Annotated in this window: 43 protein-coding genes (1 of these 43 only partly in view); 20 read left to right on the top strand and 23 right to left on the bottom strand. The window is 54.7% G+C overall.

The genetic code is table 11. The features are described 5' to 3' along the window. Window positions 1-278 carry the 5' end (the start) of a serine/threonine protein kinase gene (locus KF752_02475; protein ID MBX3420400.1) on the bottom strand. It extends 2,716 nt beyond the left edge of the window, so only the first 278 of its 2,994 coding nucleotides appear in the window; it begins with the start codon at window positions 276-278; the stop codon falls past the left edge of the window. Continuing rightward, window positions 268-921, bottom strand: a complete 654-nt coding sequence (locus KF752_02480; GenBank protein MBX3420401.1) for a sigma-70 family RNA polymerase sigma factor — start codon at window positions 919-921, stop codon at window positions 268-270. The genes KF752_02475 and KF752_02480 overlap by 11 nt, the downstream gene beginning before the upstream one ends. Window positions 922-1,251: 330 nt before the next feature. On the opposite strand from KF752_02480, the gene KF752_02485 reads away from it, so the two are divergent. From KF752_02485 to KF752_02495, 3 genes are read left to right on the top strand one after another with little or no spacing between them, the layout of a single operon-like run. Continuing rightward, the gene (locus tag KF752_02485) at window positions 1,252-1,857 is read left to right on the top strand and encodes a hypothetical protein (protein ID MBX3420402.1); all 606 of its coding nucleotides are present in this window, start codon (window positions 1,252-1,254) and stop codon (window positions 1,855-1,857) included. Between the two features lie 49 nt (window positions 1,858-1,906). Further along, window positions 1,907-2,788 (top strand): VOC family protein, encoded by an 882-nt coding sequence (locus tag KF752_02490; GenBank protein ID MBX3420403.1) that lies wholly within the window; start codon window positions 1,907-1,909, stop codon window positions 2,786-2,788. Between the two features lie 19 nt (window positions 2,789-2,807). Then, window positions 2,808-4,235: a PQQ-binding-like beta-propeller repeat protein gene (locus tag KF752_02495; protein MBX3420404.1), complete on the top strand. Its 1,428-nt coding sequence runs from the start codon at window positions 2,808-2,810 to the stop codon at window positions 4,233-4,235. A gap of 201 nt (window positions 4,236-4,436) precedes the next feature. On the opposite strand, the gene KF752_02500 is transcribed toward KF752_02495, so the two are convergent. Next, window positions 4,437-5,786: a PQQ-binding-like beta-propeller repeat protein gene (locus KF752_02500; protein ID MBX3420405.1), complete on the bottom strand. Its 1,350-nt coding sequence runs from the start codon at window positions 5,784-5,786 to the stop codon at window positions 4,437-4,439. 455 nt (window positions 5,787-6,241) lie between these two features. Between KF752_02500 and KF752_02505 the strand changes: the two genes are divergently transcribed. Next, a complete protein-coding gene (locus tag KF752_02505) occupies window positions 6,242-7,276 on the top strand; it encodes a hypothetical protein (GenBank protein MBX3420406.1) in 1,035 nt (344 codons plus the stop codon). Between the two features lie 19 nt (window positions 7,277-7,295). Here KF752_02505 and KF752_02510 read toward each other — a convergent pair whose 3' ends face one another. Then, window positions 7,296-7,481 (bottom strand): hypothetical protein, encoded by a 186-nt coding sequence (locus KF752_02510; GenBank protein MBX3420407.1) that lies wholly within the window; start codon window positions 7,479-7,481, stop codon window positions 7,296-7,298. Window positions 7,482-7,830: 349 nt separating this feature from the next. On the opposite strand from KF752_02510, the gene rpsB reads away from it, so the two are divergent. The 5 genes from rpsB (at window position 7,831) to KF752_02535 (ending at window position 13,694) form a co-directional block, all read left to right on the top strand. Further along, entirely contained in the window at window positions 7,831-8,580 is a 750-nt protein-coding gene (rpsB, locus tag KF752_02515) for a 30S ribosomal protein S2 (GenBank protein MBX3420408.1), read from the top strand. A 48-nt stretch (window positions 8,581-8,628) separates the two neighbouring features. Then, window positions 8,629-9,609 carry an elongation factor Ts gene (locus KF752_02520; GenBank protein ID MBX3420409.1) on the top strand — a complete coding sequence of 327 codons (981 nt, stop codon included), beginning with the start codon at window positions 8,629-8,631 and terminating at the stop codon, window positions 9,607-9,609. Between the two features lie 135 nt (window positions 9,610-9,744). Next, window positions 9,745-10,500: a UMP kinase gene (gene pyrH / locus KF752_02525; protein MBX3420410.1), complete on the top strand. Its 756-nt coding sequence runs from the start codon at window positions 9,745-9,747 to the stop codon at window positions 10,498-10,500. 85 nt (window positions 10,501-10,585) lie between these two features. Further along, window positions 10,586-11,146, top strand: coding sequence for a ribosome recycling factor (gene frr, locus KF752_02530; protein MBX3420411.1), 561 nt, complete (start codon window positions 10,586-10,588; stop codon window positions 11,144-11,146). Window positions 11,147-11,210: 64 nt separating this feature from the next. Then, window positions 11,211-13,694, top strand: a complete 2,484-nt coding sequence (locus tag KF752_02535; GenBank protein MBX3420412.1) for a DNA gyrase subunit B — start codon at window positions 11,211-11,213, stop codon at window positions 13,692-13,694. Window positions 13,695-13,941: 247 nt separating this feature from the next. On the opposite strand, the gene KF752_02540 is transcribed toward KF752_02535, so the two are convergent. Further along, window positions 13,942-14,898 carry a hypothetical protein gene (locus tag KF752_02540; protein ID MBX3420413.1) on the bottom strand — a complete coding sequence of 319 codons (957 nt, stop codon included), beginning with the start codon at window positions 14,896-14,898 and terminating at the stop codon, window positions 13,942-13,944. Window positions 14,899-15,281: 383 nt separating this feature from the next. Here KF752_02540 and KF752_02545 point away from each other — a divergent pair, with 383 nt between their 5' ends. The 4 genes from KF752_02545 (at window position 15,282) to KF752_02560 (ending at window position 21,090) form a co-directional block, all read left to right on the top strand. Beyond that, entirely contained in the window at window positions 15,282-17,333 is a 2,052-nt protein-coding gene (locus tag KF752_02545) for a biotin/lipoyl-binding protein (protein MBX3420414.1), read from the top strand. Window positions 17,334-17,361: 28 nt separating this feature from the next. Continuing rightward, complete coding sequence (locus KF752_02550) at window positions 17,362-18,267, top strand: HlyD family efflux transporter periplasmic adaptor subunit (protein MBX3420415.1); 906 nt, start codon at window positions 17,362-17,364, stop codon at window positions 18,265-18,267. 48 nt (window positions 18,268-18,315) lie between these two features. After that, a complete protein-coding gene (locus KF752_02555) occupies window positions 18,316-20,553 on the top strand; it encodes a biotin/lipoyl-binding protein (protein ID MBX3420416.1) in 2,238 nt (745 codons plus the stop codon). Window positions 20,554-20,724: 171 nt separating this feature from the next. Then, complete coding sequence (locus tag KF752_02560; GenBank protein ID MBX3420417.1) at window positions 20,725-21,090, top strand: DUF3467 domain-containing protein; 366 nt, start codon at window positions 20,725-20,727, stop codon at window positions 21,088-21,090. A 233-nt stretch (window positions 21,091-21,323) separates the two neighbouring features. Here KF752_02560 and KF752_02565 read toward each other — a convergent pair whose 3' ends face one another. Then, window positions 21,324-22,595 carry a hypothetical protein gene (locus KF752_02565; GenBank protein ID MBX3420418.1) on the bottom strand — a complete coding sequence of 424 codons (1,272 nt, stop codon included), beginning with the start codon at window positions 22,593-22,595 and terminating at the stop codon, window positions 21,324-21,326. Between the two features lie 281 nt (window positions 22,596-22,876). On the opposite strand from KF752_02565, the gene KF752_02570 reads away from it, so the two are divergent. Next, complete coding sequence (locus KF752_02570) at window positions 22,877-24,631, top strand: TolC family protein (GenBank protein ID MBX3420419.1); 1,755 nt, start codon at window positions 22,877-22,879, stop codon at window positions 24,629-24,631. A gap of 115 nt (window positions 24,632-24,746) precedes the next feature. On the opposite strand, the gene KF752_02575 is transcribed toward KF752_02570, so the two are convergent. The 6 genes from KF752_02575 to KF752_02600 all read right to left on the bottom strand — a co-directional run bounded on the left by KF752_02575 (window position 24,747) and on the right by KF752_02600 (window position 34,644). Continuing rightward, window positions 24,747-26,087, bottom strand: coding sequence for an HlyD family efflux transporter periplasmic adaptor subunit (locus KF752_02575; GenBank protein MBX3420420.1), 1,341 nt, complete (start codon window positions 26,085-26,087; stop codon window positions 24,747-24,749). A gap of 4 nt (window positions 26,088-26,091) precedes the next feature. After that, on the bottom strand, window positions 26,092-27,774 hold the full coding sequence (locus tag KF752_02580; GenBank protein MBX3420421.1) for an ABC transporter ATP-binding protein: 1,683 nt from the start codon (window positions 27,772-27,774) through the stop codon (window positions 26,092-26,094). Between the two features lie 136 nt (window positions 27,775-27,910). Continuing rightward, window positions 27,911-30,235, bottom strand: coding sequence for a hypothetical protein (locus tag KF752_02585; protein ID MBX3420422.1), 2,325 nt, complete (start codon window positions 30,233-30,235; stop codon window positions 27,911-27,913). Continuing rightward, window positions 30,236-32,641 (bottom strand): VWA domain-containing protein, encoded by a 2,406-nt coding sequence (locus KF752_02590; GenBank protein ID MBX3420423.1) that lies wholly within the window; start codon window positions 32,639-32,641, stop codon window positions 30,236-30,238. It abuts the gene before it with no gap. A 23-nt stretch (window positions 32,642-32,664) separates the two neighbouring features. Continuing rightward, entirely contained in the window at window positions 32,665-33,561 is an 897-nt protein-coding gene (locus tag KF752_02595) for a DUF58 domain-containing protein (protein MBX3420424.1), read from the bottom strand. 81 nt (window positions 33,562-33,642) lie between these two features. After that, a complete protein-coding gene (locus KF752_02600) occupies window positions 33,643-34,644 on the bottom strand; it encodes a MoxR family ATPase (protein MBX3420425.1) in 1,002 nt (333 codons plus the stop codon). Between the two features lie 160 nt (window positions 34,645-34,804). Here KF752_02600 and KF752_02605 point away from each other — a divergent pair, with 160 nt between their 5' ends. Then, window positions 34,805-37,150: a DUF4159 domain-containing protein gene (locus KF752_02605; protein ID MBX3420426.1), complete on the top strand. Its 2,346-nt coding sequence runs from the start codon at window positions 34,805-34,807 to the stop codon at window positions 37,148-37,150. Here KF752_02605 and KF752_02610 read toward each other — a convergent pair. Then, window positions 37,128-37,880 carry a methyltransferase domain-containing protein gene (locus KF752_02610; protein MBX3420427.1) on the bottom strand — a complete coding sequence of 251 codons (753 nt, stop codon included), beginning with the start codon at window positions 37,878-37,880 and terminating at the stop codon, window positions 37,128-37,130. The two genes, KF752_02605 and KF752_02610, sit on opposite strands and share 23 nt — an antisense overlap. Window positions 37,881-38,076: 196 nt before the next feature. On the opposite strand from KF752_02610, the gene KF752_02615 reads away from it, so the two are divergent. Beyond that, window positions 38,077-38,949 (top strand): NAD(P)-dependent oxidoreductase, encoded by an 873-nt coding sequence (locus tag KF752_02615; protein MBX3420428.1) that lies wholly within the window; start codon window positions 38,077-38,079, stop codon window positions 38,947-38,949. A gap of 235 nt (window positions 38,950-39,184) precedes the next feature. On the opposite strand, the gene KF752_02620 is transcribed toward KF752_02615, so the two are convergent. From KF752_02620 to KF752_02630, 3 genes are all read right to left on the bottom strand, one after another. Next, window positions 39,185-40,600 carry a DUF1080 domain-containing protein gene (locus KF752_02620; protein MBX3420429.1) on the bottom strand — a complete coding sequence of 472 codons (1,416 nt, stop codon included), beginning with the start codon at window positions 40,598-40,600 and terminating at the stop codon, window positions 39,185-39,187. Between the two features lie 36 nt (window positions 40,601-40,636). Further along, a complete protein-coding gene (locus KF752_02625) occupies window positions 40,637-42,112 on the bottom strand; it encodes a DUF1501 domain-containing protein (GenBank protein ID MBX3420430.1) in 1,476 nt (491 codons plus the stop codon). A gap of 129 nt (window positions 42,113-42,241) precedes the next feature. Beyond that, window positions 42,242-45,547: a PSD1 domain-containing protein gene (locus KF752_02630; protein ID MBX3420431.1), complete on the bottom strand. Its 3,306-nt coding sequence runs from the start codon at window positions 45,545-45,547 to the stop codon at window positions 42,242-42,244. 370 nt (window positions 45,548-45,917) lie between these two features. On the opposite strand from KF752_02630, the gene KF752_02635 reads away from it, so the two are divergent. Continuing rightward, the gene (locus KF752_02635; protein ID MBX3420432.1) at window positions 45,918-46,709 is read left to right on the top strand and encodes a HAMP domain-containing histidine kinase; all 792 of its coding nucleotides are present in this window, start codon (window positions 45,918-45,920) and stop codon (window positions 46,707-46,709) included. Here the strand turns inward: KF752_02635 and KF752_02640 are convergent. Beyond that, window positions 46,706-47,542 (bottom strand): class I SAM-dependent methyltransferase, encoded by an 837-nt coding sequence (locus KF752_02640; protein ID MBX3420433.1) that lies wholly within the window; start codon window positions 47,540-47,542, stop codon window positions 46,706-46,708. The two genes, KF752_02635 and KF752_02640, sit on opposite strands and share 4 nt — an antisense overlap. A 281-nt stretch (window positions 47,543-47,823) precedes the next feature. On the opposite strand from KF752_02640, the gene KF752_02645 reads away from it, so the two are divergent. Then, window positions 47,824-48,129, top strand: a complete 306-nt coding sequence (locus KF752_02645) for a winged helix-turn-helix transcriptional regulator (protein MBX3420434.1) — start codon at window positions 47,824-47,826, stop codon at window positions 48,127-48,129. A gap of 14 nt (window positions 48,130-48,143) precedes the next feature. Next, window positions 48,144-48,704 carry a rhodanese-like domain-containing protein gene (locus KF752_02650; protein MBX3420435.1) on the top strand — a complete coding sequence of 187 codons (561 nt, stop codon included), beginning with the start codon at window positions 48,144-48,146 and terminating at the stop codon, window positions 48,702-48,704. Here KF752_02650 and KF752_02655 read toward each other — a convergent pair. The 4 genes from KF752_02655 to KF752_02670 form a co-directional block, all read right to left on the bottom strand. Beyond that, window positions 48,701-49,123 carry a 6-carboxytetrahydropterin synthase gene (locus KF752_02655; GenBank protein MBX3420436.1) on the bottom strand — a complete coding sequence of 141 codons (423 nt, stop codon included), beginning with the start codon at window positions 49,121-49,123 and terminating at the stop codon, window positions 48,701-48,703. The genes KF752_02650 and KF752_02655 overlap by 4 nt on opposite strands. A 46-nt stretch (window positions 49,124-49,169) precedes the next feature. After that, on the bottom strand, window positions 49,170-49,538 hold the full coding sequence (locus KF752_02660; GenBank protein ID MBX3420437.1) for a nucleotide pyrophosphohydrolase: 369 nt from the start codon (window positions 49,536-49,538) through the stop codon (window positions 49,170-49,172). Window positions 49,539-49,596: 58 nt separating this feature from the next. Next, a complete protein-coding gene (locus tag KF752_02665) occupies window positions 49,597-50,790 on the bottom strand; it encodes a YbaY family lipoprotein (protein ID MBX3420438.1) in 1,194 nt (397 codons plus the stop codon). A 126-nt stretch (window positions 50,791-50,916) separates the two neighbouring features. Then, window positions 50,917-51,945 carry a substrate-binding domain-containing protein gene (locus tag KF752_02670; GenBank protein MBX3420439.1) on the bottom strand — a complete coding sequence of 343 codons (1,029 nt, stop codon included), beginning with the start codon at window positions 51,943-51,945 and terminating at the stop codon, window positions 50,917-50,919. A gap of 451 nt (window positions 51,946-52,396) precedes the next feature. Here KF752_02670 and rlmB point away from each other — a divergent pair, with 451 nt between their 5' ends. Beyond that, on the top strand, window positions 52,397-53,257 hold the full coding sequence (gene rlmB, locus KF752_02675; protein MBX3420440.1) for a 23S rRNA (guanosine(2251)-2'-O)-methyltransferase RlmB: 861 nt from the start codon (window positions 52,397-52,399) through the stop codon (window positions 53,255-53,257). A gap of 17 nt (window positions 53,258-53,274) precedes the next feature. Here rlmB and KF752_02680 read toward each other — a convergent pair whose 3' ends face one another. Both KF752_02680 and carB read right to left on the bottom strand, forming a co-directional pair. Beyond that, window positions 53,275-54,204 (bottom strand): sugar phosphate isomerase/epimerase, encoded by a 930-nt coding sequence (locus KF752_02680; GenBank protein ID MBX3420441.1) that lies wholly within the window; start codon window positions 54,202-54,204, stop codon window positions 53,275-53,277. 82 nt (window positions 54,205-54,286) lie between these two features. Continuing rightward, window positions 54,287-57,538 (bottom strand): carbamoyl-phosphate synthase large subunit, encoded by a 3,252-nt coding sequence (gene carB / locus KF752_02685; protein ID MBX3420442.1) that lies wholly within the window; start codon window positions 57,536-57,538, stop codon window positions 54,287-54,289. Window positions 57,539-57,671: the final 133 nt, after the last annotated feature.

The following is a 57,671-nucleotide window of genomic DNA, read 5'->3' on the forward strand; positions in this document are numbered from 1 at the left end:
CCAATTTCTTGCACGATTCGATAGTCGCCCACACGCTCAAGCGGTCGCGCATTGAGCGGTGTGGGGTGTTTCACCAGCCCAGGCTCTTGCGGCTGGAGCTGCTCGATAGCGGCGATGGCCGGGAACAATCGCGCTATGGTGGCACTATGAGCCGGATACCGGGCGACAAATTCTTCAATCTGCGGGTTGTCACCGGCCCGACACCGCTGGCTGAACTCCTCCGCGATACGATCCAGCGGATTGCGATCCGCGTCAAATTCTTCCGTTTCATTGGCCATCGGGCATCACCTCGATCATGATGATTCGCAGCCGCTCGAGCGCTCGGACATATCGATTGCTGGCGGCCTGTTTTTGTATACCCAATACTTCGGCGACTTCGTTGTTCGTTAAGTGTTCGAAATGCCTCAGTGCCAAGACTTCGCGGTCAATGGGGTCCATCGCATCGAGCGATTGCCTTAATAATGCAGCCCGTTCGTCGCGCATCAATGCCTGACTGGGCGAGGTTGCGTCGCCTGCTAGCTTCGATGACAACGACACTGAAGTGGCTTCGGAGTGCGCCGACCAATGCAGCGGCAATTCTCGCCCAGCGTCTCGTTTTTGAACTTCCAAGTTTAGTCGATGAATCGTTAGCAGTGTTTGCCAAGTGATTTGCCTGGCCCAGACAAAGAAAGACGTCTTGGGATCTGTGACAAATTCGTGGATGCGGCGAGATATTTCTACGAATGCTTCCTGCAAGACATCAGTGGGGTCAACACGCCCGTAAAGTCGCTGGTCCAGTCGAAAACTTACCATACGCTGAAGCTGCGGTTGATACTTGGTGAATAGCTCGGCCAGGGCCGCCGAACCTGACCGCCGCAGGAAGTCAAGCTCGTCAAAGTCTGAGTTGGATAAACCGGCCAAAGGCGATTGCGTTTGTGACATGATCGTTCGATTCGCTTGATTCCAATTTACTTTTTCTATTAACTGAAAAGACCGGCGAGTTGTCCACTGGATATGTCAAAAAACTCGACCTGTGCGGTTAAAGCTGGAATACTGCATTGACGCTTCATAGCTGCCAACTATCAGCTTAATAACTCCGGCCGGCTAGCAAGCCGCAGTCGACGTTTACAGGCTAGAAAACCACCAACCATCCCACCGCCCAGCTCAGAAATTTCTCCTCGGCGCGGTGGACGACCGCCAGGTTTATTCAGTTAACCCTACATGACAGTGGCGCGTAACGTACCGTGAACTCAATCAATCCAGGAGAAACCCATGCACCGCAATCGACTTTTACTAACCCTCGCGGTCCTGAGCGTGACTGCTGTTCAGGCGGTTGGCCAGCCACCCCGTGGTAGCGGTGCCAGCGGTCTGCTGGACAGACTGCGAGCCTTTGATGGTGACGGCGATGGCAAAGTCGCCCTGGATGAATTGCCGCCCCGCCTCAGATCGATGGCTAGCCGATTTGATGCTAACCAAGATGAATCCTTGGATTCAAGTGAGATGTCTCGTATTGCACAGGAGACTCCGCGTGGCGACCTGGGTGGCGGCCCTGATAGATCGGGACCTGCCATCGACAAAGAACTGATAGTGACCATGGCCATGTCGTTTGATGAGAACCAGGATGGCCAGTTGAGTAAGCAAGAACTCAGCAGGGCTGTGGACGAATTCATTAGCTCCGGATTATTCGGGGGAAGAGGACGAGGCGGCCCTGGTGGTTTCGGTCCACCGAGCAGCCTCGGACCGCCCAGTGGTTCTGGGCGACCGGGCGGCGCGGGGCGACCTGAGGGCTCCGGTCGACCAGGCGGTACAGAAGGACTCCAGCGCCGCTCAGACCAGGGTACGAGCCAAGATCAACCATCGCGGCCCGCATCGAATTAAGTCGATGGCACCAATCCGATCTTCTGAACCTGGTTCACAATTCTCCTCCATGCAAGGACTTCCAATCTTGACTCGACATACGGCTACGTTACTCAAGTCTCGCCGACGTTTTGTTCGCCACCTGGGTACGCTAGGCGCAGTGTACTGCTTTCCGGGCTGGACACGGTCGGCAGAAGTCAAGCCGGCCCACGGCGTCTTCCGCGCGGTGGAGCTGAATCATCTGTCGCTGGAGTTTGAGATGGCTCATCGAGCCGAAGAATTCTACCGCCAAGTCCTGGGCATGACGTCGGTGTCCCATGGCCGTGGTGGAACCGAAAAATTCATGCATTTTCAGCAGGGATTTGTCAATGTATTGGCGACGAATCGTAACACAATGAATCACTTTTGCATGAGCATTGAAGATTTCGACGGTCAGGCTGCGTTTCAGTTGCTGAGTCTGGCCCAGACAGAGCCGTTTCGGATGGGACAACGCAATCTGCACTGCTACGATCCGGATCGACTGAATGTGCAGGTACAGGAGGAACGTCATGGATGGGGGCGAATCAGCAGCGACACATTAACGGATGCTGATCGAGGCATATTCAAGACGGTGCGCATTCATCACATATCGTTGAACGTCACCAATCTCGAACTGTCCCAAGGATTCTATCAGGAGATATTTGGGCTTACCGGTGTCAGCGGCAATCCGGACACCACACGGCGGTTGTTGACCGTTGGTCCAAACGCCTATTTGGAACTTCACCAAGCTGATACGCCGGGAATGAACCACTGCTGTTTTGCCGTCGAGAGTTTTGATGCCTCCAATCTGCCAGAAGCCTTGATGACCTGGGCGGACGGCAAGATATCTCAGCCGGAACCCGGCGTAGTTCGCATCCAAGACCCGGGCGGCCACATTGTCGAAATCACGTCGCCTGATCATAAAATGTCGTAAGAATTGAGTGCTAGCCAACATGCTCTGCAGACGATCATTGCTGTTTCTATCGCCCGTTCTACTGGCAGGTGTTTGCCTAGTTGTGATTTTTGCCTGCAAGCCAAGAACCGCACGGCTCAGAGTGATCTTGCGTCCCGTGCCGCAACCTACCGTCGACTTGGCTACCGGACCGGCCCAGTCGTTAATGGCACCTAGATCACCCCAATCGCCCACATGGTCACGATTCCGAGGCGACAACGGAACCGGAACGAGCAGCGAAGTCAACATTCCAATTCAGTGGAGCGAGACTGAGAATCTTCAGTGGAAATGCAAATTGCCTGGAGCCGGTTCATCCAGCCCTATCCTCACAGAGCAATACGTATTTCTCACTGCCTATTCTGGCTACGGACAATCGTGGGCAACGGGCGAATTGAGCGCGCTCAAACGTCACGTGCTGTGTATCGATCGAACCGGAGGGACGATTGTTTGGGACAAGACCTATGACGCCACGCAGCAGGAAGATGCCTTTCAAGGCATGGGACTTCCTGAACATGGGTATGCGACCAATAGCTGTACCACCGACGGAGACAAAGTCTTTGCATTTCTTGGCAAGTCAGGCGTTGTGGCGTTTGATCTCGACGGCCACGAGCTATGGCGAGTGTCGGTAGGGACGGATTCAAGCAATCGCCACTGGGGTAGTGCCGCTAGCCTGATTCTCTACGATGATCTGGTCATCGTGAATGGTGCCGAGGAGAGTCAGACGCTCTATGGAATCAATAAGGCAGATGGACAGGTTGTATGGCAAGCTCCAGCAGGGTCATTGGAACTTTGTTATAGCACGCCAGCCGTTTGCCGTGTCAGCGATGACCGAGACGATCTGGTCCTGGCCGTGGCCGGAGAGATTTGGGGAATCAATCCGAAAACCGGCAAGCTGCTGTGGTACGCACTGACACCGATGGCCGGCAATCTATCGCCGAGTGTCATTATTGATGGCACCATGGCGTATGCTTTTGGTGGCCGACAACCCTCTGGGAGTGTAGCCGTCGAAGTTGGGGGCCAAGGAGACGTCACCCAGTCGCATGTTCGCTGGACTAGTCAGGCTACATCGTATGTATCAACGCCCGTGCTGGTCGCCGGAAAGTTCTACTGGATCGATGACCGCGGAATCTATTGTTGCCTGGATGCCTCGACCGGAAAGCAGCTTGTTCGAACACGTGGTCACGACCTGGGCGGTGGACGACCAGTGTATGCTTCTCCTATTGCCGTCAACAACACGATTTACATCCAATCGCGAAAGGCTGGGGTTCTGGTCTTAGACGCCAAAGAGGAGCTGACCATCGTGGCCCATAATCGCATCGCATCTGACGACAGTCAATTCAACGCAACGCCAGCCGTGGATCGAGGACAACTCTATTTGCGATCCGATGATTACTTGTATTGCTTCCGGCAAAATGGCTCGCAATTGTAAGCCAAGGTCGTGACTGCGAAGCTGCTGAAAATCGGGACTAAGACTCAGGCGGAAAAAAACTCTCCTATGTTTCTGGCGGTTTGATGATCAATGATTTAAAGGCCAACTGGTATTAGATAGCCGACTAGCTCAAGCGGCTAAGCTATAGCAATCAGCTACCAGGCAGGTCTTAACCATCCGTGGGGGTGTTACTCGTGGCTCTTATTGAGCGATCAATTGCAGACAGACCAACCGGTTGTTGCCACGGAGGTAGAGCAGTCCATGCGACAAAACGGGAGCGGCCCAACAGGGATATTCTAACAGAGGCTGGCCGTCGGGCCCCTTCAATGTCGATAAATCGCAAGTGGCCAGTGTGTCGAGCTTTTCAGAATTCGGGCGCACTAGGTCTAATCGTCCGTGCTCGCCGAACACGACCAGGTAGCCATCGACGGCCAGCACACTGCAGCGCTCATGACGACGGTCGGCCCACATGATTTGTCCGTCTTCCCATCGAATGCAACGGAAGTCGCTGTCTTGCGGATTGCGGCCGTTGCAACCGTACAGATAACCGTCGATCAACACCGGTGTGGCCCAGTGGGCCCGAAAGCGACAACGATTGCGCGGGCCTGCATCTTGCCATGCAACGGTCCAAGGCTGTTGAACTGCGTCTAACAACACGCTGCCGATTTCGTAGGACTCGGAGACTAACACGCGCCGGCCATCGGTCACAGGTACCGCCGCGTTGACGCTCTCCAACATGTCCGCACGCCATGGAAACTCGAATCGCTTCTGCCCAGTGTCTGGATCAAATGCCAGCAGGCCGCCGCGCAAAAAGGCCAAGCCAGTGGCTTGGCCAGCTACCGTTTGCACCGTCAGCGATGCGTAACTGGATAAATCATCACCGACTCGATACAGTTCTTTACCGGTCCGTTTATCAAATGCCACGATGGCCGAACCGTCGGGTTCTACCTGCCGCAATTGCTCCATCGGCAACTGCAGCGACCGTTGAGGACTGCCACCGATCATCACCAACAACTTGTCGCCGTGGACAACCGGATTGCTGCCAACTCCAAAAAAATTGGGGACGACACGATAGTCGCGAATGGTATTGCGGTTCCATAGCAGTTCGTGCGACTGAGCATCAATACAATACAGGTCGCCGGCCACGCCATACAAAAATATCAACTCGCCATCGACGATCGGCGAACAGCGCGGACCGTTGTTGTAACCGTAAGCGTCGTCGTAGCGCACGGGACGTTGCCAGTGCCACAACGCACCGGCCGTCATCACATCGTAGCAGGTCAATCGTTCTTGGTCGCCGTAGCGATCGAATTGGTACAGCCGCTGACCGACGACCGCCGGACCGCCATAGCTGGTGCCCAAGGGAATTGACCAAACAATGGGCGGATGTGGTTGCCACAAGCTGGCTTCAACACCCGTCTCGCGCGAGTGACCATTGCCTTGTGGACCAAGGAATACGCGCCAATCTTCGCCGCGTTCTAGCCAAGGTACCGCCATCGCCTTCGAAACCAAACGCTCAGCAGTCTGCTGCTCGCGTGGAGTGGCAGACATAGTGGACCCATTTGGCGAGCCATCGTCGTTAGGCTTGCTGCCAGCCAGCAGTGCGATGCAACCAATCAGCAGCCCTATTGAGACACGTTGGAAGCTCATGCGAGAGTCTGTTTTTTGCACAACCTTAAATCAGCGGTAAATTTCGAGGCGGCATTGCCTGATCCGGCCACCAACCGAGGGGCATCGCTTTCCTGGTCGCCTGAAACAGCAGTATAACGCGCCGACGGCCTAGCGATACCGACCCAGCGTCCAGGTCTGCCCCACGACATTGGATTCTCCCAGACATTGTCGGGCGCGATACAAATGCAGACTGCGACGTGAAGTGACTAGATGCGAATTGGCGCGCCCAGTGCCAGGCTCACTTTTTGACTTACCGTTTGAGGCTGATATCTAACTCCAGGTAGTTTTCATGAGTTTAAGGGGATGTTATTTTGGCTGGACCTCTGAGATTAAACATGATTCCCAATTTCACGATTTCCATTTGCCTCAAGCGGCTGGGTTGGCTGCTGCTGTCCTGCATCTTGAATCCGACGACTTCAGCCGAACGCGCCTTGGCTGAGGCGCCTGATTGGGTATTGGAGGCTCAGGCCAGTTGGTCAGCCCGCGATTCGCAGGCCGAGTGGGTCTATCGCGACCGTCTATGGATTGGTGGTGGCTGGATGAGCTCGTTCGAGGCGCCGCCGCGCGATGTCTGGTCGTCTGCGGACGGCTGTAATTGGCAGCTCGAGCAGCAGTCGGCCGATTGGATTCACAGCGATTTACCGATGAATTTGGTCTTTGACGATCGGATGTGGCTGCTGGGAGGCTGGCACAACGGTCGCCTACCAGGACATTCAGCCAGCAATCAAGTATGGTCTTCACGCAATGGCAAGTCATGGCGGCAAGTCGCGCCGGCTGCAGCCTGGTCACCGCGCTGCGCAGGGGTTGCACTTGAACATCGCCAGCGGATGTGGCTGTTGGGCGGCATCGAGAACTACTATTTTGGCAATGACAAAAGTTTGAAAAACGACATCTGGTCGTCGGCCGATGGCGCCGATTGGACCTGCATTACACAAAATGCCCCCTGGAGCCCGCGAGCCTATCACCAAGCGGTTTCTATGAATGGTTGTATTTACGTGGTAGGTGGTGGAAATTATGTTCCTGAACATCACGCACTGAGCGATGTATGGTCATCAGAAGATGGAGCTAATTGGACCCAGTTGTGCTCAGCAGCTGCCTGGAAGCCGCGAATCTGGTTTTCTGCAGCCGTCTATCGAAATCGAATTTGGGTTCTGGGCGGCTGGTCGCAGGAGAGCGGAAATCTGGGGGACGTTTGGCATTCGACCGATGGTGTGTCCTGGCAGCAATTACACACCGAACATTGCTGGAAAGCTCGCCACGAACATTCAGCCTTTGTCTTAGGCGACAAGCTATGGATTGCCGGCGGACATGCACAGCCGCTATCCAACGAAGTCTGGTCGTTAAGTCTGCCGCTAGATTGGCAGCCGTAAGTCCGTAACGCCAAGATGGCTACCCAGGATCGATTGGGACACCGGGCAATCCGCCAATTTCCTCCAAACCTACGGCGAGTGCCAGAAACGTAGCCACCGTCGGCAGTCGGTCAGCGGCATGGATTCCATCGTCTGGCGAGGGTAGCCATGCGAAGGTTACCACAGCCACACACTCCATGACAATCGGCTGTGACGTGGAAGCCAAATCGAATAAATGCCCAAGAATGGGGGCTCTCGTAAGTCGCCTGTTGGCACAGGGACATCGTCGATTAGCAGTTGACGATTACCCACTTCTAAGGCTATCCTCTACAGTTCATTTCAGAGCACACTACTGTTCAGGTGTGCACTACTACTTAGCCTTCCGGGCTCAAGTGCTGTAAGGCCTGTTTATTGACGGGTCTGTGTACTGTGGCGGAGTGGCTTGGTCTGCGAGCCGAACTCTAGTGGAGCGCTCAAGGCCGAGTTTCACGGCCCTCGTGTTGGTCGTCGCTAGCGGCGATTGAACCTGAGGTACATTGGCGAGTCGCGGAAACAACAGAAAGGTACCGATCGCAATGCAATCAGAATTTGTCAAGAACCTGGTCGAGGCCGGTGTGCATTTTGGCCACCGTGTCAGCCGCTGGAATCCCAAGATGAAGCCGTACATCTACGGCGTCAAGAATTCGATTCACATTCTGGATATCCGCGAGACGTTGCGTGGATTATTACGAGCCAAGAAGTATCTGAATCAAGTTGCTGCCGGCGGCAGCCTAGTGCTGTTTGTCGGGACCAAACGTCAGGCGTCTCAATCGGTCGAAGAGCAGGCGTTACGTTGCGGAATGCCGTTTGTCTCCGAGCGTTGGCTAGGCGGTGCGTTGACTAATTTCCGCACGATTCGCTCGCGAATGGGGCGACTGGAAGAACTGGAAACGATCATCAATTCAGAAGGAATCAACTCTTTTTCCAAGAAGATGCAGTCGGCGCTTAATCGCGAATATCGCAAGATATATCGCAATCTGAACGGCTTGCGAACGATGAACCGCTTGCCAGAGTGCTTGGTAGTCGTCGATCCTTCTAAGGAGAAGAATGCGATTCGCGAGGCTCGTCGCTTGGGAATCACCACGGTAGCGTTGATCGATACCGATTCGGACCCCGAGATGGTGGATCTGCCTATTCCTGGCAATGACGACGGCATTCGATCGATCGAGTTGCTGCTGAGCGAGCTGGCTAATGCTGTGCTGGCTGGCAAGGCACAGAATCCCGACATGCAAAAGAACCAGACATCGGAACCAGCGGAGCAATTGCAGGAAACCGCTTCAGCTTAACGCCCATCGCCTCAGCGTTCTGGCTGGCGGCATTGTACGAGGAGTAATATGACTACGATTTCAGCGAGTGATGTTGCCGAGCTCCGCAAGCAAACCGGAGCCGGCTTGATGGATTGCAAGAAGGCTCTTCAAGAATCGGCTGGCGATTACGAAGGTGCGCTGGACTATCTGCGGAAAAAAGGCCAGAAGGTTGCTGAAAAGCGCGCGGATCGACAAGCCAGTGAAGGCGTGGTCGTCAGCCATATCAGCGCCGACGGCAAAGTTGGCGTGTTATTGGCCTTGGCTTGCGAAACTGACTTTGTGGCTAAGAACGAGGGCTTTATCGAGTTGGCTACGCGCCTGCTGGACCTAGCCGTTAAGCATGGTGCCAAGTCGCCTGAGGAACTGTCTCAACTGACAATCGACGGCATGACGGTCGATGAGCGTCTGGTCGATCAAACCGGCAAGACTGGCGAGAAGATCGTGGTCTCCGCGTTGCATCGGTTGGAAGGCGAAAAGTTGGCCAGTTACGTTCACGCCGGTAGCAAAATCGGTGTGTTGGTCTCGTACCAAGACGGTGGACAGGCCGGTGGCCCCGAATTCTTCCGTGGTGTGGCGATGCACATCGCTGCCATGAAGCCGTCGATCATGAATTACACCGAACTGGATGCGGACTTTGTCGCTCGTGAAACCGAAGCGATGCAAAACCAAATTCGCGTCGAAAACGAAGACCGACAGCGACTGGGTAAGCCGCTGAAAGTCGTGCCCCAATTTGTCAGCCGCTTGCAGTTAACGTCGCAAGTCATGCAAGCTGCCGAAGAGGCCATCAAGGCAGAGTTAAAGGCCGAAGGCAAACCAGAGAAGATTTGGGATCGCATTCTGCCGGGCAAGATCGAGCGGTTTATCGCCGACAACACACTGTTGGATCAAGAGCGCTGCTTGCTGAATCAGAACTTCGCTCTGGACGACACTAAGTCAGTGGACGCTGCGGTGAAGGCTTTTCATAGTCAAGCAGCCATCATCGCTTTTAAGCGAGTTGCTGTTGGCTAGTTTTTGCGAGTGCTCACACGGCTTTTGTCTGGGTGTCACCACAGTCGTTTCAGCGGGCTGTGGTGCCGCTGGCAGTCAGCACGGGACAACTAGCTGCCGCCGCCCCAGGTTCCGATCCTCCTGAGAAACCAGCCTATGTCCGACGCAGCCACCGGCCCCGTTTTTCGCCGCGTAATCCTCAAGCTTTCGGGCGAAAGTCTCAGTCGCTCAGGCGAGCGCGGCATCAATATGGACGAGGTGATCGCGATCGCCAAGCAGGTTAAGCAGGCTCACGAACTGGGTTGTCAGATCGGCTTGGTGGTGGGTGGCGGAAATATCCTGCGCGGCGCGCAGTTCAAGACGTCGGCTGGGTCCTACATCGAAGCGGCTACTGCACACTACATGGGCATGTTAGCTACAGTTATCAATGCGCTGGCTCTGCAAGAGGGACTGGAATCGCTGGGTTGTGCGTCGCGCGTGATGTCGGCCATCCGCATGGACGGAGTCTGCGAGCCATTTATTCGACGCCGCGCCATCCGACACATGGAAAAAGGTCGGATCGTTATCCTCGCTGCCGGAACCGGAAGTCCGTTTGTGACCACGGACACAGCGGCTACGCAACGTGCTCTGGAACTGGGTGCCGATATCGTGCTCAAGGCTACGCGGGTGGATGGTGTTTATAGCGACGACCCCGAAAAGAATCCGCACGCCATTCTGCATCATGAACTGGATTACGATACGGTACTGCAACAAAATTTGAAGGTCATGGACGGCACGGCGATTTTGCAGTGTCGCGACCATCGGCTACCCATCCTAGTCTTCAATTTCAAGAAGGATGGCAATATAGTAAAGGCGATCAGCGGCACCCGCGTTGGAACGCGAGTTGGCCCTGTGGCCACCAGCGTAAGCTAGTCGCTTGATGGACTAACTAGATCGATGGTCGGCGCAGATCGAACATCGACGGCATTTCAATTCGCTAGCCCCAAGGATTTCTACTATGACGATCGACGATGCACTGTTGGATGCGGAAGAGCGAATGGAAAAGGCGGTCGGGGTGCTCAAGCACGCCCTCAGCGGAATTCGAACTGGACGTGCCACGCCAGGCCTGGTGGATAGCGTTCGCGTCGAGGTTTACGGCTCGCAATCACCGCTCAAGCAATTAGCTTCGATTGGTGCCCCCGAACCCAATCAATTGGTGATTCGACCCTATGACGTCAGTACGATCAAGGAAATTGAAAAGGCCATCGTGGCCAGCGACTTGGGGCTGAATCCTCAAAGCGATGGCAAGATCATTCGCATCAATATTCCGGCGCTCAGTACCGATGTGCGCAAGAAGCTGGTCGCCCGCATCAAAGAATTGTCTGAAGAAGCCAAGATTTCTATTCGCAGCATTCGCCGCGATGCCAACAAGCTGATTGAAACCGCCGAGAAAGATAAACAAATCGGCGAAGATGACTGCCAGCGACTTAAAGATGAAGTGCAAGAGTTGACAAAGAAATTTGAAGGCCAGGCCGGCGAACTGGCTAAGGCTCGCGAAGCCGACGTCATGGAAGAGTAATTAGCTGCAATGAATTGCGTCCTAAGCACACCGTTCCGGCCCCGGTAGCCTGAAATGAAGAATCATGTCTGACTCACAGAACCAGTCCAACACCCCACCCGATGAACAGATTACGCTGTCGAGTGATTCGACATACGATGCCGATTCGCTGAAGCACCTCAGCGATATGGAGCATGTGCGCGCTCGCCCGGCGATGTACATTGGCGATACGACCCTCAAAGGGCTGCACCATCTGGTCTACGAAGTCGTCGACAATTCGATCGACGAAGTCATGGCTGGCTACGCCAAGATGGTCAGCATCCAGATCAATCAGGATGGATCGGTAACGGTCGAGGATGATGGTCGCGGAATCCCAGTAGCACGTCACCCACAACTGAGTGAACAGATGCAGCGCGAAGTCAGTACGCTGGAAGGCGTGATGACGGTGCTTAAGTTCGGCGGAAAGTTCGAGAAGAAGGCCTATCAGACGTCAGGTGGTTTGCACGGCGTGGGGGTAACGGTCGTCAACTTCTTGTCGGCTTGGTGCGAAGTAGAAGTTAGTCGCGAAGGTTTTGTATGGACGCAAAGCTACGAGCGAGGTGTAGCCACCGGCCCTGTTGCCAAAGGACACGCCACGACCAAGATCGGTACTAAGACCACCTTCAAGCCCGATGCGGCCATCTTCCCTAATACCAAGTTTGTGTTTGATACGCTGTATAAGCGCTTGCAGGAGCTGGCGTTTCTCAATAGCGGGGTGCGCATACGGTTCAAAGACGAGCGCATCGGCGAATCCGATGAGTTTTATTACGAGCGTGGCATCGTTGAATTCGTTGAGCACCTCAATCGCGCTAGTGACGCTGTGCATCCCGATGTATTGCTGATCGAAGGTGACCGCGAAGGCGTTAGCTATCAAGTGGCTATGCAGTATTCCACGGAATACACCGAGAATGTACAGTCCTATGTCAACAATATCCATACGATTGAAGGTGGCACGCATGTCTCTGGTTTCCGCGCCGCGTTGACTCGAGCGCTGAACGCTTACGGCAAGAAAGAAAACTTGTTGGAGAACCTAGCACCCACCGGCGAGGACTTTCGCGAAGGCCTAACGGCCGTCATCAGCATTCGCGTACCGCACCCTCAATTCGAGGGACAGACCAAGACCAAGCTGGGTAACGGTGAAGTCGAGGGCATCATCACCACCGCTGTCGGCGAGGCTTTGCAAAAGTACTTGGAAGAAAATCCTAAGAGCGCCAAGTCCATTGTTAAAAAGGGATTGCTGGCCTGCGAAGCGCGCGAAGCGGCGCGCAAGGCTAAAGACTTGCTGCGACAGCGCAAGAACGCGCTGAGCGGCGGTGGACTGCCCGGCAAGCTGCGTGACTGCATTAGCAACAAGATGGAAGAGTGCGAAGTCTACCTGGTGGAAGGCGATTCCGCCGGTGGCAGCGCCGAAGGCGGTCGCTTCCGCGAATTCCAAGCGATCTTGCCGTTGCGCGGTAAGATCATCAACGCCTACAAGAGCCGCGAAGATAAGGTACTGGCTAACGAAGAAGTCAAGTCGATGATCCAAGCCATCGGTTGCGGTATCGGTGCCGATCAAGACATCAGCAAACGGCGCTACAACAAGGTCATCGTCATGACTGACGCCGACGTGGACGGATCTCACATTCGCACGCTTCTGTTGTGCTTTTTCTATCGGCAAATGTATCATTTGGTGGCCGGCGGTCACGTCTATTTAGCCCAGCCCCCGCTGTATCGCGTGGTGCGCGGGAAATCAAAGTACTACGTGCAAACCGACGAAGAGATGAAGTCGCAATTGCTTGAGCGTGGCTTGTCCGATTGCTGGTTGGAGACGGACACTGGGCGGCGCATCGAGGCATTTCAAATGCGCAAGCTGTGCGAAACATTGGCCAGCATGGAAGACGCTATTGTGGCACTTGAGCGTCGTGGTGTGAGCCTAAAGGAGCATTCCCAGCGGATGGATCCGGAAACTAAACGCCTACCGATTTTTTTGTTGACTGTCGGTAAAGATACGCAGTGGTTTCACTCACGCGATGCGCTGGATAGCTTTATCCAGCAGAACAACATCCAACTGGATGGCCAGGACAAAGGCGATCCAGCGGATACCAACGGCGATGGCGTTGTGGCGCACTATGTTGAGACGCACGAGGTCAAGTCAATCAATTCAGGGCTGAAGGATTTGCTGGAGCTGCAATTTACGATTGGCGACTTGATTCCTGAACAAAAGACGGGCAGTACCGAGTCCAAGTTTCATTTGCATCGCGAGGAGAATCGGATTGGTATCGACGACTTGCGAGCGCTGCTGCCTGCCATTCGCAGCGCCGGCGAGCGTGGAATGCAACTGACACGCTTTAAGGGGCTAGGCGAAATGAACCCCGAAGAATTGCGTGAAACCACATTGGATCGCAACAATCGAACATTGGTGCAGGTAACTCTAACCGATGCTGCCGCCGCCGACGAAATGTTCCGCGTCTTAATGGGCGACAAAGTCGAACCCCGTCGCCAATTCATCGAAAAGCACGCCCTAGAAGTGCGCAATCTGGACGTTTAGCCAGTATGGCTTGATTCGGCTAGGACAATCTGTGTAGTGCTTTCGTTCGGGCCGACAACTTAGCCGCTGACCGTAATCTCCTTCGAGCAATCCTCGAAACGACAGGTCTTCCTCCAGATCGGGCCAGTGTAGTCCAAAAGGGTGAAACTTCTGCGTTGTTAAGCGGTCGAGCAGTTCCGCGAGAAAGTCACGGATTGTCGGCAATAGGAACGCGAGTTACCACTCCGGTTTCCATCGCAACTGACAATTACGGCTCCTCAGCGACCGTGTCGGATCCAACCGCGCTGCGGCGCGCGGGTTTGGTAATGACGGTTAGTCGTGGAATGGTTGTGGTCCCGCCATGAAAGGTTCGGCCGGTTTCCAGATAGTGATCAAACACGAAGACCCCGTTTTTGGCGTTGCCGGCCCGCAAGCAACGCAGAATGGCCGGATGCTGACATTCTTGGCAGACGACGCGCAAGCCATGGCTGTCGACCAGTTGATGCACCAGCTTGGCGAACTGTTGGTTCTCAGTCAGACTGCCAAACGACCAACCGTGGAATTTTGCCAAGCGACCATCAATGGTTAGACGGATTTGGCTTTGTAACGCCTGCAACTCGCCGCCCAGGCTCGTCAGCTCTTGGTGTGCTTGAGCCAGTTGCGCTTGCGGCATTGCCATGCGCCGTTTGAGTCCTAGATAGACTTTGTCAGCGAGTAGTTCGGCAGCACGCAGGTACAATTGCTTATGCTGCACGGATAGCTCAGCATGTTGTGGCGGCAACACGATCTCCAGCAACGCAATTGGCTCGGTTAAATGCAGGATTGGCGCGAACAGCAGCCGGTGGCCAGTTGGATTGTAGTTGGCGGCGGAGGATGGTGGTCCACTTGGCTGTGTGTTGCCGCCGGTCGTACCGGCAGGTTCAATCATCAGCGACTTCTTTTGATACCACGCGAATTGTACCAACCGCTCATGTTTCTTCTGCTGCGCCACCGACGGTAACACCTGCTCCATGCGATAGCGGACGCCAAATACTGCACCTTGGATCTTCATCCAGGCTACGGCCGCCTGGGCACCAAGCAGATCGGCTAGCAGCGGTAGAAGCTGCTCCAGAAAACTTTGAAGCGGCAGATCGCTATCGACGATTGCCGACAATTGCCCGGTGCGTTGCGACGCATCGCCTGACTGCGGCAGTTGAGCCAGCGTCTGTTGCAGTACCGCAGTCATGTGGCGCTCGAATTCTCTGGCATGGACATTTTGGAATTACAAGCTTCAATCAGGAACGATAGTCATGCTCAGTGTAAGGGTGGCCGTACTCCCAACTCACGGAGTGAATCGGAGAACCACCAGGCGATGAGCACGAATCCGGACACTGACATCCACTTCAGTACAACCGCTATTTGCCTCACAGGGCGTGCGGCTCTTAAAAAACCCACCGCTGAGCGCAGTCAGCCACTCTGAAGACCCATTTCGTCTACGGTCTAGCGACGGATAATACCCAGGGGCACCGCACAAGCCCCCCCAAACGATGTATTTGCCTGTGCGCGGCAGTTTGTTTATACTCTTTGTTAATACAAAATGCAACTTCTCCTTGAAAGGGGAAACTAGTCATGTCATCAGTTCCTTCGCCGGAATCGGTTGAAGAGACCAAACAACAGATACGCGGGCTGATTAGCGAGATCGCCGATTTGTCGCGCGGGGATGTGCCTGCGGAAGAGTATTTTCCGGCAGTACTCAAGCGCATCGTCGATGCCCTGGCTGCAATTGGTGGAGCCATTTGGTTGTTGGACGACTCCAACCAAATGCGGCTGGGCTATCACATCAATGTCAACAGTGAATTGCTGGAAGCCGACAACGAGGATGCTCAAAAGCACGCTCGGCTGCTGAGTCGATTGATGGCCCGTGGCAAGAGCGAGTTAGTTCCGCCCCATTCGATGTTGGGGGAAGACCAGCAAGAGGGAAACCCGTCCCAGTATTTGTTGATTGTAGCTCCGCTGACCAGCGGCAAGCAAGCGTCGGGGCTGGTGGAAGTCTTTCAGCGTCCCGATTCGTCTCCCAATATTCAACGCGGCTACATGCGTTTTCTGGATCAGATGGCCGGGTTGATTGGCGAGTGGCTCAAAGGGCATCACTTGCAAAAGGTGGCCGACCGTCAAGTCATGTGGCAGCAGGCCGACCACTTTGCGCGGATGGTCCACGACAATCTGGATCGCCGAGACACCGCCTACACGATTGCCAACGAAGGACGACAACTGATTGGCTGCGATCGCGTGAGTGTCGCCATTTTGCGCGGCCGCAAGTGCAAAGTTGAAGCCATTAGCGGTCAAGATTCAATCGAAGGTCGCTCGAACATTGTCACGGCGCTTAACAAACTGGCGACGCGCGTTGTAGCGGCAGGACAATCGCTGTGGTACGACGGTCGCACCGAAGAGTTGCCCCCGCAACTGGAAGAAGCTGTCGAAGAATATGTGGACCTGTCGCACGGTCGCTCGATTGTTGTGCTGCCCATTCGTCGGCCAGAAAAGCTGATCACTGGCGACGTTCAATCGAAACAAAAGGTGCAGCGCGAGGATACTTCCAAGAACGAAATCATCGGAGCGCTGATCGTTGAGCAAATCGAAAGTCAGATTTCGACGGAAACGTTGCGCACGCGCTGCGACCTCGTTTACGAACACGCCGCACGAGCCCTCAGTAATTCGATCAGCCACAGCGATCTGTTTTTGATGCCGCTGTGGAAATTTCTGAGCCGCCTGACGTGGCTATTTCGCGGTTCGGCTTTCCCCAAGACCATGACCGTGCTCAGCCTATTGACGGTTGGTCTGTTGGCCATGTTCCTGGTACGTATCCAGTTCAATCTCAAGGCCAACGGCGTGCTGAAGCCATTGGTCGAGCGGCAAGTATTCTCCCATGAGAACGGCGAGATCGAGCAAGTGCTAGTCGATCATGGCGATACCGTTGTGGCTGGCCAGCCGCTGGTTATTCTACGAAACCGGGAATTGGAAGTTGAGTACAAACGGCTGCAGGGTGAGCTTGAGCAGACGCTAGAACAGTCGCTGGTCACGACGCGCATGGCCAGCAGTCGCGACATTCCGCTTACCGATCGGACTCAAGCCAGCGGGCAGGTGGAAGAATTGAAGATTCGCAAGGCGACGTTGACAGAACAATTGAAACTGATCGACGAACGCCGTGAGCAATTGATACGCCGCAGCCCTATTAACGGTGTGGTCATGGACTGGAAGTTGAAAGAGAGGCTGCGAGCCCGCCCGGTTGTTGTGGGCCAAGTGCTGGTCAACGTGGCTGACACCACGCAGGACTGGGAGCTGGAGTTGATGATGCCCGAAAAACGCATGAAACACATGGACGATGCCGTCTTGGCGCAAGACCGCCAGCCGCTGGATGTCAGTTTCGTGCTGGCATCTGACCCGTCGGTGTATCATACCGGCAAACTGCCCGTGCAGGCGATTCACGCGCGAGCCCAATTGGACACTACCGACGGTCCGGTGGTCAAGATGCGAGTCCAACCTGACGAAATGAGCAAGTTGACCAGGCGCCCCAATACCACTGTCATTGCCAAAGTAAACTGTGGGCGGCGCTCGGCCGCCTTTGTATGGTTCCACGAGGTTGTCGAGTGGTTCCAAGCCAATGTGCTCTTTCGACTTTAACGGACTAATCATGATGCGGAGTCTGTCCATGCCGTGTGCGAAATTCGTGCTTCAATGTGTACTCACTACAGCCTGCTTGATGCGGGCTGTCCCCTGTTGGGGTCAGTCGGGTGTTTTGGAAGACGATAACTTTCTCGTCGAGTGCTTGCGGAAGATTGAAGTGGCCGCTCAAGCCGATGGACTGATTGCAGAAATGCTTGTTGAAGAAGGTGATTCCGTCCCCGCGGACGGCGTACTGTTTCGCATCGACAATCGAGTCGCCAACGCTCAACTGGAAGTAGCCAAGCAAGAGCTAGAGGCGGCGATCATGCAAGCCAAACAGGATGCAGATGTTCGTTTTGCTAAGTCAACCTACGCGGTCGCCCAAGCTGAAGCCGAAGCTGAGATTAAACTGCTGCAACGCGGGGCATCCAATGAAACTATGGTCCGGCGAAAGAATTTAGAGCGTGACAAGACCAAGCTGCAAATCGAAGTTGCCGAAGTCAAGCGCCAAACCGACCAAGTGGCAGTAAACGTTGCCGAGGCTAAGAAAAGTTCTGCCATGGTGCAGCTCAGTCTGTACGACATTCAAGCTCCGTGGGATGCTGTGGTGATCGAGCGTCTCAAGGATCAAGGTGCTTGGATTCGTGCGGGGGAACCAGTGCTGACCATTCAGCACATGTACGAAATGCGTGTCGTCGGCTATATCGCATTGCGAACGCTGGATGAAAAGGGCATGTCGGTGGCCAGCCTAGAAGGCGCTCCGATCCGCATTGCCGTCAAGATTTCTCCGACTCACAAGCATGTTGTCGACAGTCAGGTCGAATTTGTCAGCGGTGCTATTGACACATCAGCCAGAATCAAAATTTGGACTCGCATAAAGAATCAGCAGGTTGGCGATTCATGGCTGCTGCGGTCGGGAATGCCGGCGCAAGTCACGATCTCGGCGCGGTAGGCGGTTGAATTTCATCTACAAATCGTAACCGCCAGGGACTGAATCCACATGACCACTATGGCCGACAGCCTCGTCAACAGCGCATTGCGACCGCTGCGAGTGCGCCGTCGGCCAGACCTGCAAGCCGAACGGCATCTGTACCACGGACGTAGCTATTGGGTGGTCAAGGAACCGGTCGGACTCAATTACTTCCGCTTCCATGACGAAGAGTACGCGATTCTGAATATGCTGGATGGCCACATCAGCCTGCAACAGATCAAAGATCGCTTTCAGGCGCAGTTCGCTCCGCAGCGGATAACGCTGCACGACTTGCAGCAGTTCATCGGTATGTTGCACCGTAGCGGCTTGGTCATCTCGCAAGCCACTGGTCAGGGTAGGCAACTGCGCCGCCGGGGCGATGAGAAGAAAAAGAAAGAATTACTGGGCAAACTGGCAAACATTTTTGCACTCCGCTTTCGCGGTATAGACCCGGAACGTATTCTTGGCTTCTTAAATCCATTTACTTGGTGGATTTTTACTTTACCGGTACTGATCTTAATCGCCATTTTTGGTCTCAGCGCGTTGACGTTGGTGCTGGTCAATTTCCAAGAGTTTCGCAGCAAGTTACCCACCTTTGAACAGTTTTTTGCTGCTCACAACTGGATCTATCTGGGCGTGACCATGGGTTTGGTCAAGATTCTGCACGAATTCGGCCACGGCCTGAGTTGCAAGCGGTACGGTGGCGAATGTCACGAAATGGGTGTAATGTTCCTGGTGTTTACTCCCTGCCTGTACTGCAACGTTTCCGATTCGTGGATGCTGCCAAACAAGTGGCATCGCGTGTTCATTGGTGCGGCTGGCATGTACGTTGAATTAACTCTGGCCTCGATTGCCACTTATTTGTGGTGGTTCAGCGAGCCGGGGATGTTTAACTTTCTGTGCCTGTCGGTGATGTTTATCTGCTCCGTCAGCACCGTGGTGTTCAATGGCAATCCATTGCTGCGGTTCGATGGCTACTACATATTGATGGATATTCTGGAGATCCCGAATCTACGTCAAAAGGCAACCGAGATACTCAAACGGTGGTTTCAGCAGAAGTGTTTAGGTCTGGAACTACAAGACAATCCATTCCTGCCACAGCGAAACAAAATGTGGTTTGGTTTGTTCACCGTCGCGTCGGTGATCTATCGCTGGGTGGTCGTTTTTTCGATCATGATGTTTTTGATCAAAGTGTTGGAGCCTTACGGGCTGCAAGCACTAGGGCGAATCGTGGCCGCTGCCGGCGTGGTAGGCATGATCGCCAAACCATGTTGGGATGTGATTAAATTCTTCCGAACTCCGGGGCGAGCGAGTAAAATGAAGCGCAAGAACATGGTGGTTTCCTCGGCGGTAGCGGCTGCTATTTTGGCGACAATCATCTGGCTGCCACTTCCATTTCACGTAAGTTGTGCAGTTGAAATCCAGCCCCAGGACAGCAAGCAAGTCTATGCCATACTGCCCGGACGATTGGTTCAGTGGCACAAGCGACCCGGCGACTCTGTCAAAAATGGTGACGTAATCGCCCAGCTAGATAACATCGCGGAACGTGCGCAGTTGGCTCAATACGAAGGCGAATTGGCTGAAGCTCAAGTTCGATTGAATGTGCTCAAGGATCAATCGCAGCTTGAGAACGCTCGTGCCCAGCTTGAAATCCAGCAAGAGAAGGTTCGTTCTCGAGAAGTTCTGGTTCGAGAAATACGTGACCGCTTAGCACAGTTGACGGTGGTTGCTACCGACGATGGCGTGGTCTTCCCTCCGCCACCAAAGCCCATTCCCAAACATGTATCGGAGGAAGAGCAGCTGCCCAGTTGGAGCGACAGTCCGTTCGACTCCAAGAACCAAGATGCCTACTTTGCCGAATCCGATCTTTTGTGTTTGATTGGTCAGCCCGACGCCTGGGAGGCTATCCTGGTCATCGATCAACATGACATCGACTTGGTGCGCGAAAATCAAGGTGTGGAAATACTACTGGAGGCCGACCGAATGCAGTCGCTGTCTGGCAAAATAGCTAGGATATCAGAGATGGACATGAAAGAGGCTCCTGAGAACATCTCGCTACAATCGGGGGGGCGCCTGGATACAGAAATGACAGCATCAGGAAAATTAAAGCCGATTAGCACTTCGTACCAAGCCCGTGTTCCATTGGAAAGCGTACAATTACCCATGCGCATCGGGTATCGGGGACAGGCTCGGGTGTATGTCGGCTGGAAATCGCTGGGCTGGAGAGTCTACCGCTTTTTTGCACGAACGTTTCGCTTGGAGATTTAGTCGCCTTGGTCCGATAAGACCATAAGGCCGCATTGGTCTTCACTCGCTTGCAAAGATGGTCCTAAACGATTGCTCGCATTAGAAGACATGTTTCGTTACATGGTTACGAGTCTGGTACGTTCAGTTGATGTGCCAGCTATTAGGTGTTTCGCACAGGAGAAATGAAGAGAGATGGCAAAGACAGACAACGCACCTGCAGGTCCAGCCGCTGACGCCCCGGTTGCCGAATCCGCAACGCAACAACAAGCGCAAGCTGTGCAAGTCCATGTTGACGACAGTCATGCAACCGCCTGCTACGCGAATTTTTGTCGCGTAACCGGCTCGCCAGAAGAGCTGATTGTCGACTTCGGGTTGAATCCACAACCGGTTGGCATACCCAAGGATCCAATCCATGTAACTCAACGCGTCATTCTGAATTTCTACACCGCCAAACGCTTACTGGCTGCACTGCAGATGTCCGTGCAGCGTCACGAAGCTGTGTTCGGCGTACTGGAAACTGATATTCAGAAGCGGCTGCGCATTCAGCAGCCCAGCTAGCGCGCCCAACGCACATCTGCCTCTGCCTGCTGCTATCTCTGTACTGGCCAGACCCACCAGATTTCAATCCGGCTCGGCGGTCATTCGCCGAGCCGATTTTGTGTGACGGCGCTGTAAAGCTTGAAACAGTCTGCGGTGGCTCGGCAAGCACAGGAATTGGAGCCGGGGGAACGAACCGTGCCCAGTCCTGCATATTCTGAAATTGGGGACTGCGAACGCGGGACGCTGGCGGATTATTGCAACATTTTGTCGATGGGGAACGGACCGCTGGCGTTTGGTCCCCAGAACAGGCGCAAGGCGACGCTGAAAGTCCAGACGTCTTGACCGCTCAAGTTGGCATACTCCAAGCCGCTCATCAATTTAGCGCGATGCCCGGCCAGGTAGTAATTCAGTCCCAGATATCCGGCGTTGTAGAGATCCCCGCTGGTCAGTCCCGCAGGTTGCTCGTATCGCCGCTGAGCTACCAGACTGTTGTCCTGGTCAGAGATTGCGAATTGATATCTGCTGGCCAGTTGCAGTGACCTGCTCAAAAATACGCCGGGCTGGATGTTGATTCCAAAGCCATCGCCGTATGCGCCGCCGATGCCCAACAGCAGCTCTGAAATCAGTGATCTCGGCCCCTGGGTCAAAATCAATGCGGTAGAGCATCCATTGGTAAAGCGATTGAGATTGGTGGCGTTCGAGTTCGCGTCGCTATACAGGTATCCCAGATTCCAAAAGGCTTGGTCTGTGCCCAAGCGATCGCCAAGATCGAGTGTTCCGGAACATAGTAGTGAATAGCCAGAATCAAATTCGGTAAAAGAATTCCACATATCGCGACTGGTAGCGTTGGAGAACACTCCGGTGTAATAGGAAAGCCTTTCAATATTACCAGACGCTGTCACGGCAGGCGTATAATCCAGTCCGAACATGTTTACCAACATGCTGCGTTCGAGCGTATTCAGGTAGCGGCTGGAGACGTTGCGGTCGTGAGTAAACCGATGCTTCTGCTGTCCAACAGTAATCGCGAACACTTTGTGAAAGCTCCACTGGGTCCACAGTTCCGTGAAGCCGTTATAAAACGGGTACATATCCGCGCCGCTGACCATCTGGGCGTGCAGCGTCAGTCGCTGGAAACATTGGAGTTGCGAGCCGATTCTAAATCGCCGGATTTCCCAGTCGTCGCTGTCGCCTGCATTGCCGGCAGCGTTATAGCTTTGGCCATGATAGCGTCCCAGGAACCACAGTTCTTGAACATACGGATTGCTGTCACTCTTATACAATAGGCCACAGTTCTTCAGTCGCTTGGTCAAATCATCAACTTCACCCAAGTCTGACAGTTGATCGCAGCCTGGATCTGACTTCTGCGTGTTCTGCTCGACCTCCGTGAACTGACCTGCAGAGCTAGCTTGACTAGTCGGCTGGCCATGGGTGATTCCAAATAATTGCGCAGGCAATTCCACAGAATATGCGGACTGAAAGGGCATGCCAAGTTCACAGGCCAGCAGCCCAGCGATCGCAAGCATCGGAATTGTCTGATTTGTGGCCAATTAGCGCTCCACCCTATTGGTAATATTAGGCTGCTACTGTTCCAAGCAGCCAATCAGTTCGGCAGCAGGGGCTGTAGTAGCATCGGTTGAGCTAGCAAGTACACAGTGCCAGCTAAACCCTCCTTAAAATGCGTTATCGACTAACCGCCAGCAGTCAGATCGGCTCGTTTCATAAACTTGCTGAGACGGAGTTTGTTTCTGGAATAGGCATTTCGTCGTGCATTGATTGAGCTAAATGCCGATAGGAGTATGGGAAGTTGCTCTTCGAATCAAATGCTTGCATTGCAGATTACGCAATCGTAACGGTGCGACGGATGATGAACGGCTGGATGCTTGCATGTAGAGTCTGGGTGGCCGGAATGGCGCTGGTGCTGCACCTGTCTGCACAGGCGCAGGTCATAGACGATCGTGGTGCTGACAGTACGAGCAGGGCTGTTGAGGCTGTAGCCCTATCAGAAAATGCAGAAGCCATATCGGCACAAGACGCGCCATTATCGACACGCAGAAACCGTACACCGACGCCGACTGTTGAAGACCAGCTTGAAGGAAAATTGACTTTGGCCGATGTAGTGGCCAGCGTTTATCGTTATTTTCCAGTAATTCAGCAAGCGCAACTGGAGCGTTCTGTCGCTGGCGGACAATATACCTCGGCGATGGGAGCGTATGACACGCAACTCTATGTACAGTCGCTAAGTGAACCGACAGGCTTTTATCGCAATTATCGTCAGGGATTAGGTGCCTATCGGCAGACATGGTGGGGTGGCTATGTATCGGCGGGCTATCGAATCGGACGAGGTGAATTTCAACCGTGGTACCAGGAGAGGGTAACCAATCAAGGAGGCGAGCTTAGCGTTGGAGTCGGCTGGCCATTGCTGCAGGGCAGGGCCATCGATCCGCAACGCGTGGCAGTGTTTCAAGCCGGACTTGCGCAACAGGCGGTTGGGCCTCAGGTGCAACTTAGCCTACTGCAAGCCAGCTTCCAGGCGGCCCAGGTGTATTGGGAATGGGTGGCTGCTGGTGCTCGGCTGGTGGCCCAAGACGAGTTGGTACTACTAGCCCAAGTTCGTCAGGATCAGTTTGAAGAGGGTGCTAAGGCAGGTAAATTCGCGCAGATTGATGTCGTCTTCAATCGACAATTGCTAGCCGAAAGAAGCAGCAAACGGTTGGAAGCGGAGCAGAAGTTTCGCGAAGCTGGCATCAAACTCTCTTTGTACTTGCGAGATCCCTCTGGTGTATCTCTGGTGCCTGAAGACGGCTGGTTACCGCTGCACTTTCCAGTAATACAGCCCGTTCCAGCCACTGATTTCCAGGCTGATTTTCAGTCCGCATTGGCGCGGCGCCCTGAATTGGCACTGCTATCGATCGAGGCACAGCAGATTCGGCTGGATCGTCAGCTAGCTCAGAATCAAAGACTACCCAATTTGGATATCGTCACAGAGGCTTCACAGGATGTTGGTCGCCCAGCCACAACCAAGAACGACAAGGGACAATTCGAGCTGATGTTGGGGATTCGGGGGGATGTACCTATCCAACGCCGCAATGCCATCGGCAAGGTTCAACAAACCACTGCTAAGCTTTCACAAATTGAACAGAAAGTTGCGCTGCAGCGTGACAAAATCGCCATTGAAATGCGCACAGCGCTCAATGCTCTAGAACTTTCTAACCAGCGAGTCGAGCAGATTTCCAATGCACTTCAGGCTGCCTTCGAGTCGCTGACAAGTTATCGACAAGCATTTCAACTTGGCTATGCGGACTTGTTGTATCTGAATATTTTGGAGACCAAGGCTAATGAAGTTGAAATTCTGGTAGTTGATGCACAGCGTGACTGGTTTGTTTTTTTAGCGAATCTGCAAGCTGCGTTAGGCCTGGATCCACTTGAGCAAGCGCTCAACGTATCGCAGTTACCAGAATCAACACGTCCAGGTCCTGGTGACCTGCCAAAAGAAGCAGCGGTTGCGCCTCGCGAATTCGAAAGTGATTGGCAGAAGCGCACCAATCGCGGACCGTCTTAGCACAGCTGGCCATGGTGTTCCGGTAGCTACAGTCGCCAGAACGTGGAACACCTTTCACCCACAGCTGGGCGACAGCACCCCGATAACGCTGCTCGCCTACACACCGCGTGAACGGTCACACTTTAGGTTTAATCTTCGGCTTGTTGGCTTTCGAATCGGGACTCGGCAACGACGGGGGAAAGCCGTTGATTTGTCGCCAGAGTTCGTAGCCTAATGAAACCTGACGGAGCAAGACCCAACCGTTGGCCCGCATACCTTGCCGCAAATACGCTTGATCCGGCCAATTGTTGTCATGGGCTAAGTGATTGTCGGGCAATACTAGGATTCGAAACATGCCTTTGCCATCGTCGGTCGGAGCCAAGCGATTGACTCGACCGCCAAAGGTACCAATGGCAACAGATGGCCAGCCGACGAACTGAACTGCCGGCCAACCTTCAAATTGAAGTCGGACTCGATCACCTTGGTGTACCAATGGAAAATCGTTGCCATTGATCAGCAATTCGACCGCCATTTCGGAGGCCCGGGGGACTATCACAAATAGCTGATCGCCTTCTTTGATGGTATCACTGCCTTCAAGCCCGAACCATTGTTGGATGTGACCACTGCGCGGGGCTGTAATTTTTAGACGTACCTGTTCCTGACGTTTTACCTCCAGGTTGCCTAACTCTTGCAGTGCCGATTGTAATTTGTCTTGCTCGACGAGCACTTTATTCTGAGCTTCACGGTTTTTGATCTCGATATCACGGAGTTTGGCTTCCAGTGCCTTCTGCTGTGCTTGATAATTGGCTTCAGCCTCATCCACAGCTTTTTCCGCCTTCTCTACTTTTTGCTGCTGGACCTGTTCATCTTGCCTTTTGGTTACCAGTTCTTCTTGCGAGATAATCCCGCTCTCAAAGACCTTTTCAGCGATCATGCGTTTGTTGTGTTTATCTACAAGTTCGGCTTCCAGGGACGCTAGTTCGCGCTTAGCCTGCTCCCACTTGGTCACTGCCGCCACGCGTTCCTTATCGAGCGATTCGGCCAGCAATTCACCGCTAGTTTTTTGCAACGCAACTTGTTCCTGGGCGAAGCGAATCCGTTCGTCTGCAGCAGCTATTTTCAGCTTCGCGGCCTCGATTTGCAGATTCAATTGCTGCACCCCGCCGGCAGCTGTAGGTTCAAGTTCGATAAGCGTTTCCCCCTGCTCGACAACCGAACCCTCCAAGAGATCCGGCTTGACCCATTTGACGATTCCCTGAACAGGGCTCTTGAATGCCTGGGGACGTTCCTGTGGATCTTTGGCTAGGACAATGCCGGTACCGGCGGCCGTTTGCTGCCACGGCAGGAAGAATAGCCCTAGAAAGGCCAAGCCCAGAGCCACCATCGTGACTCGGCCAACCCAACGGATCCAGTGACTACTTTGTGCCAATTCTAAGGCCGGAAATTCCAATTGTTTACTGGTCAGCAACTGACTCATTTCATTAAGCCTCCATTCGAATCTGATCGTCGCACTGTTCGGCGATACCGGGCAGTCGAGTACTGATCAACGTAGTGCAATCAGCGTGCTCTGACCGGAGGAGTTTGAACAACCGCAATTGGTCCTTGGGCGGCAGGTTGTCCAGCAAAGCTTCAATCAGCAGGATGCGCGGCCGAGCCGCGAGCGCTTGAGCAATCATCAGCCTACATTGCTGTACTTCGGACAATGGATACCCGTCCGACTGTAACTGAGTCAATGGTCCGTGCGGCAGTGCTGCAACGTCCGACCACAAATCAACCTGTTGCAAGACCTCCCGAACACGCTGTTCATCAACGCCATCGCGGCCCAAGGCCACATTCTCAGAGATTGTCCCGCAAAAAAAACTGGGCCGCGAGGCATAACCGATTACCGCCTCCTGCTGACTGCCGGATGCCAGTCGACTAGTATCAATTCCCTGAACCGTCACTCGTCCAGTGTGTGGCACGAGCAAACCGCTCAGTACTTTCATGACCAATGCAGGGTTTTCCCAGGTCAATAAGGCCACGCATGTCCCTGCGGGTACTTGGCAGGCATCCAATCGCAACAACTGATTTCCGTACCGCGACTCAATCCGATCCCACTGAATTGCCAGTGGGCCTGCATGGTCGATGGATATGGGTTGGTGCGTTACCAGAGCTAAGTCCTGTAAATGACCGACTTTTTCCAGTCCTGCCATCAGGTCGAAGAACTTTTCGATGGACTTGCCGCCCTTGGTAAAAGCGGCCAACACAATAGTTACGACCAACTCGCTGGCTACCAACTGCCCGAGTGTTAGCTCGCCTTCGATAACTAACCACCCGCCCAAACCCAACAGAGTTGTCAGCGCAAACACTTGAATCCCAGCCGCGAACGCAAGTTGTCTGAGCAGCACATGAAAATGACTTTTCCGCGCCTGGACATAATCCGCTGACAACTGACTTGCTCGCTCCACAGCCAGCTTCTGGCCACCATTGACATGAAACGCTGATGGTGTATCCAGCACATCCTGCAACCAATGGACAACGCGATATTTTCTGACTGACTCAAGGATCGACGTCCGCGTGCCTCCCCAACCTAAGAGCCACATCACGATGGTCATGAGCATTATCAGAATCAGGTCAAATCCTAGCAAAAAAGGATGGTAAAACCCCAACAGCAGCAGACCTAGGACTGTAACCAAGATGATCGAGATGCCGTCAAGCAGTAGGACAGACATGGACTTCTGGATGGTCATGATGTCGAATACACGGTTGGCGATTTCACGGGGATACGCACCAGCCAGCTCCATGCGTGAAGCTCGCGGAAATCGGTGCGACAATTCGGCAACGATGCGAACAAACAACCTGCGCTGAATGATCTCTACGATAGTTGCTTGCAAAACGTTCAGAAAAGCCACGAACGTCAATGCAACAAACAGAATCAGTGCCAGTATGAGCAGCGGCTGCAAGTAAATCCCCCAGCTCACCACATTTACTAGAGCCTCGACGGCCAGTGGAGATACCAAGCTCAAAATACTAGCCACAAAAGAAAACAACGCGATAGTGCCGATGTCCTGGCGGTCCAGGTTCAGCAGCCGAAAAAAACGCTGCAATGGCTGGAGATGCGCACCACCCGCGTGAGCCGACACGTGGTAGCTGATCCTTGGTGAGTACTTCGTAGTAGCTTGCATCAATACCGCCGCTATTGAATTTCCATTGAGTGTAGAATTTGCGCCCGAATATAGTAAAAATCCTCTGCCATGTCGATGTATCCCAGCCTAGCCTCATATTTGACCTGAGCGACCATTCATTCAGTGACGCTGACTTCTAGGGCAACTGCCAAAAGCGTCTTAGAGCCCATTCGGTGGTCATCAAACAGCAGAACAGTAGAAAATAGAGCCATGAGTCCCAGGCTGCATCGCCCAGTCTCCGTCGTTCCAGCGAGCTAACCTTGGCCGAATTCTGATGCTGCAGTAACTGTTCAACCAGCCGGTCGGTTTCTTCGGGCAGAAACAGCTGGCTGCCGGCAGCAGCCCCAGCGGCAACTAAGTTCGACATCATCTGCCAATCGGCTGCAGGCTGTGCAAGTTCTCGCGAGCTGTCTTGAACCAGGAACGCCAGTTGATTGTCGTAACTGACACCATCGTCGCCTGTAGCGGTCAAGCGCACTTCGTACAGTCCGGGCTGATCCAGGCCGGTGGCGGTGGCTTCCCGCGAGTTATCACCCGTAGATATCACTTCCAAATCGCGCAGGTGTTTGCCTTGACGGCTGAGCGCTAGTTTCAATTGCGTGGGTAGTGGCAACTGACTGCCCCCACCAAACCATTGCAAGCGGATCTTGGGCGCGGCGTCAATGTCTTGACGTCGCGAGTCGATATCCAGTCGGAAGCCTTGATAGGGGTTATCGCGACTGACCAGCCACAACATGGCTTGACGCCAAAAGGTTTGATGGGCGCGCTTTTGTCCGGACTGTTCGCCCGACAAATACCATTTCCACGTCGAGTCACCTGCAAAGGCCAGGATGCGACCCTGACCAAACTGCCCGGCGACTAAGGCAGGATTGCCTTCTGCATCCTCCAACAACACCTGTGTCCCCGGCGACGAGCTCAGTTGTCCAAACCGATTCATGCCATCCAGCGGCTTGAGGCTCTGCCACAACCGCGCATTATCGGGCTCGGGCAACAGATTGGTTATTGGATGAGGCCGAGTTGGCACAAGTTGATTGGGGCCAGGCAGATGAAAACGCGAGTCGATCGGACGATTCCACTCCTGGCGCCCAGGGGCCAGTCGTAATGGAATGACTGGTGCAAGCGGACTGTCCTGATAGCCGCCCGCATCAAAACTGTGATAGCCGCCCAGTAGCAACAATCCTGCGCCTTGTTGCACCTGCGACACGATCTTCTTCCAGGCATCCGGACTAACGGCTCGCGAATCGAGATCGCCAATCACAAAGGCTTCGAAGGCAGACAGGTCCAGATTCGATCCGATATCGATAGGCCATTTAGGTCGACTGCGCTGCGGGAGCCAAGTGAATTGCAGATCGAAGTCGATCGAAGCGTCCAAAGAGGTCTTGAGATACAATTGTTCATAACGTGGTTGGCCTTCGACCATCAGAATGCGCACGCCTCCGTCGCGGACGGTCACAAAGCTCAACAGCTTGTTGTTCGACGTAATCTGTTCGGTCGTATCAACACTCGCCTCAGCAACTATCAGATAGTCACCGGGCTGTGTGAGTTGAATACGAAAGTCTACAGCAATTTTTTCACTGGGCTGCGAGGCCAACACTTTGCGGCGCCTGAGTTCTTGAGGCGGCAGATCTCCAGAGACCAAGCTCAAGCGTAGGTCGATCGGCTGGTTCTGCATGCCCTGTGCGGCCACAATCAATGGCACGCTGACCTCTTTATTGGCAAAAGCGGAAATCTGTTCCGGCATAGCCTCCAGCGCCACATCACGCAGCAAGCCGCCTTCCCCGCGCGCACCGACGCCGACTAGAAAGATCGGCTGATTGAGCTGCGCCATTTGCCGAGCGATCAATAACGGATCGTGCTGCGGCGGCACAAGCGTTTGAGTCGCATCGCCGACCATCACGACTCCTCGCAACGGAGGCTGCACTTGAAGCTGCCCCACCTGAGCCAATGCTTGGCCTAGATCGGTGATACGACCTTCGGGCGCCTGGCCAAGCCCCAGGTTCAATTGTGGCAAATCCGAGGACTCGGCGGGCATCAACTCTTTGTCGTAGAAATACGGGACAACTTGAGTACCACCCAGTTGCAAGCCAGTTGCATCAACAATGGCCCGCCATACCTGACGCTGTACATCCCACCGGGACTTGCCCAGGCTATCGCTGGGCAGGCTCATGCTTTGACTGCGATCCAGCAGCACGGCAATGGCACCTTCGGTATCGCGATCGATGCTGGTCAGCAGCGTCGGCCGGAGCCAGCCCAGCAGCAGCAGCAACAACGAGCCCATTCGTAGACCTGCCAAGGTCCAGCGCCGCCTCGCACTCAGCTCGCGGGACGACAAGGTGAACCACAAACTAGCGGCAGTGATTGCTGACAGCGCAACCAACAACCACCAGCCAAAGATCGGCTCGACGGTCCATTGGGCGACTGGTAGGACGTCGCTTGGTAAGCAGTCTCCAACGATATTCATTCAGTCCGAGCCCCGATACGTGCGCTTGCCAAATTGCAGCTTTATCTTGTAAAAGCGATTTGACATAACCTGTTCGCCTAGGAAGATAGCTGCCACAAACAGCATCAACAGTGGAAACAACTCCTGGCCGTAACGCGCCTGGACCACGCTGCTCTCCACCTGCTGACGCTCACGAGCTACCCGATAGGTGCCTGTGCCCAACAAACGATCGAGCGTATCCGAGTCGATACGCTTCATGGTCGTGTCAGCGGCTGGCACGTTGATTGAAAATCCGCGTGACACGGGGACTCGTAGCGTACCGCGCAGATAATAGGTGCCCGGCGGCCAATGGGCTCCAGCATCCAACCAGCCGTCAACGGACTGCAACGCTTGACGTTGGGCCGTAGGCGTGAATAGATCCCAGCGACTCGGCCACAGCGTGGTATCATTTCTGAGTCGCACGCGCTGTCCGGCCAGAAAATTGGCGGACGTTTGGTCGCCGCCACTGAGCGTGCGTAGGCTGCCCGACAATATACCATAAGCCCACCAGAACTGGTCGGCAATCCACAGCTCATTCCACACGCTGCGCGACGGCTGCTCAAGTTCCGGAATGGGCGTCGTCAGCGTCATGATCTGGCCGGAACCGTGAGGTTGAACGGTCAGCAGCGGTGATTGAGTTGTTGAAAGAGTCGCCAGAACCTGTGTGTTATCGTGCAACCGCTGAAAATTCCAGTTGCGAAAGATAGGCATCAACTGCCAGGCTATGTCGCCGGCAGGTACTTCCAGATCATGATACACCGGATGTGCTAGAGTGGCTGGCTGCCAGAAAGCACTGCGATCGGACTTAGCGCGGCTGACAAGCTGCGTTTGCTGGCCAGGCAGCAAGCGGCCAACAGGTGTGTTGTCCAACGCGCCCGACAACGATTCCAACGCCGGACCCAGTACCAGCAACAATCCGGCTCCGTCGGAAATACGTTTGTGAAGTGCATCAACGACGGAATCTGCAAGACTGGGAGGATCGTAGAGCGCAAGTACTGAATACTTAGTCCACTCAACTTGTGACAATTGCCGAAAATTCACGACGCTTACAGACGAGTCTTCGTTGAGACCGGTGTCACGCGGATTGAGTACCAGCCACATGATACGACCAATTTCGGGATCGTCGGCAACGATCAACGTTGGCTGTTGTTTCTGAACAGAAATGGTCACAAACCGCTGGTTGTCAACGGTCAGCGGATCGCTGTGATCCAAACGCACTGAAAAGTGGTGAACGCCTTCCGATAGTCGTTTGGCCGACAAGGAAACCTCGGCTGCTCCTGCACCCGTTAGTGAGACAACTTGACGATCAACGATCTGACTGGAGGAGGTTTTCAGTTGTCCGTCATTGATAACTGGCAAGCGAGGGTCAATCGTTTGCTGCCACAATTCAACCGTCAAGGTCTCCTGGGCATCGGTCACTCCGCCAACCTGGGCAACGGGAACCCGGAAGGTTGCGTCGCTGTCGATCGGCAAGGTGTAATAATCCGTTTGCACATCGCCCAATTGTCGGTTAACGGCATCGGTCACACCCACATCGATAATCTGAATCAGCACTCGATCAGCCGATGCGGCGACGAGACTTAACAGATCCGGGCGCGCGGTGCCCCAGGACGCCACATTCAAATCGGTAACCAGGTAGACTTCCTTGCGTTCCAGTGGATTGGCTTGCACCAAATCGATGGCGGTTCGCAGGCGCGAAAGCAGTTCGACTCGAGGCGTTGTGCTTTGAATCAACTGCACTTGATTTGCGGCACCTGTAGGATTTTGTGACAACGAACCCAGGGGTGCATCGCTCAGCACTCCCAGTTGGCTGTCCGGTGGCAGGCGACCGATCAGCCAATCCGCCATTTCCTTGGCGGCATCGAGTCGCGTTTGATTGCCCGCACGATACTCCATCGACGGGCTGGTATCGATGATGACTGCTGCGGCCACGGGAGCTTTCGAATCTGCCGAAGGCAAAGCCGGCCCCGCCTGCAACGTGCGCAGGCCCCACACTGCAGCACTGCCCAGCAGCGCCAGCGCCACCAGCAGCGCGCTCAGCCAAACGCCGCGCGGACGCTGTGAGGCCCGGGCCACCGCTGCGGCCAAGCCTGCCAATGCCGCAAGCAGCACAAGTCCACCAATGCCCACCACACTGCCCAGGTTGGCACTATGAACGCGAGGCCGGGCGAGTGCAAATGCCAGGATGGCCAACAACAACATCCGCAAGAGCAACAACAGGACATGCCGCAGGCGCCAGTTTCGGCTGTGCTCCATCTGCGTTTGACGCACAAACCGCAAGGCTGGAAAGTCGATAACCTGCGGCTGTCGCCGACCTAGAAAGTGGAGGACCACGGGGACCGCCAGCGCCGCTAGGCCTGCCAACAACGTCAGGTGTGCAAAATTCATCCTGGCTACTCACCCTCCCCAGACTAAAACCGCCCGCGACGTCTGAGCAGGTACTCCATCAGCGCCTTGTCGTACAGTTGACTGGTATCCAACGGCACGTAGTCGATACCGGCTTCTGTCAGATCGCGGTCCAGTTGCTGGCAAAATTCTTGAATTCGCTGACGATAGTCGGCGGCGGCATTTGCAGCCAACACGTTTTCGGATTGGCCAGTTTCAGGATCACGCAGTTGTAGAGGGCCTTGAAATGGAAAGGTAACTTCAGCTTCATCCAGTACATGAAACACAATTAAATCATGACCGACATGGCGCAGGCTGCGCAATGCACGCAACATTGGCTGTGGCTCCGTCAGCAAGTCGCTAAACAACATGATCAAGCTGCGATGGCGGAGCATCGATGCTAACTGTGTCAACGAGCTGGCTAAATCGGTCTCACCCGCGACTTTTAGCTTTGTGAGCTGGCTAAGGATGATCGGCAATTGGCTGCGCCGACTACGAGGCGGCACGCAGGCTCCCAGCTTGGTATCAAACGTAACCAACCCAACCGGATCTTGCTGGCTAATCATCAGATAGGCCAAGGCGGCAGCCAGGCAGATCGAATAGTCCAATTTGGTCAAGGTTTGTCGATAGGTATAGTTCATCGACTGGCTGAGATCGATCGCCAAATAGCCAGTAATGTTCGTCTCCGACTCGAACTTCTTGACGTAGTACTTATCGGTTTTGGCGTAGGCGATCCAGTCGATATCTTTCGGATCGTCGCCTGCGGCGTAGCGCCGATGCTCACTGAATTCTACACTGAAGCCATGAAATGGGCTGGCATGCAGCCCCTGCAAGAAACCACGGACAATCATCTGCGCACGTAAGTCAAGACGCTTGATTTGCGCGGCCAATTCGGGTTTCAGGTACTGCTTGACGGCGACCATGACAATCGGTGGTGAAGCGCTGGCGAAAGGATGGCTGCGAAAGGATGGCTGGCGGTATCGAGCGGATGAGCACTCAGCGGATTAGCGTTGAGGAGGCGATTCAAATTTGGGGATTTCAGGCGCTGGAATCTCTTTGACCAATCGAGCCACAATCTGTTGACTATCCAGGCCATCGGCTTGGGCTTGAAAATTTGTACTGATCCGATGTCGTAGCACGGGCACGGCCACGCGACGAATGTCCTCGACACCCACGCTAAATCGTCCATCCATAGCCGCAACCGCCTTGGCACCATTGATCAAGAACTGACCCGCGCGCGGCCCGGCTCCCCAATCCACCATTTCTCGCACAAAGATTGGGGCTCGATCATCACGCGGTCGGGTTGCCCGAACCAAATGCGCAACGTACTTGACCACATAAGGGCTAACCGCCACGCTTTGCACCAGTTTCTGAATATTCAAAATGGCACGCGCCGACAGTATTTTTTGGACTTCGGGTTTTTCGTGGCGCGTGGTGGCCAACAGAATCTGTTCTTCTTCTTCCAGGGAAGGATAGTCCACGATAATGTTGAACATAAAGCGGTCCAACTGGGCCTCCGGCAACGGATAGGTGCCCTCCTGCTCAATGGGGTTTTGAGTCGCAATGGTGAAGAAGGGATCTGGCAGCGAGTAGGTCATGCGTCCTACAGACACTTCACGCTCTTGCATGGCTTGCAGCAGAGCGGCTTGCGTTTTGGGGGGCGTGCGGTTGATTTCATCCGCTAGCAAGATATTCGTGAAAATTGGCCCTTGAACAAAATTGAATTGGCGGCGGCCATTTTCGTCTTCGTCCAAGACGTTGGTACCCGTGATATCCGACGGCATCAGGTCGGGCGTGAACTGCACACGATTGAAGCTGACATCCACGATCCTGGCCAGCGTGCTGACCAATAACGTCTTGGCTAGTCCTGGCACGCCTTCCAGCAGACAATGTCCGCGGGTAAAAATCGCGGCCAACAATTGCTCAATGACCTCATCCTGGCCGATAATGATTTTGGCCAGTTCTTGGCGGATGGTGTCGCGATGTTCTCGGAACTCGCGCAACAAGTCGCCTACATTCTTGGGTTTATTCGACACAATCTAAGCATCCAGACGAGATTTGCTACAATGCACCCCAGCAACAGGTTGGAATACGAATTTCCCGTGGTCAACTGGATAAACGGGTCCAACATTATCACCGATCGAGCCCTATGGCAGGAAGACCATTATGCAGCGGTCGCTGGGCATTGTCTCCGTAAGCTTAATCATTCTAACGCTTGTAACGCTCTGTGGCACGGCCTGCGCCCAGACCGAGCCGACACCGGCCCAAGTCCAGCGGTGTATTGATCGCGCCAGAGATCTGCTCATCAGCCAACAGCGCGACGACGGCGGTTGGCCAGAGCTGAACGAATATCCGTACGGCGTCTCCGGCTTGGCCACGCTGGCTTTGCTGAGTGCTGGGCTGAGTCCCGACGCACCCGCCATCCAGCGCGCTCTGGGCTATGTGAGTCAACGCGAATTGGAAAAGGTTTACACCGTCTCGTTGCAAACGATGGCACTATGTGCTGCCAATCCCAATCGCTATGCGCAATTGATTCAACGCAACGTCCGGTGGTTGGTCAAAGCACAATCGTCCGATGGTGGGTGGAGTTACACGACGGGTGCCGGAGCCATGTCGGACCCATCAAACGCTCAGTTCGCACTGCTGGCGTTGCACGAAGCACAACGAGTCGGCATTCGTCCCGATGTGGCAGAGATGAAGAAGTGCTTCGATGCAGCGCGCAGTTATTGGATGCGAGCGCAAGGTCGTGACGGCGGCTTTGCGTATATCTCTGGTGGCGCCCCATCTGCCAGCATGACCTCGGCCGGTGTGGCTTCGCTAGTTATTGTGGGAGCACAGGCCGATCAGTTTGAAGCGTCGGTGGCCGATCAGATTCGCTGCTGCGGTCAGGATCCGCTCCAGAATCAAGCACGCATCGAAGCAGCCCTGGCTTGGCTCGGACAGAATTTCAACCCGCACACCAACGCCGGTGGATCAGATGCACACTATCTGTACTACATGTACGCTCTGGAGCGGGCAGGACGCCTGGCAGGCCGACGTTTTTTAATCGGCCGTGAGGGCCGACAAGTGGACTGGTATCGTGAGGGCGCTCACGCGCTCATCAAACGGCAAGACGAATCGGGAAACTTTGGAACCAAGACGCTTGGCAACAGCGCCAGCGAGATAGCGTTTGGTCTGCTGTTCCTGTCCAAAGGCAAACGCCAGGTCGTACTCAATCGCTTGCAGTTCGATCCTGGATTGGATTGGAATCATCACCCACAATCAACTCAGAATCTCGTGGGCCACTGTGAACAGGCTTGGAAGCGCGATTTAACTTGGCAGACCGTGCGATTGCAACGAGCCACCATGCAGGATCTGCTGGAAGCGCCAGTGCTGCTGATTTCAGGAACAGCAGCACCCCATTTCAGTCGCGAGGAAAAGCTACTGCTCAAACGCTATGTCCAAGAGCAAGGGGGCTTTCTGTTCTTCGAGGCCTGCCACGGTAATGGTTGTCGTGGTGAAGAATTTGAAAAGTATGTCCAGCAACTCGTTGTTGAACTGTTTGAACAGCCGTTGGAGAAACTGCCCCCCGATCATCCAGTTTGGAGCTGCCAAGCTCGCATCGCGCCACAGGATTTGCCGCCAGACGCTTGGTTGTATGGTGTTCAGACCTGTTGTCGATTGGGCGTCGTGTTCGTGCCGTACAGTTTATCTTGCCGCTGGGAGCTGAACCTGCCTTACGGGAATCGCCCAGACTACGGTACACGCGTGCAAAGTGACTTGGATACTGCCACCAAGATCGGCCTGAACGTGTTGACCTACGCGACAGGCAAGGAGTTGAAGGACAAACTGGATTCGGTCAGCATTCTCGAAGAGGTAGTCAACAAAAACCCCAGCCAACGCGGACTGTTTGAACTGCCCATCTTAATGCACTCGGCAGGCGCCGACGATGCACCGCGCGCCGTAAAGACGTTGATCCAGTGGCTGAATCAAGAGATTCCGTTTCCGATGAGTAGTCGGAAGCGATTGATTCCGATTGAAGCGGATGAGCTAGCTCGCAACCCCGTTGTCTTCATGCATGGTCGCGGCAAGTTGGAGCTGTCGGCTCAGGAACGAGAAGCGTTGCGGCAGCATTTTCAAGCTGGTGGATTTCTGATTTGCAATGCAATCTGCGGCGACGAAGCATTTGGCGACAGCTTCCGCGCGCAGATGCAGACGATTCTGGGTCAAGCGCTCAAACCGCTGGATATCCAGCACCCGCTGCTGACGGAACAATATCACGGTTTCGACATTCGGCAATTATCGATCATCGATCCCAACCGCGATAGCGCTGGACAAATATCGGCTACCACACGCAAAATCGCGCCCGTGATCGAGGTCGGTTATGCGGATGGACGGATCGTGGTTGCGTTTTCACCGCTGGACATGAGCTGCGCGCTAGAGAGTCGCCATTCATTGCAATGCAAAGGTTACGTGCGCGAAGATGCAGCGCGACTGGGCATCAATCTGATTATGTTTGCTTTACAGCAATGACTAGCCAGTAAGGCAAGTGTACCGTCAATTGTTCGGAGGACCGTTGTTGCGTGGCTGCTTGAATCCGATTCAATTCGTCGCGCTGTGTGTCGGCCAGTGGCAGTTCGCCTAAGAACTTCAGGTACTCGGCTTGTGGATGCAGGTAGCGGTCCAACAGATATGCTTGGCAGCTCAGGCCGGCAGCGGTGCAGTAGCTGAGCAATTGTCTTCCAACCAATGGGTCGGCACCGCGCTCGGCGAGTGCTTCCATCCACAAATCGCGAGCGGCAATTTGCGGTGGGTGCTCCATCAGCCCGCCATAGTCCGGCTCGATCATCGCCATTCGACCGCCTGACGCTAGTACCCGCTGGCACTCGCCCAGCACTCGCCGAACGTCTTTGATCCACAACAGGGAACATTGCGTAAAGACCACGTCCACAGAGTCATCGGGGAGTGGAATTTGATGCGCGCTGGCCAGACAATAGGACAATCGACCTTGTAGTTCGGAAGGGGTCTGCGACTGAGCATACGCGATGGCTGTTGGCTGGTGATCCAGACCAATGACGGTCGCTGCGCTGCGTCGAGCCAATTCGATTGAAGTGCCCCCCCAGCCACAGCCCAAATCTAATATGTGGCGAGCTCGGTGTATATCAGCCGCGCGCAATAGTCGTGACCGCGCGGAGCTAAGCCAAGTGGCTTGGGCTTGCGCCAAGCGCAACGACGGCAATTGACAGGGATTATCGGCATTCATGGATTCGACAGCTCTTATTTGCTCGCCAACGCAGGCGATCGTGGCCTTGCCGGACTGGTCATGACTGACCGCAGCCTTCACAAACTCGTCACAATCGAGTCTAGCAACCGCGTGAGATGTCCCCAAAGAGTGCAGATTGTGCACAATAATGCAACCCACAATCCTAGGCCTATTTGTCTGCAGGAGGATTTGCAATATGCAGCCGTGTGACATTGCTTTTATTGGAACTGGAGTAATGGGAGCCAGCATGGCTGGACACCTACTGCGAGCCGGACATCGACTGCACGTCTATAACCGAACTCGCCACAAGGCCAACACACTCGTCGAAGCTGGCGCTCGCTGGCATGATGGCTTTGCGCCAGCGGCTGGGGCGGCTGACGTCGTGATTACCATGCTAGGTTTTCCAGACGACGTACAAGCTGCTTATTTGGGGTCAAACGGAATTGTGGCGCACGCTCGCCCCGGCGCTTTGCTGATCGATATGACGACCTCTAGTCCTCGATTGGCTCAACAGATCGCTCAAGCTGCCCAGCGGCGAGATTTGATGGCTCTGGACGCACCGGTTTCGGGAGGCGATATCGGTGCGCGCGAAGCACGGTTGGTGATCATGGTGGGCGGTGTGCAGGCGGCATTCGAGCGAGCTAAGCCCCTGTTCGAATTGATGGGCCAGCACATCGCACTGCTGGGCCCTGCCGGTTCTGGCCAACACTGCAAGCTGGCCAATCAAATCGCCGGAGCAATCGGCATGTTGGCGTGGTGTGAGGCGCTGGCTTATGCTGATCGAGCTGGTTTGGATGCTGCTGCCGTCCAAGCCTGTGTCGCCGGCGGCGCAGCAGGCAGCTGGGCAATGACCAACTTGGCTCCACGGGCGTTGCAAGGTAATTTTCAACCCGGTTTTTACGTCAAACATATCTTGAAGGATATTGGCATCGCCCTGGAAAGCGCTGCCCAACTGGGACTGGAGCTGCCTGGAATGCAAGAAGCACAGCGGCAATACGAACGAGTCGTCGGCATGGGTTGGGAAAACCTTGGCACGCAAGCACTGTACCGGTTGTACACGGAAAGCTAAACTCGGTTGAACCTCCAAGTTGTAGGCTCGGACAAGCAAGCTGGTTAAAACTGTGTGGTAGAACTTAAAGAACGAACAGCAGCAAAGACCTCTTAACGGCAATGAGGTGGTTTGCGATGTCCCCCTCCCACGGCACAAACAGAGCTTGGCATCAATCGACTGTGCAGCTTTGTGACTTTCCGGCACTCTACCAGTGCTCAATTCACGCTGGCTGAAACTTGTCCAGACAATTGGACTACAGCTCTTTGATCATGATATTGCGGAACTGCACGAGCGACGGCGAACTGGTCCATTGTCCGTCCTGCTGGCTTCCGTGGTGCTGCAGAGCGATGCGCCCGCGAGGCGGCATGTCGGGAATGAACGCTTTGTCGATGACTGTCGTGTCGTTTAAGATTACACTGACTGACCTGCCTAACACTGTGATTTCAAAGCGATTCCATTGGCCAATCGGATGATCAGCTTTGACCTTGGGTGTTACCGCAGCTCGAACTTCCGGTGGCATCTTTGGATCGCGGCGCACGCCGTACATTTCACCCGATCCGATAGGCCAACACCAAATATTGACTTGATACGTGCCTTGGCCACGCAAAAAAATCCCAGAATCGGCATCGGCCAGACTCAGTAGCACCGGTTGTCCTTGCGCGTCGACCGCTTCGCTGCCGTCGGACAGAATCTGTGGAACCTGGGAATTGACAAACGGGGCTTCCTTGATGCGCCAATCGACGATTAGTTGAAAGTCATTGTATTCGCGTGCTGACCACAACGACTTGTCGCCTGGGGCTTCGCTGAGCGCATCGTAGTCGATCACTTCGTCGACTACGCGCCAATGTCCCCCATCACCCTCTGGCACAATCCAGTTATCCAGGTTTATTCCGGTAAACAGCGGCAACCAACCGTCGGCAGCTCGTGCGGTGTCTGCATCGGACACTCCGGTCGACGGCAATTCCTGAATACGAATGTCGCGGAAATGGCATTCGGAACCTTCCGACTCCAAGCAGATGTAGCCTTTGCGTGGCCAACACGCGATGCCTTCCGTTACCTGCTGGCCATTGACTGACAGCGTCACGCATCCATGATTGGCAACGACACGATAGTGATTCCATTCCGGCGAACTCTTGCTGAACTCGTGGCTGGGAAAACTGCGAGTGCCGCTCTTGGCTACTCGTCCCCTGGGCGTCATCTTGGCACCATGAATGGGAAACAGGTCGCCATGTGTTGTGTACCACTGATTCTTGCCGGGAATATTGAACGCGTTGTCCAGAATCTGCACTTCGATTCCACGACTAAACGGAATGCCTGGAGCCGGAAGGCCATCTCCCCACAAAAACAGTCCTGCGTTTCCGCCGGGCTGCATATGTCTCCACTGGAGTTCGACGATAAAGTTCTCGTACATTTTCTCAGTGCGCATCACGCCTGTCGGCTTACCGGTCGAGACGATCATGCCGTCGCGTGCCGAGAATGTATCCGGCGCGACGTTGACTGGCACCCAGCCGTGTAGATCGTGACCATTGAACAAGAGCGTCCAGGCCGATGTATCAGGATCTTGTTGAGCGGCTAACTGCTTGCCAGTCGATGTCAGGTGCGCGATGAGCAACCCTAGCCCTACCCCACGCAGAATTGGCCAATATCGCATGGTTAAATCCAAACGCATAAAAAATTCCATCACTAGAACCCACATTGTAAGTAACTAACTCATGATCTGCTTGATAACCCGGCCATGTACGTCGGTTAATCGCATATCGCGGCCACCAAAGCGGAACGTCAGTCGCTCGTGGTCCAGTCCTAGTAAATGCAAGATTGTGGCATGGATATCGTGAATGTCCAAGCGATTTTCGATGGCGCTCATGCCCAGTTCGTCGGTCTCGCCAAATGTCATACCGCCACGTATACCGCCGCCGGCTAGCCAAATTGTATAGCCGCTGACATGGTGATCTCGTCCGTCGGTTCCTGAACTGTGCGGCGTACGCCCCATCTCGCCAGCCCATACCACCAGCGTATCATCCAACAGCCCACGTCGCTTGAGATCGACTAATAGCGCAGCTACCGGTTGATCGGTGATGCGTGCATTCTCGGCATGCCGCAGCTTTAAGTCGCCGTGCTGATCCCAGGGAGAATTGTTGCCGTGCGTATTGGGGCAGGTCACCTCAATAAACCGCACTCCCGACTCTGCCATCCTACGAGCTCGCAAGCATTGCAGAGCATATAGCTGATCGTGAGGATCGGAACGATCGACGCCATACAACGCTAATGTCTCGGCAGTTTCATCAGCGACATCGCAGACTTGTGGTACACGGGTCTGCATCAGCGCCGCCGTTTCATAGATGCTGATGGCCGCTTCGATCTCCTTGGCTGCTTGTCTGGCTGCAAATCGACGATCTTGGTGTTGCAAGAACTCTAGCTTAGCTTGCTGAATATCTGACCTGTCGCTGGATTGGATGTTGTCCACCGGCACTCCGCGCGCCCGAACCAAAGCCGCTTGATGCGTGGCCGGCAAGAACGAGCTGGCGAAATTCTGAAAGCCACCGTTGGGAATCCAGTCGTTATTGAGTAGCACATAACTGGGCAACTCATCACACACGCGGCCTAATCCGTACGACACCCACGATCCTATGCTCGGTGCTGCCGCCACCGAACGACCGGTGTGTAGCAAGAGCGACTGGGCACCATGCAACGGTGATTGGCCAACCAGCGACCGAACGACGCACAAATCATCGGCCACTCTGGCTGCGTATGGAAACAGTTCGCTGACCCACAGTCCAGACTGACCATACCTGTCGAACTGCCAAGGACTGCCCAGCCACTTCCGTCCAGCGCTGACTGCTTGCGAGAGCGGATCGGAACGCCACTGAGCGGGTTGCCCGCTCAACCGAGTCAACTCCGGTTTGGGATCAAACGAGTCCACTTGCGACACGCCGCCATCCATAAACAGAAAGATGACTCGCTTGGCGCGAGGCGCATGATGCAAGGTACTGTCCATGGAATGCCTGCTGCCCATGGGCTGCTGTTGGGGATTTAGGACCGTGCTCTCTCGCGAGATTGCTTGCTGTGTGCTACACGACAGTCCCAACCAGGCCAACCAGCCAAACCCCAGAGAGGATTGCTGCAAGAACTCGCGGCGAGAAGCACACGGGGCAGCGTGTCCCGGACACTGTGGCCATGTCATTCTGCCCCGCCCCAGCCATCGCTGCATTTGCCAATACCTTTCTATCAACGTTCTTTGCTCAAGGGCCAACCCCAATCCCGCTGCTGCGCGGGGCAATCAGTATCCGTTTGCGTCTGACTATCAACAGCTCTACCGCAAATATACAAACTCCTTAAGATTAAAAATAGCGTGTGCGGCGTCCTGCCAGGCGTCGGATTGAAGAAGGATATCAGATGACGTTGCTCGCAAGTCGGCGCTACGGCGGACCAATTGCACCACCGCCCCGACTTCATCTGGACTGACCGATCGCCACAGAGCCGTCTGCAGCATGTTTGCAGCACGTTGCACTGCCGAAGTTGCCTTGTCGTTCATTAAGTGCTGGCTCCAACAGCGCGCCATTTCCAAGACAAACGGATCATTCAGTAGCGCCAGCGCTTGATCGGGGACGTTTGAAACGTCGCGGCGCCCAACGGTGAACTTGGGTATGGGCTGGTTGAAAAGCGCTAAGAAGCGCGGTGGTTCCATGAGCGTCATTTCCAGATAGATACTGCGTCGCCCCAGACCGTCGACTGGCCCCTGAAACAAACGCTTCATCTTATCTTCTGCAGTCCGGAAGGGATGAACGGGAGCACCGTACTGCATCGGATCCAAACGTCCTGAAACTGCCAGCAGAGAATCGCGAATGGCCTCTGCTTCCAGTCGCCGCATGGGATAATGATGCCACCAGCGGTTCTCAGGATCGACGACCAGCGATCTCGAAACGGGCACGCTGCTTTGTCGCCAAACCGCTGACGTGACCAGCAACCGAATCAACCGCTTGGTCGACCAGCCGTTAGCGATGAATTCCTGGGCCAAGTAATCTAAGAGTTCGGGATGGCTGGGCAATTCGCCAAGGTGTCCGAAATCGTCCGGTGTTCGCACCAACCCGGTTCCAAACAGATAGTGCCACACGCGATTGACGTAAACTCGTGCCAACAAGGGATTCGCATCGTCGGTGATGAGCTCTGCCCAGGCCAGTCTGCCACTGGCTGATGAATCTGGCGACTGAGGTTCCGGAAGAAACCGTAGGCGACCGCGCGGCACTACGTCGCTCAGCGCGGTGTAGTCGCCCCGAACCGCCAACCGATCGTCGCTGCCTTCTGGCCAGTCTGCTGCCGAACCAACCGTTTTATCGGGTTCGATGCGCCGCTCGATCGTTCGATATGCGTTTACCAAGCGCTCGACTTCAGAACCGGATGGAATGTCATTGGGCAGCAATTTTGAATGCAGGGCATCGTTGAGCAGTTCTACATCTGCCGAACTGCATTGCCGCTGCTGCCAACGCTCGATGGCCGCGCGCAACAAGCTCGCCAGTCGCACCGACCAATCGGCTTCTTGCGAGAATTCTTGGAACAGAGGCACAAATCTCGCTAGCTCGTCCTCCGGAGGATGTCCGGCGGGATGTTCGTAGACTCGCGAGACACCAAACCAGCTACGCTCATCATGGATCTCCTCTTCAATTAATCCACCATAACCTACTCGTGGTGGAAAATAGTTATTGAGCGACTTGGTAGCCAACTCTAGATACACGCGGCGCGGCACATTGTCGATAGAGCCCTCCAAGGTATCAAAGTTGCCAGCGGTCAAAGTCTTCCATTGAGCAATGGGCAATTGAGGAAACTGTAATCGTTCGGAATTCAATGCCCGGTCAATGATGAATGACAGCGAAGAGAACTTTCCGGCTATCATTTCCAGTGACAGCGTGAAGGGCTTAGTTGTATCCAGTTGTGGGCTCTGCAGGCTGCCGGCCAGTCGCTGTGACCAGACGTGCGAAAACCGGCCGGCCGGCAGTACGTGCAACAGCGCCTGATCCCCCTGATCCGCCACAACCAGTTCGCCGTCGGCGACCAAGCCATGCCGCATGCCCCAGCCCTCCCATCGCCAACCCGCCACGTCACCTGCGCGCGAAAAATCTGCCACCAGCTTGAGCCGACCTTGATTGGCGACGATTCGCCTTTGTCGCTCTTGAAAAAATTGCTCAATCGTGATGGCTGACGCAGTTGATCGCTGCCAAAACTCGGCAATTGAAGCGGGCAGAGTCTCCGATGTCGAACTACACTTGGCGGCTTGCAACTGACCGCGAAACGCTTCTAACTGCTCGGGCGCGGTTGCCTCAAGCCACCGCCCAGCCAGTTCGGCTCGGAGTTGTTCTTTGATGTCTCGCAATTGTTCAATCGTAGCGAGATTGTCGTCACTGGTATTGATCGGTCGGGCGCTGTAACGAGTGCTCATGAGCATGCCTGCCAGCGAGTAATAGTCGCGTTGTTCGACGGCATCCAGCTTGTGATCATGGCACTGGGCGCAGGCCAATGTTGTCCCCAGAAATGCCTTACCCAGCGTATCGATCATATTGGCGACGGCCTCTTGGGTGACGCCTTCCGCCGCCGCGTTGTCGCCGTGTCGCCGCTCGCCCAACCGCAACATCATTGGCCCGATCAGCGCCTGATTCACTCCCGACAGCGTGTCGACGCGCGGGGCGATCAAGTCACCAGCGATTTGTTCAATCACTAGATCGCGATAGGGCAGATCATCATTGAAGGCGCGAATCAAATAGTCTCGAAAGCGCCATGCGTTCTTAGCTGGCACATCCCACTCGTAGCCATGCGTATCTGCGTAGTGCACTACATCCATCCAATGTCGCGCCCAGCGCTCGCCGAAGTGAGGACTATCGAGCAGTCGGTCCACCAGTCGCTGATATGCTTGCGGAGAATCGTCCGAAAAAAACTGCTGGACCAAGGCAGCATCTGGAGGTAAGCCAGTTAGCGCAAAACTCAACCGTCGCACCAGTGCGTACCGGTCTGCCTCGCCAACGGGTTGTAAACTCTGCTCTCTCAGCTTGTCTAGAATGAAGCTATCTACTGGGGTGCGCGGCCAATTCAAAGTATTTGCGTGGCGTTCCGTATCGCTGGTGTCTGTTACCTTGGGGACCTGTGTCGAAACCAGTGGCTGCAAGCTCCACCACTGCACGCGCTGACGGAATACGTCTTCCCAAGTCGCTAGACGTCCTTGGTCAGTTATCTCGCCATGTCGTGGGTCATGCGCGCCCTGTTGAATCCACGTCGTCAGATCAGCGATAATTGCATCGGGCAATTGGCTCTGATCGGGCGGCATCGGCGACACGTTGCCTTCGTGTCGCACGGCTTGTATCAGCAAGCTCTGCTCGGGTTTACCTGGAACAATCACCGCCTGCCCCGATTCGCCACCCTGCTGCCAACCGCTCTTCAAATCCAGGCGCAAGCCGCCTTTAACTTTTGAAGCCTGATCGCTGTGGCAACTGTAGCAATGTTCAATCAACGCCGGGCGAATCTTGCGCTCGAAGAACTCCACTTCGTCAGCCAGCAAGCTAGAGCAGCAGACACCGTCGTGCCAGCCCACGGCCATCGTCAAACAAATCAGCGATACACAGCGACTAGCCAACCGACACCTCAAGCTGCATTGCGAAGACCGGTTCGTCCAGGCGAAGTAGTCTTTCCAGATCCCGTAGCATGTCTTTCCCCGGTAGCACCAGCAGGCGCACCTGCTGACATATTGCAATACCGCTGCAAGAAAATCTACCTCTATTGCTGGCATTCGTGAAGAGCTTTAGCGAATTCTGGGTGGACTGCGAATTTGCTTTGGAGGCGCAGATTTGGGCGGGTAGGGCTGTGCGGCAAGCCTTGGCAGGCGGTGGTGGACAGAGTGCATTTTGCCAGCTCCTTCGGACGATATCTAGGTTTACACTCGGCTTTTCCACTCGATAGGGACCGCAATGCAATCGGCAACGGAATACACAGGCAGCTTTCCAACCATTCCAGTTTCCGCAACTGCTGCTGCCCAATCCGATGCTGAACTCAAGATCGCAGCACTAACCGCCACGGTTCAAGCGCTCAACGAGCAGCTGGATCACGCTCGGCGGATGGCCACTTTGGGCGAATTGACTGGGACGACGACCCACGAATTCAACAATCTGCTAATGACGATCTTGAACTACGCCAAGCTCGGTCTGCGCCACCAAGACCAAGCCTCGCGTGACAAAGCGTTGCAACGCATCCACGATGCAGCCACCAAAGCCAGCCGCCTGACCGGCAGCATTCTGGCACTGGCCCGCAATCGCAGCGGCGCGTTGGAGCCAACCTGCCTCAAGCAAGTTATCGAAGATACCGTGCTGCTCTTGGAGCGCGAGTTCCGTCGATACCGTGTGCAATTGGAGCTTCAGCTTGAAGAGGTTCCGGACATCATGGGCCAGGGCAATGAAATACAGCGAGTCCTGATCAATGTCCTGACCAACGCTCGACAAGCCACAACTGAGGGGGGCTGGGTACGGGTGACTCTGAAACAACCGACCAGTAGTGGCGAAGTTTGGCTGACCGTGCGCGATAGCGGCTCTGGCATCCCTGCCGAAGTGTTGCCAAAAATCTTTGATCCATTCTTCAGCACCAAAGCCGGGCCGGATGCGTCAGGCAAAGGCGGTAGCGGATTGGGTCTGGCCGCCTGCAAGCAAATTGTAGAAGCGCACGGCGGCAAAATTCGCGTCGAGACCAAGGTCGGCACTGGCACCGCGTTTATCATTCGCTTGCCCATTCCACAATTAGCCGGCTAGCGATCGACTTTCGGGCCAGTCTGGGGTGGTTGCCAATCGGGATCGCGCTGGAAGAACATCATGTGCTGCCAAGGCAGTTTGTCGTACTGTTCGACCAATCGGAATCCATTGGCGGTGAACTCGCGCATGATTTGCCGCTTGGTCATCTTGTGCAGCGGCAAGATCGGAACTTGCGGGTCTTCGGCGCGAAACTCCAGCAGCGCGATACGTCCGGTCGGCTTGAGACTCTGGCGAATCGCAGTCAGCATTTGCTGCGGATGCGAAAATTCGTGATAAACGTCCACCATCAGCAACAAGTCGATGGCATCTGCAGGTAATTGCGGATCGACTACACCACCTAAGATTGTCTCGATGTTCTGGACCTGCTCCTGCTCGGCACGCAAGTGAAGCAAGTGCAGCATTTCCTGCTGAATGTCTACCGCCAGCACACGTCCACCTGGCAGGATGCGTTTGGCCATTTCCAACGAGTAAAACCCGTTACCACAGCCCATATCGCACACCACCATGCCGGCTCTCAATTGCAGTTGTTCGAGAGCCTGCTGCGGGTCTTCCTCTTGCTGACGCTCAGACCGAATTAGCCAGCCCGCATGGGCGTAACCCATTGTCGGCGCAATTTTTCGACCCATGTACGATGACTTGGCTTTCAGCAGCGACTTGGCATCTAACGCATCGCCGGTTTCGCTGAAGTCGTCTTCGGACTGCTCGCGGGCAGCATCCAATTCCCCTATATCGGGCTGGGCGGTAGTCGCTTGCCTGCCTATGGCATCCTTAGCCTGCGATGCCTGCTGCGAGTAAGCGGGGGAGAGACTGGCTGAGATCGAACTGGCTAGCATTAGAATTGCAGCCAGCAGCCATTTGCCGAGCCGCTGGTTTCTAAAGTCTGGTTGTCCGCACATCATCTCGTCGGTCCACTGGTTCGAGCCAAAGTCAAATCATACCTTGCGTCCAGTATACCAGAATTGCATTGCTACAGGCTCGGAAAGAATTGCCGGTGGCGACAACGCGAGAGGAAAAGCCATAGTCCGCCCTCACCTTGGTAGTCCCGATATTTGAGCTAATTTATTTAGTTGCCATATCGGAAGCTTCCGATATATTTGCACATTGGGAGCAGTCGATGACCAAAACCAAACAGACGAAGTTGATCAGCATTGAAGCGCTTGGCAAGGCTGCCGAATGCTTGAAGGTACTGGCTCATCCACATCGGCTGCGCATGATCCAAATGCTGCTGCAAGGTCAATATACGGTGGGGGAACTGGCAGCCAGTTGCAAGTTGCCCCAGGCGATGACGTCCGAGCACTTGCGGCTGATGCAGCGCTGTGGTTTTTTGTCCAGCGACAGAGCGGGACGCAATGTGTACTACCGTGTCGTCGAGCCGCATTTGGCTAATTTCATGCGTTGTATTGAACAGCGGTTTGCCTAGAGGAAGAAAGTTCTATGACAACTACCATAACTCCGCAACAACTAGCCAGTCTTATCAAATCAGGCACGCAATTCGATTTGATTGATGTGCGCACTCCGGTCGAATATCAAGAACTGCATGTCAGTTGTGCTCGCAACGTACCGTTGGATCAATTGGACGCAGCAAGACTTGTTGCTCAATATCGCGATGGCCAGCAGGCGCTGTACGTCATTTGCCAGTCGGGCGGGCGCGGTCGCCAAGCGTGCCAAAAAATATTGGCTGCTGGCGGGCAAAATATCATCAACGTCGAAGGCGGAACGCTGGCTTGTGAGCAAGCCGGGTTACCTGTTGTTCGCGGCCAAAAAGCGATATCGCTTGAACGTCAAGTGCGCATCGCCGCCGGCTCGTTGGTTCTGGTCGGCTGTGGTTTGAGCTTCATTCATCCGGCTTTTCTTGGCTTGGCCGCGTTTGTGGGAGCTGGTCTGGTATTTGCCGGAGTGACGGATACCTGCGGCATGGGCATGATTCTGGCGCGAATGCCATGGAACCAAACCTCCAACAGCTCTGCAACTTGTTCGACGTTGAAGGCTTCTTAGCTTTCGGGTTCCAGAGCAGCTTCCGCAAATGATTCATCCGTTTCCCAAATGCGGACACGTACAGCTCGTGCGCCACTGGACTGAAGTATCTGTGGACTGACAACTTCCAGCAGATACCGCGCCATATTCTCCGCAGTTGGATTGTAGGGCATTAGGAACAGGCGTTTGGGCTGCACTAGCTCCAAAGCAGCAATAGCGTTTGCATCTTGTTCGTAAACCAAGAAGCTGTGATCCCAGTTCTCGTCGATCCAGCCCTTCGTGCGGGCTTTTAAGTCCGCAAAATCGAGCACGCGACCCACCGAGTCAACTGCCTGGCCAGTCACAAAAAAATCGGCAATATAGTTGTGACCGTGAAAATGTTCGCATTTACCGCCGTGTTGGTACAGGCGGTGGCCGGCGCAAAATTTAATGCGCCGCATAATGGTCAGGCTCATGTAGCTCAATCTCCCAAGATATGACGACCCGCTATGATTGCAACTTGCGATTGGATTGGTGTCGCTGGCTGTCGCGGTTTGTCTTCTTGGACAGATTCTGCTCGAAGGCCTCCGTCAAATCAACTCCCGTTTGATTAGCCAGGCAAATCAGCACGAACAGAACATCCGCCATTTCGTCGGCTAAGCTACATCGCTGGGCCTCGTCACCCTTGAAACTTTGCTCGCCGAATTGCCGCGAGATAATGCGTGCGAGTTCGCCGACCTCTTCGACCAGTTGCGCCAAATTGGTCAACTCGGAGAAGTATCGTACGCCCACGGTGCTGATCCAATCGTTCACTCGCCGTTGGGCTTCGGCTAGCGTTACTGGACTAGACTGCGTAATCGATGACGACGGGGAGATCGGAGACGACGGTGATTCTGGTGACGACACGGTGCACTTCCTGGATCCAGCCTGAGGACTAACGCGACTGGGCGTAGAGTTGCCGCAGCAGTTCGGTGCGAGAATCACGCAGCTCGGTGAAGCGTTGTTTCCACTGAGTTACTTCGACGGCCGTCGGCTCGCGCCCCACAATCACGCCAAATACATTTCGCAGCCAAAAGTCGCGATCATGCCGGGCCAAGTCAAAGTATTCGTCTGAAGCCATCAGCTTCAGTGGCAGCGATTCGACGACGCTGCGCAGATCATTACCTAGGATGCGCGCAGCTGCCAATTCGGCTGCCGATGGCTGACGGCCGACGTACCGCTGATAAATTCGAGTGACCTCCTGGTCGATCTGGTTGTAATCGGTATAGGTACCCGTAGTTCCACCACTGGGGTAGGCCGTGACACGCGACACATCTTCCAATTGCAGTTGAACATTTTTCGGGTTGCCTTGAGTCAACACACGGGCCGCCTGAGGAGTATACATAATGTTGCGACCTCCCGACGAGACAAAGGCTCGCACCTCATATAAGTCTTGATCGAATACATACGTCGGATCATAGCTTATTTGAAACGGAATCGACTGCTGGTTGGCGGCGGAGAAGGTCTGTTGGCCGTTACGAACCGTCCACTGGCGTCGGGTCAGATTCTCGATCTGCACGGTGACTGTCGCATCGGGCGGCAGTGGCCTACGAGAGACGAGCGTTCCAGTTAAGCGATGAGAATGATCGTCCAATTGCACGCGGACGGTTGCCAGACGCCCCGTTTGTCCATCTTGCAGTAATAGCCGCACGGCACCCGAGGCATCGGCACGACGATTGATCTCTTGAGTAAGATCGTATAGTCGTCCCGAGACCATGCCAACCTGATAGCCTTCCACTGCAATAATCGTGTCGCCCGCTTGAATTCGTGCACGATCAGCAGCGCCGGAGGTCGTGACTTGCCGAACCATGAAGCCTGTATCTGTACTATCGCCGCGCACTCCCAGCGTCCATTCTTGGTTTCCGCCAGGCCCCTGCATCCAACTGCCGCCCGGCCAGGCTTGACTGCCTGTCCCAAAGCGGTCACGCCCACCGTCAGGATTCCAGCGATCCTGCGCTTGAGTCAAACCGGTCCCCAGCCACACCGCAACCCACAACCCCATTAGCCACCGGTGCCCGCTATTCAACATCCCAGGCCCGGATGATATTGCCGAAAACAAAACTCGACGCGAACAGTGCATGGTGTTCATGGTACAGCGGCTTCCTAGTTGCGATGGGGTTGAGGATCGAATGACAATTAGGCTTTGTTTTAGGGGATGAAGAGGTTGATCACGTACATCGCACCGGGTTGTGATTGCTCGCAACTAAAGTCTATTCTAGCGAACTGCCGTGGAAGCTAATTGAGCCAGCTCGGCACGAATCAGCGGCAGATCGACCGGGAAATAGCCGGCCAGCACGTTTTCTGCCTGACCACTTTGGCTGAGCACGTAGCGTACAAATTCGATCGCCAGTTTGTTTTGAGCCTGCCCCAAGTCCAGCACAATGGACAGTGGTCTGACCAGCGGATATTGTCCGGACAGAATCGCCATCTCGTCGCTGGGAATCGTGTTGCCGCCAGCTTGTAGGCTCAATGCACGGGCTTCATTGTAGCCACACTTCAATCCGCAGATGCCGATGGCCAATGGGTCTGTCTTGATGACGTCTACGATCTCCGCGTTGGACGCGACCGGCAGCCCCTCGCGCAGGTTGGAGCGAAACACACTTTCTTTGAGATACTTGTGCGTGCCCGAATCTTCAGTTCGTGAGATGATGCGAATCGGTTGGTCGGCAAGCGCCCCGGTGGCACCCAACAGCTTCCAGGTGGGCGTCCCAGTCGATTCATCTGTGAAGATGGATCGCATCTGCTCTCCAGAAATTGAAGTCACTGGATTGGATTGATGCACGAAAATGCCCAAGGCCTGTCGAGCCACCTCAAGGGCAATCGGTCGTCGCATACCTTTGGATTTTAGCGATTCCAATTCGGCAGGCGTGACCGGTCGCGAGACTAGCCACATGCTGCTAGGCTCTGAACAAATCCGCTCGACCGCCTGGCTTTCGCCAATCGACGAAACTTCAATCACGGCGTCCGCATGAAACTGACGAAACTGATCGACCCAGGCGTGAGCCATTCCGTCCATGGTGCTGGACCCGAATAACGCCAACTTGCCCGATACGACTTGTTGAGGCTGATACGGATCGATGCTCTGTAGCACCGACTGAAGTCTCTCGATCGAGCACATTGAACCTGCTGCAGGCTGTTCGGCCGAAGCACTCCTCGTGCTGCTCAAGACAACCAACCAGCCTAAGGCCCAAATTGCAAACAGGCCGCTCCGCAACATCTCAGTATCCTTATTTTGTTGTGTCAAGAAACGCTCGCTCAGGACCTTTCACGTTCAACGATCAAGTAAACCGTGTACCATCCAGCAAGCTCATACCATCCTCAGCCCCCGATTTTAACATTTAGCAGAGTTCAGGGCGACGCCGAAATAGGCATCGCGAGATTGAGGCAATTCGCCGTTGGCGATGCTGATACGTAGAGAATCGCCGCCTGAATGGGTTTAGATAGCATCTGGCTGATACAAAATGCTGAGTTCTAATCACTAGCGACGCAGTAAGCTGCCTGACAGCCAGACGTAACCTACCGGCGGCGCGCGGCACATTTTCGAGCTGAACCGTGACGAGTACCGTCGCCACAGGTATGGTACACGCTCAGATCAATACGCTGGTTGGCGCGTTCATTGTGCTACAATCTGCGGACAATAAAGTGAGCGCCCGAACCAGACTGCTCACTCAACCCGAGATGTACAAGAGCCACTGATGCCAGGACAATCTGATAAGAAGCCGAGCAAACGGTCCTTTAGCGGTAGTCACCAACGCAGCTGGCTGTGGGGACATCATGCGGTCACCGAAACAATTCGGGCAGGGAAATGGCCAATTCTGGAAGTTTTCACAACCCAAGAAGCCTTCGAACCAACTGCGGAACTCTTGCAAGCGCAAGGCCAACAGGCTGTGCCAATCGCAATCGTATCGGCAAATCGACTGGAGCAGTTGGTTCGCTCCAGCGAACACCAAAGCATCGTGGCAAGGCTGGGTCCGTTTCCGTATCTCACGATGAAGCAATTACTGTCAGATTTACGCACTGCGATTAACAGCATGACGCCCGGCGACACTTCAGGACAGCATCTGCGAGTCAGCTTGCCGCCGCTGGTTGTGGTATGTGATCGAATTCAAGATGCGTTTAACTTCGGGGCCATCTTGCGGTGTTGTGATGGCGCAGCCGCTTTCGGAGTGATTGTGAGCGACAAGTGCCAGGCGGAAGTGACGCCGCATGTGGCGAGATCTTCGTCAGGAGCCGTGAACTACGTTCCAATTGCGCGCACCGACGATTTGATCGAAGCAGTTCGGCTGGTCAAGCAGTTGGGATCTCAGGTTGTAGCAGCGGACTCCAATGCCACCACCAGGATTTGGAAGACTGAGCTACAGGAATTAACGACACTGATCGTGGGAAGTGAAGCGCACGGCATCCATCCCAATCTGCTGGCCATGAGCGATCATCGAGTTTGCGTACCCATGCTGGGCCGGGTCACCTCACTCAATGCGGCCGTCGCCACGGGGATATTACTGTACGAAATCCGACGCCAACAATCGCAGTCAAACGATACTCGCCAAGTTGATTGACCGCCAACTGTGGGTGCCTAGGAAGCTTGGTCGCGGACTTTCTCCAGCAGGGCTTTGGTGGCACGAATACCTTGGTAGGAATCGACGTTGCCTTCATATTCGATGCCCACGTGGCCTCGGAAGCCGCTCTCGTGAACAATCTTCAGCATCTTCTTGTAGTCGGTGTGGATTTCATTGCCTTCAGAGTCAAAGTCATGCGATTTGGCGCTGACTCCTTTGGCAAACGGCATCAATTCGTGCACGCCCAGGTAGCGATCATACTCCAGTCCAACTGCACCACCACGTACTCGGAAGTTGCCGAAGTCCGGCAACGTGCCAACTCGCGGGTGATTGACCAGCTCCATGACGCCACGCAACCAGCCACCATGACTCGACAGACCACCATGGTTTTCCACGATCACGTTCAGATCGTACGTATCGCCGATTTCACAAAGGCGTCGCAAACCGTCGGCTGCTAATTGCTGTTGCTCTTGGAAGCTGAGCTTACCATCCGACGCAGCGTTAACGCGAATGGAATGGCAACCAAGTTCTTTTGCCCACTCCAGCCATTTGATGTGATTACGAACAGCCGTGACTCGTCGTTTGATGTCTGGATCGCCGAGGTTTCCTTCGCCGTCGCACATGATCAAAATTCCAGCTACTCCCTGGTCGGCGGCGCGCTTCTTCAACTCCGCGAGATAGTCGGGCTGCTTGACGACGTCTTTGTAGAACTGATTGACGTACTCGATGGCATTAATTCCGAAGTCGCGCTTGGCGATTACAGCAAAGTCCAGCGGATCCAGTTTGGCAAAGCCGGGGCGCCCAAAAAACTGGCGGTGCAACGACCATTGGGCCAGCGAAATCTCAAACCATGGCTTTTTGTCCTGTGCGCGTAGCGGCGCGGCTAGGCCGGAAGCGGCGGCAATCACGGCGGTGGTCTGCAACAGTTGGCGACGATGAACGTTCATGGCGTAAGCTCCAGTGACTGATTTTCTAGAGAACGATGAATGAGGTGCTGAGCGTAAGCGTGTGAGCCACGATTATACTCGGTCAGGACTGGACAAACCGCTCCTGCAAGGACTCGACGGTTAATTCCCCTTCGCGCAGCGCCTCCATGGCGGTGATGGCGGCCTGAGCGGCGGCAATTGTGGTGATGCACGGCACGCCATACTGAACGGCTGCAGCCCGGATACGACCTTCATCAGTGCGAGCCCCCTTTCCGCTGGGGGTATTCATAATCAGCGACACATCTTCATTTTTCAAGTAATCTATCAAATTTGGCGAGCCTTCGGCGATCTTCTTGACACGAGTCACCGGAATGCCGGCAGCTTCAATTTCCGCCGCAGTTCCGGAAGTGGCCAACAGGGTAAAGCCCAATTGACTAAGCCTGCGAACCATCGGAGCCAGCCGATGCCGATGTCGCGAATTCAAACTGACGAAGATGTTGCCCTGGGTGGGCAGCAGCACGCCAGCCGATAACTGACTTTTGGCAAAGGCCAACGCAAAATCTTCACTGATGCCCATGACTTCGCCAGTACTGCGCATTTCAGGCCCCAGGACGATATCGACGCCAGCGAACTTGCGGAAAGGAAACACGCTTTCCTTGATCGACACATGCTTGGGCACCGGTTCGGCAATCATGCCTAACTCGGGCAAGCTTTTACCACACATGACTTTTGCGGCCAGCTTGGCAACGGGAACCCCAGTAGCTTTGGCCACAAACGGGACGGTCCGACTGGCTCGCGGATTGACCTCCAAAACATAAACGTTCATGCGGCCATCTTCGCTTTTGATCGCGTACTGAACGTTCATCAGGCCAATCACACGCAGCTTCTTAGCCATCGCCCAAGTCGCCTGGCGAATTTCGTGGATGACCTCCTCGGATAAACTGTACGGCGGAATCACGCAGGCGGAATCGCCCGAATGGACTCCCGCCTCTTCGATGTGCTCCATGACGCCCATGACCACTACATTTTCGCCATCGCACAGCGCATCAACGTCCACTTCGATCGCATCCTCCAGAAACCGATCGATCAGCACCGGCTGTCCTTCGGCCACGACGAAAGCTTCGGCGACATAGCGCTCGAACTGCACAGTGTCGTAGCAGATTTCCATGGCTCGCCCACCTAACACAAAGCTGGGCCGAACCAGCGATGGGAAGCCTACCTTTTGCGCCTCGGAGCGGGCTTGCGCCATGTTGCGCGCGATTGCATTAGCCGGCTGTTTTAGACCTAGTTGATGCAACAACTGTTGAAATTTTTCGCGATCTTCGGCCTCTTCAATCGTATCCACACTAGTGCCAATGATTGGCACGCCTGCCGACGCCAGAGCGCGAGCCAGATTCAGCGGTGTCTGACCGCCGAACTGCACGATGACACCATCGGGCCCCACGCGATCACAGATGTTTAACACATCTTCGGTCGTCAGCGGCTCGAAGAACAGCATATCGCTGGTGTCGTAGTCAGTACTAACCGTTTCAGGATTACTGTTAACCATAATCGACTGAATGCCCAGCTCTTTCAGCGCGTAGCTGGCATGGCAGCAGCAATAATCGAACTCGATTCCCTGGCCGATGCGATTGGGGCCGCCACCCAGAATGATGACTCGCTTGTTTCCCGGCTGCTTGGGCGGCAACTCATCTTCGTCATCATACGAACTGTAGTAGTAGGGCGTATAAGCCTCAAATTCAGCAGCGCAGGTGTCAACAGCTTTAAATGTCGCGACAATGCCGTGCGCCTTACGCCACTGACGGACCTCCAGCTCATCGCTGCCGAGCAGGTTGGCAAGTTGTCGATCGGAGAATCCCGACTGCTTGGCCATCCGCATGTGCTGGGCGGTAATACGCGACAGGCTGCCTAACTCGCGCAGCATCTCTTCCATCTGAACAATCTCGGCCAAATGATCCAAGAACCAGCGATCAATGGCGGTGATTTGGTAGATCTCTTCGACGCTCATTCCGTACTTGAGCGCGTAACGCAAATACCACACGCGATCAGGATTGGGCCGCGCTAGTTTACTGCGGATTTCGTCATCGTCTGGTTGTGCCGCCGTTCCCCACAAGTCTTTGTTGTCACAGCCAAAGCCGAACGCACCGACCTCCAGACCACGCAGCGCCTTTTGAAAGGACTGTTTAAACGTACGACCGATGGCCATCGTTTCGCCGACGCTTTTCATCTGCGTCATCAACGTTGAATCGGCTTCGGGGAATTTTTCAAAGGCAAATCGGGGGATTTTGGTAACCACATAGTCGATGGTTGGCTCAAAACAAGCTTTGGTTTTCTTGGTGATATCGTTGGGTAGCTCCCACAGACGATAGCCTACTGCCAGCTTGGCAGCGATCTTAGCAATTGGAAAACCGGTAGCCTTGCTGGCCAGCGCGCTAGAACGACTGACGCGCGGATTCATTTCAATTACGATCATTCGCCCAGTGGTGGGGTGAATCGCAAACTGGATATTGGAGCCGCCGGTTTCAACACCAATCTCGCGTATGACCTTCAGCGAGGCATCGCGCATGATCTGGTACTCTTTGTCGGTCAGTGTTTGCGCCGGAGCCACAGTGATCGAATCGCCGGTGTGCACGCCCATTGGATCAAAGTTTTCGATCGAGCAAATGATCACGACATTGTCATCCATGTCGCGCATCACTTCCATCTCATACTCTTTCCAACCGATGATCGACTCTTCAATCAGCACTTCGCTAATGGGCGATTGGATCAGGCCGTTGCGTACTAGGGATTCGAAGTCGTCACGGTTGTAGGCGATGGCCGAGCCACTGCCGCCCATGGTAAAACTCGGACGAACGACACATGGCAGGCCAACTTCCTTGAGCGCCGCTCGGGCCTGCTCAATGGTTCCCACGACGACACCTTTACAGACCTCTAGCCCGATGCTCTCCATGGCGACTTTGAATTGGTCACGATCTTCAGCCTTGGCAATCACCTGTGGATTGGCACCAATCATTTCGACATGGAATTTCTCCAGCACGCCATGCTTGTGCAAATCCATAGCCACATTCAGACCGGTCTGGCCACCGAGTGTCGGCAGCAGCACGTCGGGTCGCTCTTTCTCGATAATCTTGGCGACGATCTCCCAAGTCAGCGGCTCAATGTAGGTTCGATCGGCGATCCCAGGATCGGTCATGATGGTCGCCGGATTGCTGTTAACCAACACGACCTCATAGCCCTCTTCACGCAGAGCCTTGCAGGCCTGACTGCCCGAATAGTCGAACTCGCAGGCCTGGCCAATCACAATGGGCCCGGAGCCAATGAGCATGATTTTTTTGATGTCGGTTCTGCGTGGCACTTGGTCAACTGTCCTGGCAAGCGGGGCGAAACATTCTAAATACCGGCCCTTGGCCGTCCAAAATAAAATTTCCCAAGGGTATCATGCCACCTACAAGTCTGCCAAGGGGAGGCGACTAGCCAATCATTTGTCG

It is taken from the genome of Pirellulaceae bacterium (assembly GCA_019636385.1).
In the GTDB taxonomy this organism is placed as follows: Bacteria; Planctomycetota; Planctomycetia; order Pirellulales; family Pirellulaceae; genus Aureliella.

Coding starts and splice junctions, on each gene's coding strand:
- KF752_02480 (MBX3420401.1), bottom strand. CDS start 921: ATGTCACAAACGCAATCGCCTTTGGCCGGTTTATCCAACTCAGACTTT.
- KF752_02485 (MBX3420402.1), top strand. CDS start 1,252: ATGCACCGCAATCGACTTTTACTAACCCTCGCGGTCCTGAGCGTGACT.
- KF752_02490 (MBX3420403.1), top strand. CDS start 1,907: ATGCAAGGACTTCCAATCTTGACTCGACATACGGCTACGTTACTCAAG.
- KF752_02495 (MBX3420404.1), top strand. CDS start 2,808: ATGCTCTGCAGACGATCATTGCTGTTTCTATCGCCCGTTCTACTGGCA.
- KF752_02500 (MBX3420405.1), bottom strand. CDS start 5,786: ATGTCTGCCACTCCACGCGAGCAGCAGACTGCTGAGCGTTTGGTTTCG.
- KF752_02505 (MBX3420406.1), top strand. CDS start 6,242: ATGATTCCCAATTTCACGATTTCCATTTGCCTCAAGCGGCTGGGTTGG.
- rpsB (MBX3420408.1), top strand. CDS start 7,831: ATGCAATCAGAATTTGTCAAGAACCTGGTCGAGGCCGGTGTGCATTTT.
- KF752_02520 (MBX3420409.1), top strand. CDS start 8,629: ATGACTACGATTTCAGCGAGTGATGTTGCCGAGCTCCGCAAGCAAACC.
- pyrH (MBX3420410.1), top strand. CDS start 9,745: ATGTCCGACGCAGCCACCGGCCCCGTTTTTCGCCGCGTAATCCTCAAG.
- frr (MBX3420411.1), top strand. CDS start 10,586: ATGACGATCGACGATGCACTGTTGGATGCGGAAGAGCGAATGGAAAAG.
- KF752_02535 (MBX3420412.1), top strand. CDS start 11,211: ATGTCTGACTCACAGAACCAGTCCAACACCCCACCCGATGAACAGATT.
- KF752_02540 (MBX3420413.1), bottom strand. CDS start 14,898: ATGACTGCGGTACTGCAACAGACGCTGGCTCAACTGCCGCAGTCAGGC.
- KF752_02545 (MBX3420414.1), top strand. CDS start 15,282: ATGTCATCAGTTCCTTCGCCGGAATCGGTTGAAGAGACCAAACAACAG.
- KF752_02550 (MBX3420415.1), top strand. CDS start 17,362: ATGCCGTGTGCGAAATTCGTGCTTCAATGTGTACTCACTACAGCCTGC.
- KF752_02555 (MBX3420416.1), top strand. CDS start 18,316: ATGACCACTATGGCCGACAGCCTCGTCAACAGCGCATTGCGACCGCTG.
- KF752_02560 (MBX3420417.1), top strand. CDS start 20,725: ATGGCAAAGACAGACAACGCACCTGCAGGTCCAGCCGCTGACGCCCCG.
- KF752_02565 (MBX3420418.1), bottom strand. CDS start 22,595: ATGCTTGCGATCGCTGGGCTGCTGGCCTGTGAACTTGGCATGCCCTTT.
- KF752_02575 (MBX3420420.1), bottom strand. CDS start 26,087: ATGAGTCAGTTGCTGACCAGTAAACAATTGGAATTTCCGGCCTTAGAA.
- KF752_02580 (MBX3420421.1), bottom strand. CDS start 27,774: ATGCAAGCTACTACGAAGTACTCACCAAGGATCAGCTACCACGTGTCG.
- KF752_02585 (MBX3420422.1), bottom strand. CDS start 30,235: ATGAATATCGTTGGAGACTGCTTACCAAGCGACGTCCTACCAGTCGCC.
- KF752_02590 (MBX3420423.1), bottom strand. CDS start 32,641: ATGAATTTTGCACACCTGACGTTGTTGGCAGGCCTAGCGGCGCTGGCG.
- KF752_02595 (MBX3420424.1), bottom strand. CDS start 33,561: ATGGTCGCCGTCAAGCAGTACCTGAAACCCGAATTGGCCGCGCAAATC.
- KF752_02605 (MBX3420426.1), top strand. CDS start 34,805: ATGCAGCGGTCGCTGGGCATTGTCTCCGTAAGCTTAATCATTCTAACG.
- KF752_02610 (MBX3420427.1), bottom strand. CDS start 37,880: ATGAATGCCGATAATCCCTGTCAATTGCCGTCGTTGCGCTTGGCGCAA.
- KF752_02615 (MBX3420428.1), top strand. CDS start 38,077: ATGCAGCCGTGTGACATTGCTTTTATTGGAACTGGAGTAATGGGAGCC.
- KF752_02620 (MBX3420429.1), bottom strand. CDS start 40,600: ATGCGTTTGGATTTAACCATGCGATATTGGCCAATTCTGCGTGGGGTA.
- KF752_02625 (MBX3420430.1), bottom strand. CDS start 42,112: ATGACATGGCCACAGTGTCCGGGACACGCTGCCCCGTGTGCTTCTCGC.
- KF752_02640 (MBX3420433.1), bottom strand. CDS start 47,542: ATGCTAGCCAGTTCGATCTCAGCCAGTCTCTCCCCCGCTTACTCGCAG.
- KF752_02645 (MBX3420434.1), top strand. CDS start 47,824: ATGACCAAAACCAAACAGACGAAGTTGATCAGCATTGAAGCGCTTGGC.
- KF752_02650 (MBX3420435.1), top strand. CDS start 48,144: ATGACAACTACCATAACTCCGCAACAACTAGCCAGTCTTATCAAATCA.
- KF752_02655 (MBX3420436.1), bottom strand. CDS start 49,123: ATGCGGCGCATTAAATTTTGCGCCGGCCACCGCCTGTACCAACACGGC.
- KF752_02665 (MBX3420438.1), bottom strand. CDS start 50,790: ATGAACACCATGCACTGTTCGCGTCGAGTTTTGTTTTCGGCAATATCA.
- rlmB (MBX3420440.1), top strand. CDS start 52,397: ATGCCAGGACAATCTGATAAGAAGCCGAGCAAACGGTCCTTTAGCGGT.
- KF752_02680 (MBX3420441.1), bottom strand. CDS start 54,204: ATGAACGTTCATCGTCGCCAACTGTTGCAGACCACCGCCGTGATTGCC.